The organism is Rhodococcus sp. A14 (genome assembly GCF_011603105.1).
GTDB classification, from domain to species: Bacteria; Actinomycetota; Actinomycetes; order Mycobacteriales; family Mycobacteriaceae; genus Rhodococcus_F; species Rhodococcus_F opacus.
In genome coordinates this window covers 1-57,671 of record NZ_JAAOQS010000016.1, presented here as the reverse complement: position 1 = coordinate 57,671, position 57,671 = coordinate 1, and the positions used below count along the sequence as shown (strand labels likewise).

Genomic DNA, 57,671 nt, shown 5'->3' with positions numbered 1-57,671 from the left:
GCGGTGATCGCGGCAGTGGTGGACGCATGCAGATCGAACTCGAGATCCCGGCCGAGTTCCGCGACGGCATCCGGTTCCCGCGCATCGCCGAGCCGCCCGATCGTCCCGGCCACCTGCTCGTCCGCGTCGCGCAGGATCCGCCGATACGAACCCGGAAGCACGGTCCACAACACGAGCAGCGCCACCGCCACACCGAGGACGGTCTCGAGAAGCCGGTCCCGGGTGACGGCGACGAGGTCGACGTGCGTTCCGAGGCCGCCGAGAACCAACGCGAGCGGGGTGATGAACACCATCGCCAGGCCGTAGTTGCGGACGAGGAACGCTTCCGTCCCCGCCATCAGGAGCGCCACGACGAGTACCAGCGCCGCCGCCGACAGGTCGAGCGTCGCGAGCGTGGCGAGCAGAACGAGTCCGAGCACCGTTCCGAAGAACCGGTGCAGCCCGCGGTACGTCCCCAGCACCCGATCCGGGCCCTGATGCAGGATCATCGCCGCGGTGATCACGGCCCAGTCGGGACGGGCGACACCGAGACCCAGCGCCAGGAGACCGGCGGCGGGGCACGCGACCAGCAGTCGGGCGACGATCGTCCAGGACCGGCCCCGGAGGTGAGCCGCCCGCGCGAGCCGGTAGCGGATCGACGGCCTGGGCAGCGGGACCTGCGGCCGCAGGTCGTCTTCGTCGGAGGCGTGGTCCGCGCCGAGACCGTGCACCGTGGCCGCGCACCGCAGGTGAGCCGCGCGCAACGTGCGGGTCAGTGGATGGTCACGCCCGACGAGGGCGGCGTCGTGCAGGCACTGCCACGCGGCGTGCAGCGACCGCACCGCGTCCCGACGGGAATTCGGTGCGGGGGTGTCGGAGAGTGCGGCCTCGACTGCGGCGACCGCGGTCGCGACTGCGGCACGCTCGGGGGTGCGTGGACGCGCGAGCAGCCCCGACATCGACACGAGCAACGCCGACACCGCGCCGGCCGCCGCCCAGGACGTCACCTCGGCCACGGAGACACCGAGGGCGGGCAGCGCGGACGAGATCTCCACCGTCAGCAGCGGGAGGAAGGCACCGGGCGCTCCCAGCCGCAGCCCGTCGACGACGAAGGCGCAGACGGCCACGACGACGGTCATCGTGAGGACGAGCGCCATCCCCCACCGCGCGGAACCGCCCGCCGACGTCGCGTCGTGCACGAGTGCACCGACCGCCGCGCCCACACCGGCGAGGAGCACCATCACGGCGGCGGCGATCGAGACCACCCGCCACCGCACCCGGTACGCCCTGCCCTCGCCGTAGACGACGGCGAAGGCTCCCAGCGTCGCCGTCGCGGCGACCGCAGAGTGTCCGAGCGCGACGCCCACCAGCGCGGGCAGGCACACGGCCACCGCGGCGCGGACCACGCTCGGCCAGCGCCGACCCTGTTTGGGTACCCCCAGGAGCAACGAGCGTGCCGGGGCCGGCGCAGGGATCGGCACACCGTGATCCCGAGACCCGGTCCCCTGGTCCTGCGCTCCTACCGACACGACCACACAGACTACGAGCGGTCGAGTCACTGGAAACAGTCGATGAGGTGCATCTCACGTGCGGTGCGCGGTACCGATCAGGTGTGGGGGCGGTGGAGCGGGCGCCCGTACTCCGCGGCGAGCAGGCCGAGAGCGACGGCACCGGCGAGCAACCCGAAGTCGCGCAGTGCGACGTCGTAGTACCCGGACAGCGTGACCAGGTTGACGATGATTCCGGCCAGCCAGGCCGCGACGACCCAGGCGCCGATCCGCGGCGCCACGGCGACGAGGATTCCTGCGATCACTTCGATCACGCCGACGGCGTACATGCCCTGCTGCGCGGTTCCCGGCAGGATGCCGTCGATCCACGGCGCGAGGTAGGCCGGCCAGTCGGTGAGCCAGTTCGTGAACTTGTCCAGCCCGAACACGATCGGCGCCACGGTGAAGACCGTGCGCAGCACGAGAAAGGCCTGATAGCCGGGGTCGGCCAGGGTGTGCGAACCGTGGCTGACCTCGTGGGGTGTGTTGGTAGCCATGACGACTCCTTCTAAAAACTATGTGTATTGACTATAGAATTTCCCGCACAATTAAGTCAACGGTTCTCGGTTTTACAATGGGTCCATGGGTGACACTCCACGCTCGGACGTCTCGGACGTCTCGGACGTCTCGGACGTCTCGGACGTCTCGGCCGTCTCCTCCCTCGACGAGCCGGTGCGCAGGCGGGTGTACGACCACGTGCGCACGCAGACGACGCCGGTCAGCCGCGACGACGTCGCCGAGGCGCTGGGACTCGCTCGCTCGACGTCCGCGTTCCATCTCGAGAAGCTGGCCGACGAGGGGCTACTGGCGGTCGAGTTCGCGCGGCGCGGGGGGCGGTCGGGTCCGGGCGCGGGGCGGCCCGCCAAGCTCTACCGACGATCCGACCGTGAATTCTCCGTACACCTGCCCGAGCGGGCGTACGCGCTCGCCGGCGAGTTGTTCGCCCGGGCGATCGAGGACGCGGACGCCACCGGCGCATCGCCGCGGGCGGCCCTCTCCGCGCGTGCCCACGACTTCGGGCGCGGCCTCGGCGCCGACACCGGCTGCACGGACGACGATCTGCTCGCGGCGCTCGCGACGTGCGGTTACGAACCGCGCCGCAGCGACGGCACCATCGTCCTGGTCAACTGCCCGTTCCACACGCTCGCCCGGCAGCACACCGACATGGTGTGCGGAATGAACCTCGCGCTGCTCTCCGGGCTGCTCGACGGCGCGGGATGCGAGGATCGGCGCGCGACACTGGCACCCGCCGAGGGGTACTGCTGTGTGCGGATCGAACGTGAGCAGCCACCCGCACGTGAGTGACAAAGCGTGCCCCGGGACGCTTCGGCACTCACCTGGGGTTGGCGCCCACGACGACGGTGGCGTCCATGTCGTCCGAGATCTCGATCCGGGTGATCAACCCGGCCTCGGCGAAAGCTTCGGCGGTGAGCGCGGCCTGGCTCGCACTGGTCTCGATCAGTAGATGACCGCCCGGCGCGAGCCAGTCGCGCGCCCCGAGGGTCACCCGCCGCTGGGTGTCGAGTCCGTCCGCGCCGCCGTCGAGCGAGACCCGTGGTTCGTGGAACCGGGCCTCCGGCGGCATCAACCGGATCGCGTCGGTGGGCACGTACGGTGCGTTGGCGACCAGGACGTCGACGCTTCCCCTCAGCGTGGTGGGCAACGGTTCGTACAGGTCGCCCTCGAACACCCGGCCGGGGTCTGGGACGTTGCGTCGCGCGCACCGGACCGCGGCGGGGTCGATGTCCACCGCATACAACTCGATGCCGTCCCCCAGCGTCTCGGCGAGCGCGGCCCCCACCGCGCCCGAACCGCAACACAGGTCGACCACGACAGCGCGCGGGCACGCGAGGGCGCCGGCCTGCTCGACGAGGAACGCGGTGCGGCGGCGCGGCACGAACACCCGCGGATCGACCGCGATCCGGAGCCCGCAGAATTCGGCCCAGCCGAGGACGTGTTCGAGGGGGACGCCTGCGACGCGGCGGTCCAGCATCGACGCGAGTTCGTCGGACGTCCTGGCCGCGGAGACGATCAAGCGGGCCTCGTCCTCGGCGAACACACAGCCGGCGGCGCGAAGCCTCGTGACGAGAACGAATTCGAGGGACGGTGAGAGAGACATTGACATGGGAAAGCCTTCCGGAATGCCGATGGGCGCTCTCCCGGTCACCTTATGTCGGTACGACCGCGCGGTCGCGGAGTGAGAGCACCCGAACTGAACGAACGGACACAGGTCTCACCTCCTCGATACGGATCCTGCTCGGAGTCGCCACACTACCTCCCTCAGCGGTCGCCGGGCAGCCGAATAACCGGAAGTGGTGTGGACCGGAGCAGTGGCGGGTATCCCATGTGACCTGCCCGAATTGACCAGGCAGATCGATCGAAGGTGATGCTCGGACCGCTGCCTCCGCATGGTGGTGGCGGATACAATCGAGGTTTCCGCGCTACCAGAGGCGGATCTCGGATAGGACCCCGATATGGCCGATCAGGCGAAGCTCCTCGACTATCTGAAGCGAGTCACCGCGGAGCTCTACCAAGCGCGGGAGAAGCTGCGCGAGGTCGAGGGTGTGAGCCGTGAACCGATCGCCGTCATCGGGATGGGCTGCCGGTTCCCCGGCGGGGTGCGATCGCCGCAGGACCTGTGGCGCCTGGTGGAGTCCGGCACCGACACCGTCGCCGGGTTCCCCGAGGACCGGGGCTGGGGCCTGGCGGACCTCTACGATCCGACGGCCGAGCAGGCCGGCAAGACATACACGGTGCAGGGCAGCTTCCTCGACGACCCGGCGGGGTTCGACCCCGAGGTCTTCGGCATCTCGCCGCGCGAGGCGCTGGCGATGGACCCGCAGCAGCGACTTCTCCTCGAGACGAGCTGGGAGACGTTCGAACACGCCGGCATCGATCCGCGGTCGGTGCACGGCCGCCAGGTCGGCGTCTTCACGGGGCTGTCCGGCATCGACTACGCGGCGCGGGCGGGCGGCATGCCGCCCGAGGACCTCGAGGGGTACTTCATCACCGGCAACGCCATGAGCGTCGCGTCCGGCCGAGTGGCCTACAGCTTCGGCCTGAACGGACCCGCGATCACGGTGGACACCGCGTGCTCGTCGTCGCTGGTGTCCATCCACCTCGCCATGCAGGCGCTGCGCAGCGGCGAGTGCGAACTGGCGCTGGCGGGCGGGGCGACCGTCATGGCGACCCCCGCGGTGTTCGTGGAGTTCAGCCGCCAGCGCGGACTGGCCCGGGACGGCCGGTGCAAGGCATTCTCCGCCGCTGCGGACGGAACGGCGTGGGGTGAAGGTGCGGGGATGGTCGCGTTGGAACGCCTGTCCGACGCAGAGCGCAAGGGCCGCCGGATACTGGCCGTCATCCGCGGCAGCGCGGTGAATCAGGACGGCGCCAGCAACGGCCTGACCGCCCCGAACAGGCAGGCTCAGGAGCGGGTGATCGCGCAGGCGCTGGCCAATGCGGGACTCGGCCCGGGCGATGTCGACGTGGTCGAGGCGCACGGCACCGGCACGAAACTGGGCGATCCGATCGAGGCGTCCGCCCTGCTGGCCGGCTACGGCCGCGACCGCCCCGCCGACCGGCCGCTGTGGCTCGGCTCGGTGAAGTCGAACCTCGGGCACACCCAGGCGGCCGCCGGCGTGGCCGGGGTGATCAAGATGATCATGGCGATGCGGCACGGTGTCCTGCCGAAGACGCTGCACGTCGACCGGCCGACCCCGCACGTCGACTGGTCCGCCGGTTCGGTGTCGTTGCTCACCGAGAACCGGGAGTGGCCGGGGTCCGATCGGCCCCGGCGGGCGGCGGTCTCGTCATTCGGCATCAGCGGCACCAACGCGCACGTCGTCCTGGAGGAGTCCCCACCGGTCGAGCCGACTACTTCCGAATCAGCTACTCCCCCGGACGAAGTCGTGGCCTGGTTCCTTTCGGGCCACACCGAGCTCGCGCTGCGCGCCCAGGCCGAGCGGCTGCGCGACTACGTCACCGAGCACCCCGAGCTGACGCCCGCCGCGGTGGCAGGCGCACTACTGGGTGCCCGTGCCGCGTTCGATCACCGCGCCGCCGTGATCGGCGCACGGCCCCAGAGTCTGCTGAGCGGCCTCGACGCACTCGGCCGAGGTGCGCCCAGCGCCGACGTCGTCACCGGTGTGGCGTTGGAAGCGGGCGACCGGCCGGTGTTCGTCTTCCCCGGCCAGGGTTCGCAGTGGGTGGGCATGGCCACCGAGCTACTGGACACGTCGCCGGTGTTCGCCGACACCGTGCGGGAGTGCGCCGACGCGCTGGCCCCGTACACCAACTTCTCGCTGCTGGACGTGCTGCGCGACCGCGATCCCGCGGCGCTGGACCGGGTCGACGTGGTGCAACCGGCGTTGTTCGCGATGATGGTCGGTCTCGCGGAGCTGTGGCGCTCCCACGGCGTCGAACCGGCGGCCGTCGTCGGACATTCACAGGGCGAGATCGCGGCCGCGTATGTCGCGGGTGCGCTGAGCCTTCCGGACGCGGCACTCGTCGTGGCCGCGCGCAGCAGGGTGATCGGCGCGTCGGCCCGGCGGGGCGGGGGAATGGCCTCGGTGGCTCTGCCGGCGGACATCGTGCGGGAAACGATTCAGCCCTGGGCCGGCGCCGTCGAGGTCGCGGCGATCAACGGGCCGTCCGCGACGGTGATCTCCGGACCCGTCGACGCCCTCGACCTCCTGGTCGGGCAGTTGCAGGGCGACGGCGTCCAGGCCAGGCGGATCGCGGTGGAATACGCGTCGCATTGCGCGGACGTCTCCGTTCTGCGGGAACCCATTCTCGACGTCCTCGCCTCCATCACGCCCCGCCGGTCGCGAATTCCGTTCTACTCGTCGGTGACCGGTGGTGTGCTGGACGGCACCGCATTGGACGCGGACTACTGGTACCGGAATCTGCGACGGACGGTCCGGTTCGAGCAAGCGACGAGATCACTGGCCGCGGACGGGTATCGACTGTTCGTCGAGTCGTGCAGCCACCCCGTCCTCACCGTGCCGTTGCAGGAAACCCTCGACGCGGCGGGTGTCGCCGGCCGCGCCATCGGCACCATCCGGCGCGACCGCGCGGGCCTCCGCCAGTTCACCGCCGCACTCGCCGAGGCACAGGTGCACGGGCTGCACGTCGAGTGGGATCGGGTGCGCTGGGCTCGACACGACGATCGGCAGCAGTGGGTGGACCTCCCCACGTACGCCTTCCAGCACCGCCGCTACTGGCTGGAAAGTCCGGTTCCACAGGGCGATTTCGCGTCGACGGGCATGGAAACGGGTGGACACCCGATGCTCGCCGCGTCGGTCGAGCTCGGCGACGGCCGGGGCGCGGTGTTCACGGGACTGCTGTCGCCACAACGCCTTCCATGGCTGAGCGACCACGGCGTCAGGGGCACCGTCATTCTGCCGGGCACGGCTTTCGTAGAGCTCGCCCTCCACGCGGGGAACCGCGTGGGGTGCGGCCGGCTCGAGGAACTCGCCATCGAGGCACCCCTGGTGATCCCCGCCGAGGGTGAGGTGGCATTGCAGGTGAGCGTGCTCGCCGACGGTGCAGCGGGCCGAACCACGGTGTCGGTGCACTCCCGGCCTGCCGATGCCGCGCAGGACACCCCGTGGACCCGGCACGCCACCGGCACGCTCGCGGCGGCCGTGGACACCGCCGACTCCCCCGAACAGCCCTGGCCGCCCGCCGATGCCACGCCGATCGACGTTCGAGGCCTGTACGACGTGCTCGACGAGGCCGGCTACGAGTACGGCCCCGCCTTCCGTGGTCTCCGCGCGGCGTGGCGGCGCGGCGACGACCTGTACGGCGAGGTGCGGCTGAGCGGAGAGGACCCGGCTGCGGCGGTCGCGGGATACGGGATCCATCCGGCGGTGCTCGACGCGGCGCTGCACGTGATTGCGCTGGGAGCCGCAGACTCCGGTGTCCGGCTGCCGTTCGCATGGGACAAGGTGCAACTGCACGCCGTAGGCGCCACCGCCTTGCGCGTGCACGTCACCACGACCGGACCCGAGCGCTACCGGATCTCCGCGTACGACGCGGCCGGCAGACCGGTGCTGACCGCCGAATCGCTAGCGCTGCGGCCGCTCGGGGACGCGGGCGTGCCTGCCGCCGGGGTGCGAGACAGCCTCTACCGCGTGGAGTGGATGCCGGTGGGTGCGTCCAGCACCGCCCCGGCAGACCTGATGCCGCTCGAGGAGGCGCTTGCCGGCGGTGATCCGGAGGGTCGCGTGCTGTGGCTCGACGGCGAACCGGGCGACGAGCCGGACACGCCGGCTCGGGCGCACGCCGCCGCGGAGGCGACGTTGCGGGCGGTCCAGTCCTGGCTCCGCGACGATCGCCTGGCCGAGACCCGCCTGCTGGTCACGACGAGGCTCGCGGTGGCGGTCCGCGACGACGATCCCGTCGACGACGTGTCCGCCGCCCCCGCGTGGGGACTGATCGGCGCGGTGCAGAACGAGCACCCGGACCGCATCACCCTGGTGGACCTGGACGCACACGCCGGTGACCCTTCGTTGATCTCCATGGCCCTGGCCTGCAACGAGCCTCAGCTGGCCATCCGGGACGGCGTACTGCTGGCGCCCATGCTCGCCGCGGTGACACCCGTTGCGGCGGCACCCGAACCGGTACCCGCGATCTTCGGCCCGGACGGCACAGTCCTGATCACCGGCGGCACGGGAACCATCGGCAGACTGATCGCCCGCCACCTCGTCGCGCGGCACGGGGTGCGCCGGCTGCTGCTGACCGGACGGCACGCGCTCGATCCCGAGAGTGCGGCCGAACTGCGTGCCGAGTTCGCCGAGTCCGGGGCGGAGGTCAACGCTGTCGCCTGCGACGTGGCCGACCGCGCCGCGGTGGCCGCTCTCCTTGCGGGCATTCCCGACCTGTCCGGCGTGATCCACGCCGCCGGGGTGCTCGAGGACGCCACCGCCGCCACCCTGACCGAAGACCAGTTGCACGCCGTCCTTCGTCCCAAGGTGGACGGTGCCTGGCATCTGCACGAACTCACCCGGGACCGCGACTTGTCGGCGTTCGTGCTGTTCTCCTCGGCGGCGGGTGTGCTCGGCGGCGCAGGCCAGGCGAACTATGCGGCGGCGAATGTCTTCCTCGACGCACTCGCGCAGCACCGCCGCTCCCGCGGGCTGCCCGCGACGTCCATGGCCTGGGGACTGTGGGACCGGCCCAGCGGCATGACGTCCCATCTGAATGCGGCCGACCTCGACCGGTTACAGCGCAGTGGCATCGACACCATCAGTCCGGAGTCGGGTCTGGCCCTGTTCGACGCTGCCCTTGCCGTGAACCGTCCGTTGATCGTGCCGATACGGCTCTCGACGAGGGCCTCCCGATCCGACGGTGAGTCGCTGCCGCCGATCCTGCGCCGGGTGCTCGGCGTCCGCCGTCGCCGCGCCGCTGCCGCCGATTCCCCGACCGGACTGGCCGAGGAGTTGCGGGCGCTGGACCCCGGTGAGCGGCACAGCCGTGTGCTCGACATCGTCACCACCCACGTGGCGGCCGTGCTGGGTCACGAAGGCAAGGAGGCGATCGACCCGGAACGTGCTTTCAAACAACTCGGTTTCGACTCGCTGACCGCGGTGCAACTGCGCAATCAGCTGGCGACCGCCACCGGTGTGCGACTGGCCGCGACTGTGGTGTTCGACCATCCCACCGCGGACGCGCTGACCCAGGAGCTGGTGGCGCGCCTGCTCGGCGACGATGCGGCTCCGCAGCCGGCCGGGCCGACACGTGCCCGCAGGGACGACGACCCGATCGTGATCGTGGGAATGGCCTGCCGATACCCGGGCAAGGTGTACTGCCCGGAGGACCTGTGGCGACTCGTCCGCGACGGCCGCAACGCCGTGGGCGCGTACCCCCACAACCGGGGCTGGAATCTCGACGAGGTGTACGACCCCGACCCGAACCGGGTCGGCACCACGTACATGAAGGAGGGCGGGTTCCTCTACGACGCAGACGAATTCGACGCCGCATTCTTCGGGATCAGCCCGCGCGAGGCGATCGCGATGGACCCGCAGCACCGGCTGCTTCTCGAGAGCGCCTGGGAAGCCTTGGAGCAGGCCGGAATCCGGCCGACCGCGCCCGGCCTCACCGACACCGGCGTGTACGTCGGGCTGATGGGCGGCGACTACGGCTTCCACCTGATGACTCAGCGCAACGTCGACGCCGAGGGCTATCTGATGACCGGGACGAGCAACAGCGTGGCGTCCGGCCGGATCTCCTACTCCCTCGGCTTCACCGGTCCCGCGGTCACCGTGGACACCGCCTGCTCGTCGTCGCTGGTGGCCATGCATCTGGCGGCGCGGGCCCTCCGCGACGGGGAATGCGCGCTGGCGCTGGCCGGCGGGGCGACGGTGATGGCCACACCCGGTGTGCTGATCGAGTTCAGCCGCCAGCGCGGGCTCGCCTCGGACGGACGCTGCAAGCCGTTCTCCGACCGGGCCGACGGCACCGGGCTCAGCGAGGGCGCGGGAATGGTGGTGCTGGAGCGGCTCAGCGACGCCCGGCGCAACGGCCACCGGGTGCTGGCGATCATCCGCGGATCGGCGGTCAACCAGGACGGGGCGTCCAACGGATTGACCGCCCCGAACGGGCCGTCCCAGGAACGGGTCATCCGCCAGGCGCTGGCGGACGCCGCGCTCGGCCCCACAGACATCGACGCCGTGGAGGCACACGGCACCGGCACCACGCTCGGCGACCCGATCGAGGCGCAGGCACTGCTGGCGGCGTACGGGCAGGGCCGGGAGGGCCGGCCGCTGTGGCTCGGTTCCGTCAAGTCGAACATCGGCCACTCCCAGGCGGCGGCGGGCGTCGCGGGCGTGATCAAGATGGTGATGGCGATGCGGCACGGGATGCTGCCCCCGAGCCTGCACGGCGACGTTCCCACCCGGCACGTCGACTGGACCGCGGGCGAGGTCTCGCTGCTCGCCGAATCGGTTGCCTGGCCGGAGACCGGACGACCCCGGCGGGCTGCCGTCTCGTCGTTCGGTATCAGCGGCACCAACTCGCACATGATCCTCGAACAGCCGCCCGAGGACACGGCGCCGGAGGTCTCTCCGTCGGCGTCGCCGCTGGTCTGGGTGATCTCCGGAAAGACCGGGGACGCGCTGCGGGCGCAGGCCACCCGGCTGGCGGAGTTTCTCGACACGGACGAGTCCGAACTCCCGGATCCGGCCGACCTCGCCTACTCACTGGCCACCACCCGATCCGGATTCACCCACCGCGCCGCGGTGATCGGCGAAACACTGGCCGACCTGCGCGAGGGTCTCGCCCGCATCGTCACGGGGCGACCCGGCGGCAACGTCGTCACCGGCACGAGCGCCCGCGGCAAGACGGCCTTCATGTTCACCGGCCAGGGTGCGCAGCGCATCGGGATGGGCCGCGGCCTCTACGAGGCGTACCCGGTGTTCGCGAGGGCACTGGACGAGGTCTGCTCCGCACTCGACGAGCACGTGGAAACCCCGGTACGGCAAGTGATCTGGGACGAGTCCGACGGCGGCGGTGCGAAGCTCGACAGCACCGAATACACCCAACCGGCACTGTTCGCCATCGAGGTCGCGCTCTATCGGCTGCTGCGGGACTGGGGCATCACCCCCGACTACCTGATCGGCCATTCGATCGGCGAGATCACCGCGGCACACGTCGCGGGGGTGTTCAGCCTGCCCGATGCCGCCGCTCTGGTGGGTGACCGTGGGCGGTTGATGCAGTCGACCAAACCGGGTCTGATGATCGCCGTACGGGCCCGCGAGGAGGACATCCTCCCGCGGATCGACGGCCGCGTCGATCTCGCGGCCGTCAACGGCGCCGAATCCGTCGTTCTCGCCGGCGCCGAACGCGACGTGCAGGCCGTCGCCTCCGAATTGTCCGCCGCCGGTCTGAAGACCACGAGCCTGCGGGTCGAGCGGGCCTTCCATTCGACCCTGATGGACCCCATCCTCGACCAGTTCGCCGCCGTCGTGTCGAGGCTGACGGCGCAGCCGCCGACGATTCCGGTCGTCTCCAACGTCACCGGGCGCGTCGCCACCGCCGAGGAACTCGTGTCCCCGGACTATTGGACCCGGCACATCCGGCACGCGGTGCGTTTCCACGACGGCGTCTGCGCCCTCGACGAACTCGGCGTCACCCGCCTCGTCGAAGTCGGTCCCGGCGCGGCTCTGGCGGCGCTCGCCGCCGAGGTCGTCCCGAACACGATCGCCACGCTGCCCGGACGCGGAGACGAGGCACACGGGATCATCGAGGCGGTCGCCGCCGCCTACGTGCAGGGCGCCACCATCGACTGGGATCGGGTGCTGCCCGGTCGCCGCCGGGTGGCCCTGCCCACCTACGCATTCCAACGCCGCTCCTACTGGCCGACGGCGTCCACCCGACATACCGGCGACCCGACCGAACTGGGTCTGACCCCGGCCGATCATCCGCTGCTCGGTGCCGCGGTGACCCTCGACGACGACGCGACCCTGTTCACCGGACAGCTGTCCCTGCACCGGGATCCATGGCTCGTGCCACCGACGATCGACGACGGCGACCAGCCGTCGACCGTCGAAGCGAAGACGCTGTTGCCTGCCGTGCCGGTCGAACTCGCCCTGCACGCGGCCCACCACGTCGGTCTCGACCACATCGACGAACTCACCCTGCACCACCCGCTCGTCCTCCCGCCGTCGGGACTGGCCTCGATTCGCGTGCTGGTGTCGCCGCCCGGCACCGACGGCGCTCGCACCGTCACGATCTCGTCGAAGTCGGGTGACACCGACGGCCCGGACAGCTGGGTCCGGAACGCTTCGGCGACGATCGACGACGTCGTCGGCCCTGCCGCCGGTGTGCCGCAGCAGGACCCGGGCGACACCGAGACCGAGGTGCGCCTCGACGACGGCACCGACACGAGTGGTTTCGGCATCCATCCGGAACTGCTGCAGGCGGCGATCGAACCCCTCCTCGGGTGGGACGGCTGGCCGCTGACCTGGTCTGGGATCCGTCTGCACACCGTCGGCGCAGAGGCGATGACCGCCCGGTTCACCGCCGGCGAGGACGGACGGTACCGCGTTGCCGCCGTCGACCCCGCGGGCGAGCCGGTGCTGACCGTCGACGCGCTGCGGGTGACGCAGAGGACGGGCGACGGACAGGACGCAGGCCGGTCGGCGGCCCTGCGACTGCACCGGGCCGCCTGGATCCCGGTGGAGGTGGCCACGTCCGAACGGCCCCCCGGTCCGGCGGTGGTTCTCGGCGCCGAGGGGTTCGGCGACCCGGGTGTCGGTTCGACGTTCCCGCGCTATCCCGACCTGGAGGCGCTGCGCACCGCGATGGAGTCCAGGCCGGACGACGACGACCTGCGTCCGTGGACGGTGCTGGTCGGGTGTGCGACCGAGGGCGACCACGGTCCGGACGCGACCCACGACCTGTGCGCGCGGGTACTGCGACTGCTCCAGGAGTGGCTCGACGACGACGCGGTCGCCGACAACCCGCTCGTGATCGTGACACGCAACGCCATGGTGACCGACGACGGGCAGGACCACGACGCTCGTCCCGACCTCGCGGCCGCGTCGGTGTGGGGTCTCGTCGGCTCCGCACAGAACGAGAACCCGGACCGGTTCGTACTGATCGACCTGGACGACGCATCGGACGCCGAGGCCGCGATCACGTCGGCACTGGCGAGCGGGGAACCGCAATTGGCGGCCCGGAACGGCACCTTGCGCGCACCTCGGTTGCGGCGCATGCCCGCCGTCGACGAACCGACACCGTTCGATCCCGACGGCACCGTTCTGGTCACCGGCGGCACCGGCACGGTGGGATCTCTCGTAGCCCGGCACCTGGTGACCGAGCACGGGGCACGGCACGTGCTGCTGACCAGCCGGCACGGACCCGACGCCGAGGGCAGCGACCGACTGCGCAGCGAACTGCGCGGTCTGGGTGCCGAGGTGAGCATCGTTGCCTGCGACACCGCGGACGAGTCGGGGGTCGCCGCGCTGCTGGCCGGGATACCGCCCGAACACCCGCTCACGGCGGTGATCCACGCCGCCGGCGTGATCGACGACGGCACCCTCGCGTCGCTCACCCCCGAGCGGCTCGACGCGGTCCTGCGACCGAAGGTCGATGCGGCCTGGAACCTGCACCGGCTGACCGCGGACAGCAACGTGCGGGCGTTCGTCATGTTCTCTTCGCTCGCCGGCATCCTCGGGGCTCCCGGGCAGGCGAACTACGCGGCCGCGAACATGTTCCTCGACGCCCTCGCCCATCACCGCCACGCCCTCGGGCTGCCCGGGCTCTCGATCGCGTGGGGCATGTGGGCGACACCCAGCGCCATGACCGACAACCTCGGCGCGATCGACCTCGCCCGAGCCCGCCTCAGCGGAATGATTCCGATGCCCGCGGCCGACGGCCTGGCCCTCTTCGACAGCGCTCTGGCCGCCGGTGCACCCACGGTCGCGGCCGCACGGTTCGACCACTCCGGTTCGGCCGCACCGTACGTTCCCGCCCCGCTGCGTGGCCTGATCCGGGAATCGCGCCCGCACGCCGCAGGGTCGGACGCGGTCGTGACCGGTGCGAGCGGGTCCGGACCCTCGGATTGGGCGCAGCGCCTCGCCGACCGGTCGATCCCCGAACAGCGGCACCTGATGCTCGATCTGGTGCGGAGCGGAGCCGCCACGGTGCTCGGCTACGACGCGTCGGACTCGGTGGACCCCGACCAGGCGTTCAAGGAACTCGGCTTCGATTCACTGGCGGCGGTTGCGCTCCGCAACCATCTCGGTGCCGCCACGGGGCTGCGGTTGCCGCCGACCATGGTGTTCGACCACCCGAGTCCGCGCGCGGTCGCCGAGTTCCTGCGCTCGGAACTCGTCCCGGATCCGATGTCCGTTGCTCTCGCCGACGTCGACCGGCTGCGCGCGACGATCGCCGAACTCGGCGAGGACAGCGAGGCACGGTCGGCCATCGCGCAGCGCCTCGGAAGCCTGTTGGCCGAGGTCGGCACGTCCGACGACGCGCATGCGGCCGCGGTCGACAAGATTCACGCCGCGACGAGTGAGGAGATCCTCGACCTCATCGATCGCGGTCTCTGACCCGAAACAGTGCGGGTGATCGCCGCCGGGAACACCGGCCCCGCAGGCGATACGATCGTCGCCGTCACAGGCCTCGAAAGGAATCACACGCCCCATGCGCCGCACCCTTGCTCTGACCGCCCTCACCGTCTGCTCCGCGGCAATCCTCACCGCCTGCGGTGGCGACAGCGACACCGCCGCCTCCGAGACGACGTCCGCCTCGGCTTCCGTGGCGGCGAGGACGACCGCCGCCACCGCCCCCGGCAGCCGCGTGTTCTCGGTCGCCGACGACCCGCAGACGGCCGCCGACTACCTGGCCTACCTGCGCGCGAACAACCAGACCGTCACCGACGACGACCTCGCGGTCCATCAGGCCGGTGAGATCTGCACCGCCCTCGACGCAGGCAAGCCCCTCGATCAGGTGCGTGAGGAGTGGACGCCGATGCTCACCAACGACGGCGTCTACCCGTACATCATCGGCGCGATCACGCGGTACTGCCCCGATCACGAGAACGTCCTCAACTAGTAGTAGGCGCTTCGCGCCCGTGCGCCTTTCTGGTTGTTGCAGCTACCAAAAAGGCGCACGGGCGGCGGAGCCGCCCTGTGGGAATACCTGGACGCAGCGGGTGTTACACACTATGAAGTAGTTGAACAATCAATTACCTGAGTACGAGGAGACACCCCATGCCTGCCGTGACGGTCGACAACATCCTTGCCCTGCCGCGTATCGACGCACCCGCTCCCGGCGCCGTCGACCGCCCGGTCCGTTCGCTCACCACCGCACCCGTCGGCTACGAGGGCGAAGGCTTCCCGGTTCGCCGCGCGTTCGCCGGCATCGACCTGACGGCCCTCGACCCGTTCATCCACATGGACCAGATGGGCGAGGTCGACTACGCACCCGGGGAACCCAAGGGCACCCCGTGGCATCCGCACCGCGGCTTCGAGACCGTCACCTACATGATCGACGGCATCATGGAGCACCAGGATTCCAACGGCGGCGGCGGCACCATCGGTGGCGGCGACACCCAGTGGATGACCGCGGGCGGCGGCATCCTGCACATCGAGACCCCGCCCGAGCACCTGGTGATGAGCGGTGGCCTGTTCCACGGCGTCCAGTTGTGGGTGAACCTGCCGCGCGACAACAAGATGGCCGCGCCCCGCTACCAGGACATCACCGGCCAGAAGGTGGCCCTGCTGTCCTCGTCCGACGGCGGCGCTCTCGTTCGGGTGATCGCCGGTGACGTGGACGGACACCACGGCCCCGGGTCCACGTACACGCCGATCAGCCTCGTCCACGCGACGATCGCACCGGGTGCGAGTCTGACGCTGCCGTGGAACCCCGAGTTCAACGCGCTCGCCTACGTCCTCGCGGGCGAGGGGCTCGTCGGTTCGGAACGTCGTCCGATCCGCATGGGCCAGACGGCCGTCTACGGACGCGGTGACACCCTCACGATCGCCGCGGCTGACACACAGGATTCGCGGACCAAGTCCTTCGAGGTGTTCCTCCTCGGCGGCAAGCCGATCCGCGAGCCCGTCGCGATGGCCGGACCGTTCGTCATGAACACCAAGGCCGAGGTACTGCAGGCGTTCGAGGACTTCCAGGCCGGCCGCCTGGGTTCCGTTCCCGCGGCGCACGAAACGCTCGACTGACCCCATGTGAGTGGCAAAGCGTGGCGGGGCACACAATGCCACTCACGTGCGGAAGGTAATGCGCGACAGACGATTCGGCGCCCCACTCAGGGGCGCCGGATCTTCGCGTCGATGCGGTGGATCCGTAGGTCGTCCTGCGGGATCCGGAACGTCTCGACCACCCGGACCGTCACGAGGGTGCGGCCGAACAGTCCGGCGTCGAGGAGGTAGTCGACGGTGACGTCGTCGCCGTCGACCGTCCACACACAGTCGCGGATCGCCCGGATCACCCGGTACTGGGGGCCGCCGGACAGGCTTCGGCGCAGGTGATTTCCGGAGAACGCCGTCTTCAGCCCCACCTCGTACCGCACGGCCCGCGGCTCGATGGGCACCGTGTTGCCGTCGTGGCTGAGCAACGCGTCCAGGTAGGCCCGGGCGACATCGACCTGTGTGTTCATGTCAGTAGTCGAACATTTCGGCTGCGGCGAGCACCAGCGTTTCCGCGTCGTCGCAGCTAGGCGCGGACGCCGCCACGGACGCGGTCAGCCGATTGCTGCGCTTGTCCCGTTCGCTCACCGGACTCGACGGCAGGTTCGTGTCGAACACCGCACCCGGGTAGAAGTAGTAGTGACATTCGAGTGCGTCCCGGAAGTACGTGAACGTCTTGCCGTCGAGTTCGACCGCTTCGGGGCCGCCGGTCTGCGACGGTTCGGGCGACAGCGCCAGTTGCACGGACGCCGCGTCGCCGCCGCGGAGCGTCAGGAGACATTCGTAGGGACGGCTACCCGGAGAGAACGTCTCGACGCCCCGTCCGGACATCTTCTCGACCGCCCGGCACGGATCCTGCTGCGCGAGAGGAATATCCGAACGCACCGGCACCGGGGTGCGCAGCCTGCCGGCGACCGATCCGAGGACCGTGCGGGCCTCCGCGCAGTCGTCGCCGCCGGCGGAGTCACCCGTTCCGCCTGCCCCGTCGAGATACGACACGTGCCCCCACCGCCCCGGGGCGGTGTCGTCGTCCGGCACTCCCGGAACCGGCGGCAGCGAGAAGTAGAGGGTGCACGTGCCGGGGAGCGCGCCGACCGCGGGACGCACCTCGATTCCCGACGTCACCTCGCCGGCACCGGTGTCTTCCGTGGGTTCGCGTTCGCCCACCGTCACCTCGACCCAGACGGGGTTGGCGGGTGTGCCGCGGGGAGGCACCAACTCGGCGTGGCAGGTGGACAGATCGCCGACGGGCCCGAATGCAGTGACCTGCCCGAGCGAGGCGACGAGATTTTGGTCGAGCAGTCCGCACGGCGCGATGTCGCGGGCCGCGGCGGCGACGGCCAACTCGACGCGGCTGTGGTCGCTCACGGGCAGGCCGTAGATCGGCTCGCCGACGCCGGCGACGCTCGGCGCCCCCTCGACCACCCCGGCGCACGACGCGAGCAGTGCCGCAAAAAGTGCGGCCACCAGCGGTGTTACCACCGTCGCGCTGCGGCCCACCGCTGTCTCCTCACTCGGACTTCGAACCCCGGCACGCGAACGATGGTGCCCGGAGTACAGTGCTGAGTATGCAGCGCGCACTCCTCCTTGGTTGCCGCGACGGGGTCTGATCCAGACTGGCTTCCCGTCGCGGGGTTTCTCGTGCGCCGGTCGACACAGCCGTTGGACTCAGAAAGTCCACATCGAACCTGGAGATCAATCCCATGTCCCCCGCTGACGCCTTTACCTCCGGAACGCGCACCATCACGCCGCCTTCCAAGCCTGCTCCCTCCGATCAGCCGGAGTGGAACACGCAGAAGAATTCGTCGATGCCGACGTTCCGCTACCGCTCCTTCTCCGAAGAAGTGGAGCCGGTGTCGCTGCCGGACCGCTCGTGGCCCGACAAGATCATCGACCGTGCGCCGCAGTGGTGCGCGGTCGACCTCCGTGACGGCAACCAGGCGCTGATCGACCCGATGAGCCCCGCCCGCAAGCGCCGCATGTTCGAACTGCTGGTGCGGATGGGCTACAAGGAGATCGAGGTCGGCTTCCCGTCGGCGAGCCAGACGGACTTCGACTTCGTCCGCGAGATCATCGAAGACGGAGCGATTCCGGACGACGTCACCATCCAGGTGCTCACGCAGTCCCGGCCGGAACTGATCAAGCGCACGTTCGAGGCCTGTGAGGGCGCGAACAAGGTGATCGTCCACTTCTACAACTCGACGTCCATCCTGCAGCGCCGGGTGGTGTTCAAGGCCGAGCGCGACGTGATCAAGAAGATCGCGACCGACGCGGCGGCCCTGGCCCTCGAAGAGGCGAAGAAGTACCCCGACACGCAATGGCGCTGGGAGTACTCCCCCGAGTCGTACACCGGCACGGAACTCGAGTACGCCAAGGAGGTGTGCGACGCCGTCACCGAGGTGCTGCAGCCGACGCCGGAGAACCCGGTGATCCTGAACCTGCCCGCCACCGTCGAGATGGCGACGCCCAACGTGTACGCCGACTCCATCGAGTGGATGCACCGCAACCTGGCCCGCCGCGACTCGGTCATCCTGTCGCTGCACCCCCACAACGACCGCGGCACCGGCGTGGCCGCCGCGGAGCTGGGCTACCAGGCAGGTGCCGACCGCATCGAGGGCTGCCTGTTCGGCAACGGTGAGCGCACCGGCAACGTCTGCCTGGTCACGCTCGGCCTCAACATGTTCACCCGGGGCGTCGACCCGCAGATCGACTTCTCGAACATCGACGAGATCCGCCGCACCGTCGAGTACTGCAACCAGCTGCCCGTCCACGAGCGTCACCCGTACGGCGGCGACCTCGTGTACACCGCGTTCTCGGGCAGCCACCAGGACGCGATCAACAAGGGTCTCGACGCCATGAAGTTCGACGCCGACTCGCAGGACGCGGACGTCGACGACATCCTGTGGGCGGTTCCCTACCTGCCGATCGACCCCAAGGACGTGGGCCGCACCTACGAGGCCGTGATCCGCGTCAACTCGCAGTCCGGCAAGGGCGGCGTCGCGTACATCATGAAGGCCGATCACGGGCTGGTGCTGCCGCGTCGCCTGCAGATCGAGTTCTCGCAGGCCGTCCAGCGGATCACCGACGGCGAGGGCGGCGAGGTGTCGCCCAAGGAGATGTGGGACGTCTTCCACGAGGAGTACCTGGCTCCGATCACGCCGCTCGAGCGGATGAAGCAGAAGGTCACGGCGTCCGAGGAGGACGGCGGCACCGACTCCATCACCGCGACCGTGAAGGTCGACGGCAAGGAGCACGAGATCTCGGGTTCGGGCAACGGCCCGCTCGCCGCGTTCGTCGACGCGCTCGCCACCATCGACTTCGACGTGCGTGTGCTCGACTACTCCGAGCACGCCATGTCGGCCGGTGACGACGCCCAGGCGGCCGCGTACGTCGAGTGCGCGGTGACCGCTCCCGACGGACGGAACACCGTGGTCTGGGGTGTCGGCATCGCGACGTCGATCACCACCGCGTCGCTGCGCGCCGTCGTCTCGGCGGTCAACCGGGCGCACTGACCGCTTCCCGACCCTCGCTGCCGCAGGCGCGCACCACGCGCACCTGCGGCAGCGTCGTTTCCGGCCACGGAAAGCGGCTCCCTCCGGGCTTCGGGTGACTACCCTGGTAACGGAGTCCACACCGGACCCGAACCGCCTCGGACCCTTCGGGGGGCGTCGTGAATCTGGCATTTCAACAGCATCTTCCGGTCCGTCCGTATCCGGCCCGGCGCCGCCCCAAGGGCAGCTTCTTCTACAAGATGATCACGACGACGGATCCCAAGGATCTGGGGATTCTGTACCTGATCACGTCGTTCGTCTTCTTCATGGCCGGCGGTCTGATGGCGCTGCTGATCCGCGGCGAGCTCGCCGTTCCGGGTCTGCAGTTCCTGTCGAACGAGCAGTACAACCAGCTGTTCACGATGCACGGCACGATCATGCTGCTGCTGTACGCGACGCCGATCGTGTTCGGGTTCGCCAACTACATCCTGCCGCTGCAGATCGGCGCCCCCGACGTCGCGTTCCCCCGTCTCAACGCGTTCAGTTACTGGGCGTTCCTGTTCGGCGGCACCATCGCGATCGCGGGTTTCATCACCCCGGGTGGCGCCGCGGACTTCGGCTGGACGGCGTACTCGCCGCTGACGAGCGCGCTGCATGCGCCGGGCGTCGGCGCCGATCTGTGGATCATGGGGCTGGCGCTGTCCGGTCTCGGCACCATCCTCGGCGGGGTCAACATGATCACGACCGTCATCTGCCTGCGAGCCCCGGGCATGATCATGTTCCGGATGCCGATCTTCACGTGGAACATCTTCATCACCAGCATCCTGATCCTGGTGGCGTTCCCGATCCTCACCGCAGCGCTGATGGGGCTGTTCGTCGACCGCCATCTGGGCGGCAATCTGTACGACCCGGCCACCGGCGGCGTGCTGCTGTGGCAGCACCTGTTCTGGTTCTTCGGCCATCCGGAGGTGTACATCGTCGCGTTGCCGTTCTTCGGCATCGTGTCGGAGATCTTCCCGGTCTTCAGCCGCAAGCCGCTCTTCGGATACAGCGGGCTCGTCTACGCGACGATCGCCATCGCGGCCCTCTCGATCGCCGTGTGGGCGCACCACATGTACGCGACGGGCGCGGTGCTGCTGCCGTTCTTCTCCTTCATGACGTTCCTGATCGCGGTGCCCACCGGGGTGAAGATCTTCAACTGGATCGGCACCATGTGGAAGGGGCAGCTGACGTTCGAGACCCCCATGCTGTTCTCGCTCGGCTTCCTCATCACGTTCATCTTCGGCGGCCTCACCGGTGTCATCCTCGCGAGCCCGCCGCTGGACTTCCACGTCACCGACAGCTACTTCGTGATCGCCCACTTCCATTACGTGCTGTTCGGGACGATCGTCTTCGCCACGTACGCGGGCATCTACTTCTGGTTCCCGAAGATGACGGGCCGCATGCTCGACGAGCGTCTCGGCAAATGGCACTTCTGGACCACGTTCACCGGTTTCCACGGCACGTTCCTCGTCCAGCACTGGCTCGGCGCCGAGGGGATGCCGCGCCGCTACGCCGACTACCTGCCCTCGGACGGCTTCACCGTCCTCAACTCGGTCTCCACGGTGTTCGCGTTCGTCCTGGGCGCGTCGACCGTGCCGTTCGTCTGGAACGTCTTCAAGAGCTACCGCTACGGCGAGGTGGTCACGGTGGACGATCCGTGGGGGTTCGGCAACTCCCTGGAGTGGGCGACGACGTGCCCGCCGCCGCGGCACAACTTCACCGAGCTGCCGCGCATCCGCTCCGAGCGGCCCGCGTTCGAACTGCACTATCCGCACATGGTCGACCGGATGCACCGCGAGGCACACGTCGGTGTGCGGGGCGCGGTGGCGCACGCGACCGAACCGGCGGGTGCCGATCCGCAGGTGAACCGCCAGTAACTTCTGCGTGAAAGTTCCCTTCCCCGAGAGCTTCTCGAGGAACCGGACGAAAACGACTCTGTGACAATGGGTTGCAGATACCTCTCCGGAGGACGCCCAGTTCGGCGGAATTCCGGCCGCATTACTCCCTCGTAGCGTCGACACGCAAGTCCTTGAACGCTTGACAAGCAGATCGGGGCCTCGCAGAAGTTACGCGCGGGTACAAATTTTCGACGTTATGCTCGCATTCCCCGAGCATCGGTCCCGCAATGGCGCAGGTCCGACGATCGCGTTCGGGGCGCCCCTGGAGGTAGTCAAGTGGGTTGTGCAGGGGTGCACGTGTCCGCGAAGGCGGCACCCAGTCCTCGGCGGACATGGCCTTGGCCATCGAAACACTCTGCGGATCAATGAGTTTTACGGAAACGGAGCGATAACAGATGTTCAAGCGAATAGCGATAGTCAACCGCGGCGAAGCGGCGGTCCGCCTGATTCGTGCGGTGCGCGAACTGAACGCCGAGCACAACTACGGCATCCGCACGATCGCACTCCACACGGAGGCAGAACGCCGCGCGATGTTCGTTCGGCAGGCCGACGAAGGTGTGTGCTTGCGCACAGTCAAGACCGGCACCGCCTACCTCGATCACGCCGAGTTGGCCCGCGCGCTGCGCGAGAGCAAGGCCGACGCCGTGTGGGTCGGCTGGGGCTTCGTCGCCGAGGATCCCGCGTTCGTCGAGGTCTGCGAGCAGCTCGGCATCACGTTCATCGGCCCGCCTGCCGAATCGATGCGCCTGCTGGGCGACAAGGTCGAGGCCAAACTCCTCGCCGAGAAGGTGGAGGTCCCGGTCGCGCCGTGGAGCGGCGGCCCCGTCGCCACCCGCGCCGACGCCCGCCGTCACGCCCAGGCCATCGGCTACCCGCTCATCATCAAGGCCCGCTCCGGTGGTGGTGGCCGCGGTATCCGCAAGGTGTGGTCGGAGGACGAACTCGAACTCGCGCTCGAACGCACCCAGGGTGAGGCCCAGCGGTCCTTCGGCGACCCCGTCGTGTTCATCGAACGGCTGGTCACCGACGCACGCCACGTCGAGGTACAGGTGATTGCCGACAACTTCGGCAACGTCTGGGCTCCCGGTGTGCGCGACTGCTCCATCCAGCGCAAGAACCAGAAGGTCATCGAGGAGTCCAGCTCGCCGCTCCTCACCGCCGAGCAGTCGAACCACCTGCGCACCGTCTCCGCAGAGCTCGTGCGCGCCGCCGGCTACCGCGGCGCCGGCACGGTCGAGTACCTGTACCAGCCCGAGCAGAAGACGTTCACATTCCTCGAGGTCAACACCCGCCTGCAGGTCGAGCACCCCATCACCGAGGCCACCACCGGCATCGACCTGGTGAAGCTGCAGATCCTCGTCGCGAGCGGTGAGCCGCTGGTCGGCGACTGCCCGCCCGAGTTCGGTCACGCCGTCGAGGCCCGCCTGAACGCGGAGGACGCCGCCAACGGCTTCGCTCCCGCGCCCGGCGCCGTGCAGCTGCTCAAGTTCCCGCTCGGCAGCGGTCTCCGCGTCGACACCGGCATCGCCCAGGGCGACGTCATCCCGCCCGACTACGACTCGATGGTCGCCAAGGTCATCGCCTGGGGTCGCGACCGCTCCGAGGCGCTCGCGCGTCTGCGCACCGCTCTCCGCGAGACCACGGTCGTGCTGCAGGGCGGCACCACCACCAAGTCGTTCCTGCTGGACCTGCTGGACCGCGAAGAGGTCATCTCGGCGTCCGCGGACACCGGCTGGCTGGACCGCACCGACGCAGGCACGTCCAACGTCCCGTCCCGGACCGCGGATGTCGCCCTGATCGCCGCCGCCATCGACGTCTACGACGCCGAGGAGAAGCTCGAGCGTGAGGCGTTCCTGTCGTCCGCTCGGGGTGGACGGCCCCGCGCCGGCCACGCCATCGGCCGCAAGGTGGAGCTCAGCTACCAGGGCCAGGCCTACGGACTCACCGTCACGCAGGTCGGCGCCCACAGCTACCGCGTCGACGGGGACGCCCCCGAGACCGAGGTCGAGGTCGACCGGCTCAGCGAGTTCGAGAGCCGCCTGGTGATCGGCGACCGCCGCCACCACGTCGTCTCGGTCGCAGGCCGCGCCCAGTACCTCGTCGAGGTCGACGGCATCAGCCACCAGATCAGCCAGGACGAGGCCGGCGTCGTCCGCGCACCGGCTCCCGCAGTCGTGGTCGCGGTGCCCGTGTCCGTCGGCGACGAGGTCGAGGTCGGCGCCACGCTGGTCGTCCTCGAGAGCATGAAGATGGAGACCGCGGTCCGCGCTCCCGTCGCAGGCCGGGTGCGGGAAGTTCTCGCCATGGTCAACTCCCAGGTCGACGCCGGAACGGCACTGCTGCGCGTCGAGGAGAGTTCCGAGGAGTCCACCGCTCCGAAGTCGCCTCGCGTCCAGTTCGATCTCGGTGCCCCCGCTTCGCACGGGAACACCCGGGCCGACGCCCTCGAGCAGATCGACGCACTCGCCGCACTGCTCACCGGTTACGACGTCAGCGCGAAGCGCGCCGGAGTGCTCCTCGCCGATTACGAGAAGCTGCGCGCCGAGATCGCGGGCGACCCGGATCTCGTGCAGGCAGAGCTCGCTCTACTGAACACGTTCGCGGATATCTGCGAGATCGGACGTAACCGTCCGACCGCCGCCGAGGAGGACGGTGACGAGCGCGTCCACAGCCCGCGCGAGCACTTCCACACCTACCTCCACACCCTCGACGTCGAGCTCGAAGGCCTGCCCGAGTCGTTCACGACCCGGCTGTCACGGGCGCTGCGTCACTACGACGTCACCGACCTCGAGCGCACCGCCGAGCTGGAGGAGGCGGTCTACCGTCTGTTCCTCGCGCAGCAGCGCATGGACAACCAGGTTCCCGTCATCGCCGCCCTGCTCGATCGGTGGCTGAACGACGGCAACGCTCCCGGCCGCGCACCCAGCGGACTCGGTGAGGTCCTGGACCGGCTGATCATCGCCACCCAGGTCCGGTACCCGGTGATCGGAAACGTCGCCCGCAACGTGCGGTTCCGGTTCTTCGACGAGCCGCAGATCCGCAAGGCCCGCGAGCAGGTCTACGACGGTGTCCGTGGCAGCCTCGAGTACCTCGCCGAGCGTCCCGACGCCGCCGACTACCAGGAACGCCTCGAGGCCCTGGTCGCCACCCCGCAGTCGCTGACCGAGCTCCTCGGGCAGCGGATCGCACGCAAGAGCACGACCGTCGGGCCGCTGCTCGAGGTGGTCACCCGTCGCTACTACGACATCCGCACGCTCGAGGACGTCACGTCCTTCGACCGCAACGGACGGCGTTTCGTCACCGGCAACTTCGATCTGCTCGGCGAGCGCCTCAACCTGGTGTCGGCCGTCGCCGAGTACGCCGAACTGCCCGGTGCGCTCGACGAGATCGGTGCCGTCGCCGCGGAGAACCCCGACAACCTCGTCCTCGACCTCTACCTGTCGTGGACCGCACCGCCCGCCGACCCGAACACGATGTCCGAGGACCTGCGGAAGGCGCTGTCGGCGCTGCCGCTGGCCGCGACCTGCCGCCGGGTCACGGTGTCCGTCTTCGGCGGAACCGACATGGACGTCCGCAAGTTCACGTACCGCCCGGACGACGCAGGTGTCCTGGCGGAAGAGACGCTGATCCGGGACATGCACCCGCTCACCGGCCAGCGACTCGACCTGTGGCGCCTGAAGAACTTCGACGGCACCCGCCTCCCCGCGGTCGCCGACACGTTCCTGTTCAACCTGGTCTCGCGCGACAACCCCACCGACGAACGCCTCATCGCGCTCGCCGAGATCCGCGACATCACGCCGGTGCGCAACGAGGACGGCCAGGTCATCGGTGTTCCCGCTGCGGAACGCGTGCTGCAGTCGTGCCTCGACGGCATCCGCCGGGCGCAGGCCACGCGCGGCAGCAAGCGCAAGCTCGACGCCAACCGCGTCGTGCTGTACGTGTGGCCGAAGATCGACGTCCCGGTCGAGGACCTCGAGGCGTTCGCCCGGGTCGCGGCACCGCTCACCGCGGGCGCCGGACTCGAGGAGATCACCGTGATCGCCCGGCTCCAGGGCGAGCCCGGCACGGAGTCGCGGGAGAAGGCTCTGCGCTTCTCCTACCGCACCGGTGCCGGCGTGGTCGTCAAGGTCACCGAGCCGCCGACCGAGCCGCTGCAGCCGCTCGACGCGTACACGCAGAAGGTCCGCAGCTCACGTGCCCGCGGCACCGTCTACCCGTACGAGCTGATCCCGCTGCTCACCGGCCGCGACGGCAGCTTCGTCGAGCACGACCTGGACGAGACGGGCCAGCTGGTTCCCGTCGAGCGTCCGTACGGTCAGAACAAGGCCGGCCTCGTCGTCGGTCTGGTCACCGCCCGCACCGACCGGCATCCCGAGGGAATGACCCGCGTCGCGCTCTTCGGTGACCCGACGAAGGCACTGGGCACCGTCGCGGAAGCCGAGTGCGCCCGCCTCGTCGCCGGTGTCGACCTGGCCGAGAAGCTGGGTGTCCCGGTCGAGTGGTTCGCGCTGTCGTCCGGCGCGACGATCTCCATGGACAGTGGCACCGAGAACATGGACTGGGTGTCCCGCGGCCTGCGTCGCCTCATCACGTTCACGCAGAACGGTGGCGAGGTCAACGTGATCGTGGCCGGCATCAACGTCGGCGCGCAGCCGTACTGGAACGCCGAAGCCACGATGCTGATGCACACCAAGGGCATCCTCGTCATGACGCCGGACAGTGCCATGGTGCTCACCGGTAAGAACTCGCTCGACTACTCGGGTGGCGTCTCGGCCGAGGACAACTTCGGCATCGGTGGTTACGACCGCGTGATGGGCCCGAACGGTGAGGCGCAGTACTGGGCGCCGAACCTGCCCGCCGCGTGCGAGATCCTGTTCGCACACTACGACCACGCGTACGTCGTTGCCGGAGAACGCTTCCCGCGCCGAGCGCAGACCAGCGACCCGATCGGGCGCGACGTGCGGTCCTTCCCGCACATCCACCCGTCCAGCGACTTCACCACGGTCGGCGACATCTTCTCCGCGGAGACGAACCCGGAACGCAAGAAGCCGTTCGACATTCGCACGGTGATGCGTTCGCTCGTCGACCAGGACCACGCGGTGCTGGAGCGGTGGGCCGACATGGCGGACGCCGACACGTCCGTCGTGTTCGACGCACACCTCGGCGGTTACCCGGTGAGCGTCATCGGCATCGAGTCGCGGGCCATCGCCCGTAAGGGATGGTCGCCGGCCAACGGTCCCGACCAGTGGACTGCGGGAACGCTGTTCCCGCAGTCGTCGAAGAAGACGGCCCGGGCGATCAACGCCGCCAGCGGCAGCCGTCCGCTCGTCGTGCTGGCCAACCTGTCCGGCTTCGACGGTTCCCCGGACTCGCTGCGGCACATCCAGCTCGAGTACGGCGCCGAGATCGGCCGCGCCATCGTCAATTTCGACGGCCCGATCGTGTTCTGCGTCGTCTCCCGCTACCACGGTGGCGCGTTCGTGGTGTTCTCCGGAGCACTGAACGACAACATGGAGGTGCTGGCGGTCGAGGGTTCGTTCGCCTCGGTCCTCGGTGGTGCCCCCGCCGCGGCCGTGGTGTTCACCCGCGAGGTCAACTCTCGGGTGGCCGCCGACCCGTCGATCCGGGAGCTCGAAGCCAACCTGGCGGGCGCCCAGAACGACGCCCAGCAGGCTCACCTGCGGGTGGAGCTGGCGGCCCAGCAGGCTGCGGTGCGCAACGAGAAGCTCGGTGAGGTCGCGGCCGAGTTCGAGGCTGTGCACAACATCCAGCGGGCACAGCGGGTCGGCTCCGTCGACGCCGTCATCCCGGCCGTCGAACTGCGTCCGTACATCATCGGTGCGGTCGAGCGCGGCATGCGCCGGGCGGTCGAAGCAGGCAAGTAGTCCCCACCCGAACGGCCGCGGCACCTACCGGTGTCGCGGCCGTTCGGCGTTTCCGCCACCGCGGGCGGGGAGTCCGCACCGGCCGCATTTCACCTGTTTCGGATGACGCGGGTGCCCCGGCCCGGTGCGATAGTCAGCGCAGAGTGAATTCGACTGTGAATGGAGCGCTGCAATGGACTCTTTCTGGGACTTTCTCTGGGTGATCATCGTCACCTTCGGCTTCGTGGCCTACCTGATCCTGTTGTTCTCCATCATCACCGACCTGTTCCGCGACCATAAGACGTCGGGCTGGGCGAAGGCCATCTGGATCATCTTCCTGTTCTTCATCCCGCTGCTGACCGCGCTCGTGTATCTCATCGTCAAGAGCGACGGCATGGCCCAGCGGTCGATGGCGGCCGCGCAGGAGGTGAAGCAGGCGCAGGACAGCTACATCCGTTCCGTCGCGGGCAAGTCCTCGGCCGAGCAGATCGCGGACGCGAAGGCACTGCTCGATGCAGGCACCATCACTCAGCAGGAGTACGAGACGCTGAAAGCCAAGGCGCTGGCCTGACCCCGCACCGTCACCGTCGAAGGCCCGCCCCGGTGCGGGCCTTCGTGCTGTCGGGGGTCAGTCCCGCACCCGTGCCGCGACGTCCCGGAACGCCTGCAGCACCGTGGCCACCGCGGGAACGTCGTCGGCTGCGGGCCGCCGGGCCAGTTCGTAGATCCGGGCCGCGCGCACCCCGGCGAGCGGCAGCTGCACCACCGTGCGGCTCGTCACCGCATGGCGGGCCAGCAGGGCCACGCCGTGACCGCCGGCGACGAGTTCCTCGATGACCCGGAAGTCGTTGATGCGCATCACCACATGCGGCTGCACCCCGGTCGCGGCGGCCACCGACATCAGCACGTCGTCGACGGGGAAACCGCCGCGCACACTGATCCACCTCTCGTCCGCCAACTGGTCCGGGCGAACCGCATCCTGTCCGGCGAGCGGATGGCCGGGCGGCAGGATGAGGTCGATGGGTTCGCGCATCAGCGGTTCGGCCGTCACCCGCGGCGAGGACGAGTCCGGGGCCCGCTCGTCGCGATGCGTCAGCACCACGTCGTAATCGGCGAGCAGGGTGGGCACCGCGGCGGCGGGCAGGTCCTCGTCGCGCGCCTGCACGTCCACCCCACTGCCTTCCAGCGCGTCCAGCAGTCCGGGCAGCAGCAGCGCGGCGCCGGACGGGAACAGCGCCACCCGCACCCGCCCGCGCGGCGAACCGCGGTAGGCGCTCATCTCCGCCGCCGCACGGTCCAGGGCCGCCACGACGTCGTCGGCGCGGACGACGAGCGCCTGACCGGCATCGGTGAGCCGCAACCGGCGGCCGGCGGGTTCGAGCAGGGTCACCCCGGCCTCCCGCGAGAGAATCTTGAGCTGCTGCGACACCGCCGACGGCGTCATCGACAACGCCTGCGCGGTCGCCGCCACCGTCCCGCGGTCCGCCAGCTCGCGCAGCACGCGCAACCGGGTCGCATCCATGTAGCAAAACTACATCGATGATGCACTTTAATGCGCTTGTCCTGATTGTTTCCGGCCCTCACGATGGAAGGCATGACCTCCCGCGACCGGCTGCTCGGACTCACCGTCGTCGTCCTGTGGGGGCTCAACTTCCTCGCCATTCGCGCGGGCCTCGACCACTTCCCACCGTTCTTCTTCGCCGCGCTGCGATTCTTCGTCATCGCGATCCCGGTCATCCTGTTCGTTCCCCGGCCACAGGTCCCGCTGAAGTGGCTGCTGGTGTACGGCCTCGGGTTCGGCGTCGGCCAGTTCGCCTTCCTGTTCTGGGCCATGCACGTCGGCATGCCCACCGGGCTGGCATCGCTGGTCCTGCAGTCGTCCGCACCGTTCACCGTGGTCCTCGGCGCGGTCCTGCTGCGGGAGCGACTGCGGCCGACGCAGGTGTGCGGACTGTTGGTGGCGATGGCCGGGATGACAGTCATCGGCTGGGACCGCGCCCAGCACGCCGCGCTGCTGCCGGTGGCCCTGACGCTGCTCGCGGGACTGTCGTGGGCGCTGGGCAACATCGGCAACCGCAAGGCCGCGTCGGATCAGCCGATGCGCCTGATGCTGTGGATGTGCGTCATTCCGCCGCTGCCGATGCTGGCGCTGTCGTTCGGCGTCGAGGGTCCGTCGGCGGGCTGGGACTCCCTGACGTCGTCACTGGAGGGCACCGGCCCGCTCGCGCTCGCAGGCCTCGCCTACATCGTGATCCTCGGCACGGTCGCGGGCTCGGGCCTGTGGACGGCGCTGCTCAGCCGCTACCCCGCCGGAATGGTCGCGCCGTTCTCCCTGCTGGTTCCCATCGTCGGGATCGGGGCGTCCTGGCTGGTGCTGCACGAGGAGCCGAGCATCCTGTCGCTGATCGGCGGGGCCGTCGTCATCGCCGGTGCCGCCGCCACCCAGGTGAGTGGCAGGGTGCGTCCGAGCACACTTTCGCGCTCACGTGCCCCCGCGCGAGTCGGCGTCTGACCGGACCCTGTGCAAAACTCGCGGAGTGAGTACTGGAACTGGGATCACGACGCGCGGCAAGCTCGCCCTGCGCGCAGCGGCGGCGGCCTCCTGGGCGTCGCAGAAGGCGGGCCGGGGCAAGGGCTCGATGATCGGCGGACTGATCGCCCTGAAGATCGACCCGACCCTGATGGAGCAGCTCGGCGCCGGCCGACGCACCGCGGTGATCACCGGCACCAACGGCAAGTCCACCACCACCCGGATGACCGCGGCGGCGCTCTCCACCCTCGGTGAGGTCGCGACGCAGGCCGACGGCGCCAACATGGACGCCGGCATCGTCGCGGCGCTCAGCACCCGCGTCCACGCGCCCCTCGCCGCCCTCGAGGTCGACGAGCTCCACGTCCCGCACGTCAGCGACGCCGTCAACCCCGAGGCCCTGGTTCTGCTCAACCTCAGCCGCGACCAGCTCGACCGGGTCGGCGAGATCAACATGATCGAACGCAAACTCCGCGCCTGCGTCGCCGCGCACCCGGAGGCCGTCGTGATCGCCAACTGCGACGACGTCCTCGTCACCTCGGTGGCCTACGACGCGAAGAACGTCGTCTGGGTCGCTGCCGGGGGCGGATGGGCCAGCGACGCCGCCAGCTGTCCGCGCACCGGCGAACCCATCGTGTGGGAGGGCTCGCACTGGCGCAGCACGGGTTCCGACTTCGCGCGCCCGACCCCCGACTGGTGGCTGGACGACGAAAACCTGTACGGGCCCGACGGCCTGAAGATCCCGATGACCCTCGCCCTGCCCGGACGCGCCAACCGCGGCAACGCCGCACAGGCCGTCGCTGCGGCCGTTGCGATGGGCGCGAAGGCGGAGGACGCCGTCGCCGCCGCGGCCACCGTCCAGGAGGTCGCGGGCCGCTACAGCACCGTCGAGGTCGGGTCGCACTCCGTGCACATGCTGCTCGCCAAGAACCCCGCCGGCTGGCAGGAAGCGCTGTCGATGATCGACCCCACCGTCGACGGACTCGTGATCGCCGTCAACGGGCAGGTTCCCGACGGCGAGGATCTGTCCTGGCTGTGGGACGTGCGGTTCGAGCACTTCGAGGGCGTCAAGGTGGTGGCCGCCGGCGAACGCGGCACCGACCTGGCCGTCCGCCTCACGTACGCCGGCGTCGAGCACACGCTCGACCCGAACCCGTTGCGGGCCATCGCGTCCTGCCCGCCCGGACGCGTCGAGGTGCTCGCCAACTACACCGCCTTCCGCGACCTGAACACCGCCATCGCGAAGGAGGCGCGCAATGCCTGACTCGACCGTACGCATCGGCCTGGTGCTGCCCGACGTGATGGGCACCTACGGCGACGGCGGCAACGCCCTGATCCTCCGGCAGCGACTGCGCATGCGCGGATACGACGCGGAGATCGTCGAGATCACGCTGAACGATCCGGTCCCGGAGTCCCTCGACGTCTACACGCTCGGTGGGGCCGAGGACTCGGCGCAGCGCCTCGCCACCCGGCACCTCGCCAAGTACCCCGGACTGCAGAAGGCCGCCGAACGCGGCGCCCCCGTCCTGGCGATCTGCGCCGCGATCCAGGTGCTCGGCAACTGGTACGAGACGTCGAGCGGCGAACGCGTCGACGGCGTCTCGATGCTCGACGTCACCACGTCCCCGCAGGCGACGCGTTCCATCGGTGAAGTGATCACGGCACCACGGATGGACGGGCTGACGCAGCCGCTCACGGGGTTCGAAAACCACCGCGGCGGAACCACACTCGGCTCCGACGCCCGCGGCCTGGCCCGGGTCACGCACGGCGTCGGCAACGGCGTCGGGGACGGGCTCGAAGGCGTCGTCCAGGGTTCCGTGATCGGCACGTACATGCACGGACCCGCGCTCGCCCGCAACCCCGAACTCGCCGACCTGCTCCTGAAGCGGGCGCTGGGCGTCGACGAACTCGCGCCCCTCGACCTGCCCGAGGTCGAGCAGTTGCGCCGGGAGCGCCTGCGCGTCTGAGCACGTGAGTGGCAAAGCGTCGTCCCGCACGCTTTCTCACTCACCTCCGCAGGTGAGTGAGAAAGAGTGGCGGGGCACTCTTTCTCACTCACGTGGGCAGGCTGGACAGCGGCGCGACATATCGGCCCATCCTTCGCGGACCAACACCCGGCGCACTTCCTCGAATACCCCGCAGGGGTCGCGGGTCGTCTCATCCCACCCGTAGACCAGCCGTGGACGGTCGGCCAGCTCCGCCGCGTTGTCGCGCCGACGGTCACGGAAACGGGACTGTTGCGCGCTGTGATACTGCTGCCCGTCGAGCCGGACGATCAGCGGCACACCCATGGGGCTGTAATCGACGTCCTCGTACAGAATCCGGCCGTCCACGACGTGCGGCATCTGACGTTTTCCGCTCGGCAGCCCGTGCGCCCGTTCGACGTCGAGTGCGTAGCGGTGTTCGAGGGCCGATTGAACGCCGTCGCCGAGCAGCATCACGGCGTCGGCGATGTCGGTCGCATACCGGTGTGGACGCCGGACCTCGAGTTTCCGCCGGAGCACCTCGACGTGGACCTTGCCACTTGTGGCGGCCTCGATGAACCGGAGGGCCGCCTCCCGCGGGGTGGCCTCGGACACCGCGAGGTCGATCACCGTGTCGGCCAACGATGTCCGTGGCCGACGGAACGGGACCGAGATGTGCTCGAACGCGCGAGACCGATGGACCACGACGCCACCATGAACGAGTGCGTTGCCGACCGAGGTCGGGCGCCGACTGCCGGGTGAGCGGACCGTCTGCCCCTGATTCACCGCCGAGCAGTTGTAGGGGACAGTGATGTGGACCGGTGCCGACGGGTCGTCGACGCGGAGCAGTCCCCATTCCTCGGCCGCGGTCCGGTGACTCAGGATCGCCCGGCCGCCGTACAGGAGTGCGGCGGAGAGGGCCATCGGGCGGGTGAGCGGACCGTTGGTGACCGCGATGACGCGCGGCAGCACCCGCAGCCACTGACCGGACACCACACGATGCCGGAGTGCGGTGGCACTGACGCCGTGCGCCCGGAGCTGTGCCGTGGTGACGACGCCGTCCTGGGCGTCGAGAATGGACTGCCATGGGTCGTGTTCCATGCCCGGAACGGTGTCGGCCCGCCCCGACAGGAACCGCCCCTTCCCACCATTTTTCCACAGCCTGTGGATAAACCCTGTGAGTACCGATGTCCATCCGGGTACACATCGGCACTCACCTGCCGAGCGCAACCAAAGGGTTGCAGAACGTCGTAAAGAGTGCAACCATGGAGTTGCACATCAACCGTCGTCGAAAAGGTGGCCCACCATGGACGCATCGAGCAGCATCACCCGGACCGTTGTCGTGAACGCCCCGAGATCGGCGGTGTGGGCGGCGATCACGGATCCCGACAAGATCAGCCAGTGGTTCGGGCAGCGCACGTCGCTCGACCTCAGCGTCGGCGGCAAGGCCGCCTTCACCTGGGACGAGCACGGCACCGCCCGCGCCGTCGTCACGGAGGTCGACGAACCGAACGCGTTCGGCTTCCGCTGGGCAGCCGACATGGAAGCAGACCCGGTGATCGGCAACTCCACCCTGGTGCGGTTCACGCTGTCCGAGCACGCGGCCGGCACCGAACTGACAGTCGTCGAGACCGGGTTCGACACCCTCGACCGCGACGTCGCCGACCAGAAGCGGGCCCGCGAGGGCAACGTCCAGGGCTGGCACGCCGAACTCGACGAACTGGTCGCGTACCTGCACGGCGTGAAGGCATGACAGTGGGCACGTACGCCGAATTGGCCTCGGTGTTCGCGGCGCTGTCCGACGAGACCCGCTGGGAGATCCTCACCGAACTCGGGCGGGCCGACCAGTCGGCGTCGTCGCTCGCCACCCGGCTTCCGGTGTCGAGGCAGGCCATCGCGAAGCATCTGAATGCGCTGCAGGCCTGCGGACTGGTGGAGTCGGTGAAGGTGGGCCGCGAGAGCCGCTACCGCGCGCTGGGCGCCGAGCTCAACAAGACGGCGCGGACGCTGGAACGAATCGGCGCCGAGTGGGATCGCCGGCTGGCCGCCATCAAACAGATCGCGGAATCGATGGAGGAGTAAAGACCCCAGACAGGGGTTCGGCCGGGAATGCTTCTGCATTCTCGGCCGGATCTCTGCTTCTCGAGTTTTCTCTGCTCACAGGTACATTTCCTCGATCCGCATCACTGACGATACACGTGAGTGACCTACGTCACAAGTGGCTCTACCGGACTTTTCTTCATCCGATCGTGCCCCGGCAGGGCCAGGGACACCGCGAACACCAGGACCGCCAGCACCGCGCACACCCCGTAGGCGATCGAGAAACCGGCGGCCGAGGCGACACCGCCCACCATGCTCGCCGCCAAAACCGTCGCGACCACCGCGCTGCACATGGTGGTACCCATCGTCCGCAGCAGGACGTTGACGCCGTTGGCCGCGGCCATCTGCGTGGACGGCACAGCCCGGACGATCAGCATCGGCAGCGTGCTGTACACCAGCGCGGTGCCGACGGCCGCGACACCGAGCGCCGCGATCACCATCCACAACTCCTTGTGCGGCACGGTGTGCAGCGCGTAGCCGAGGACGAGACAGATCGCGCCCGACAGGATCGTCACCTTCGACCCGTAACGCTCGGACACCCGGGCGCCGACCTGCGCGAAGACGATCATCGACAGACTCGTCGGCAGCTGGCACACCGCGGCCTGGAGGATCGTCAGGCCGTAGCCGGCGTCTCCGCGGGGCGCCTGCAGCAGCTGTGTGGTGATGAGCGCGTTTCCGTAGAACGCGAACCCGACGAGAAGCGCCGTGACGTGCGGCAGCAGCACCGACCGTCGCGCCGACACCCGCAGGTCCACGAGCGGGTTCCGGTTGCGCAGCTGCTGATGTCCCCACAACGCGAACAGGAACACCGCGGACGCGAACATGCCCAGCACCGCGGGACTTCCCCAGCCCCACGAGCTGCCCTGGGTGATCGGGACGAGCAGGCAGACGAGGGCGGCGGTCAGACCGACGGCACCGACACCGTCGAACCGCCCACCCGACCGCACCTCGGACTCGCGGATGAACAGCACCGCGGCTGTGGTGACCGCGAGCCCGATTCCCGCGATGACCCAGAAGAGGACGTGCCAGTTGGAGTACTCGGCGACGGACGCCGCGAACGGCAGTCCGAGCGCCGTGCCGATCCCGAGGGTCGAGCTCATCATGGCGATGGCGCCGTTGACCTTCTCCCGCGGCAATTCGTCGCGGAGGATCGAGATTCCGACCGGGATGACGGCGGCGCCTGCCCCCTGCAGTCCTCGCGCGAAGATCAGGAACGCGATGTCGGACGTCACGGCGCAGATCAACGCGCCGAGCGTCATGAAGACGAAGGCGACGAGAAGCATCCGCTTCTTGCCGAACATGTCGGCGAGCCTGCCGAAGATCGGGGTGACGACCGCGCCGACCAGGAGGGTGGTGGTGATCAGCCAGGACACCGACGTCAGACTCGCGCCGGTGAACGTCGGCATGCTGGGCAGGAGGGGCACCATGACCGTTTGCAGGACGGCCTGGAACACGCCCGCGAACGCGAGAATCGGGAAGAGGTAACGCGATCCGCCGGCAGAGTCCGGCGGTGCGACCGGCTGATCCGCGAGCGCCGACAGTGGGCGCGGCAACGAGATCGTCAAGCGTCACCCCTTGCACAGCTGGTAAATGGTTGTTCACCAGATTAGGTGAACAACCATTTACCCCGCAAGCCGGACAATCCGCCCTCAGCCGTCGAGCAACTCCTGCACCAGCGGGGCATAGTGCGCCACCACCTCTTCCGGGGTGCCTGTCGCGTGCTCCTGCATCATCTTGCGACGCATGACGGCGAGACCCGTCAGCATCGACATCACCAGTTCGGCGCGCAGCCGGGCATTCGGCCCGGGTAGTCGTTCGGCCAGCGCGTCGATCATCTGCGCCGAATAGTTGGCGCGGAGCTTGCGGCTGCTCTCCTCGCTCGGCCCGCTCATGAACAGAATGTTCAACGACAGGGGCTTGTACGGTTCGAGCGGCCGCGCGAACATCGACACCATCCGCTCACCGAGACCGTCCAGCGGACCGCTGAACACGATCTCCGCGGCGGCGCGGAAATCGACGAGCGCGTCGAACAGCTGCTCCTTCGACCCGAAGTACTTGATGATCAGCGGTGCGCTGACCCCGGCGTCCTCGGCGATGTCCTTGAGCGTGATCTCCCGATACGGACGTGTCGCGAACGCCCGCCCCGCCGCGTCGACGATCAGCGACCGCGACTGCTCGGCCGTCCGCTTCACCGGCGCGGCAGTGCCCGGATCCGACGTCACAGCGTGCGTCTCCCCGACAACGCCCTGCCCAGCGTGAGCTCGTCGGCGAACTCGAGGTCGCCGCCCATCGGCAGACCCGACGCGAGCCTGCTGACCGTCAGCCCGGGGAAGTCCCGCAGCATCCGCACCAGATACGTCGCAGTGGCCTCCCCCTCGGTGTTGGGGTCGGTCGCGATGATCACCTCGGAGACGTCGACGCCGTCCTCCTGATTGCCGATGCGCGCGAGCAACTCCCGGATACGGAGCTGATCGGGACCCACCCCGGACAGCGGATCCAGCGCGCCGCCCAGAACGTGATAGCGGCCCTTGAACTCGCGCGTGCGCTCGACGGCCTGGACGTCCTTCGGCTCCTCGACCACACAGATCACCGTGCGGTCGCGGCGCGGATCGGCGCAGATGCGGCAGCGCTCCTTGTCGGAGACCGTGCCGCACACCACACAGAACTGGACGCCGTCGCGCACCCGCTGGAGCGCATTCTTGAGCCGGTCGATCTCCGGCGGCTCGACGCTGAGCAGGTGGAACGCGATGCGCTGTGCGCTCTTCGGCCCGACGCCGGGCAGCTTGCCGAGCTCGTCGATCAGATCCTGAACCGGACCTTCGTACACGCCGCGCCTCTAGAAACCGGGGAGACCGGGCAGGCCTCCCCCACCGAATCCACCCGCGAGCGGACCGAGTTTCTGCGCCGCGATCTCCTGCGCCTTGTTCGACGCGTCCTCGATCGCACCGATCACGAGGTCCTGCAGAGTCTCCACGTCGTCGGGATCGACGACCTTCGGATCGATCTTCAGACCGACCACTTCACCTGTCCCCTTGACCGTCGCGGTCACGAGTCCGCCACCGGCCTGCCCGGTGACCTCGGCCTCGGCCATCTCCTGCTGAGCGGCCATCAGCTGCTGCTGCATCTGCTGTGCCTGCGCGAGGAGCTGCGACATGTCGGGTTGTCCACCTGGTTGCACTGACGTGGTCCTTTCTGCTGTTTCCCCTGCCAGCGTAGACCGTGACCGTCGGCGCGGTCCGGCGCCGACGCCGTCGTGGGACTCACCACGACGGCGCCGGAGCGAACCGGCGTCGCGTCAGGCGAGTTCGCGCTCGAGGTTCGCCAGCACCTGCCCCTGGATCTTCTTCAGACCCAGCGGGGCGAACGTCTTCTCGAAGAAGCCCCCGATGCCGCCCGCGCCCTTCCACTCGGTGGTCGTGGTGACCGTCGAACCGCTGCCGCTCGGGGCGACGACCCAGGTGGTGACGAGCGACGAGTTCGCGTCCGTCTCGGTGATCGTGTTGCCCGCCACGGTGACCGTGGTCTTGATGTCGCGGGACCGCTTCTCGGTGGCCTTCAACGTCCACTGCGCGACGGTGCCGCCACCCTGCCCGCCCTCGAGGACGCGGTAGTCCAGGTACTGCTCCGAGAGGATGCGCGGACGCACCGTCTCGTAGTCCGTCAAGGCCGCGAGCACCTTCTCCGGTGTGGCTGCGACGGTGATCGAACTGCTCGCGCTGACCTGGCCCACTGTTCTGACTCCTCTTGTACGATTTGTACGAAACTGCTTCCTCCTCTCATCCTGCCTTCCGTCCGCGAGTCCGGGCGATGACGTGGCAATCTATTGTGAGGTAGCTCACTTCGACGTGGTCACGACCCGCACATTGATGAGACATTTGTGTGAATCTTCGGTCGACCGCGCCGATATGCGTGGCCTGAACCCGCGGAGAGGGATAGCGTCAGGGTGTGGCTGCCTCTTCGGTTGAACTACTGAAAAGCATGCGGGAGGGTGGACGCCCCTTCCGTGCGCATCGCACTCTGCCCGTCACCGGGATCGACGCTCACCGCGCCGGCGTCGAACGGCTTCTCGCGTCCTACCGCGCGATTCCCACGGACGCCACCGTGCGACTCGCGAAGAAGACGTCCAACCTGTTCCGGGCGCGGGCCCAGACCAGCGCACCCGGCCTCGACGTCTCCGGGCTCGGCGGAGTCATCTCGGTCGACGAGCAGGCCCGGACCGCGGATGTCGCCGGAATGTGCACGTACGAAGACCTGGTGGACGCCACCCTGCCGTACGGGCTGGCGCCGCTGGTGGTTCCGCAACTCAAGACCATCACACTCGGCGGCGCGGTCACCGGCCTCGGCATCGAGTCGACGTCGTTCCGCAACGGGCTCCCCCACGAATCGGTCCTCGAGATCGACGTCCTGACCGGCAGCGGCGACATCGTCACCGCGACACCAGAAGGCGAGAACTCCGACCTGTTCTGGGGGTTCCCCAACTCCTACGGAACCCTCGGCTACTCCACACGACTGCGCATCCAGCTCGAGCCCGTCAAACGGTATGTGGCACTGCGACATCTGCGTTTCGATTCCCTGGACGAGCTGCAGTCGGCGATGGACCGCATCGTCACCGAGCGCGTCCACAACGGCATCCCCGTCGACTACCTGGACGGCGTCGTGTTCACCGCGTCCGAGAGTTACCTGACGCTGGGCCATCAGACCGACGAGGGCGGCCCCGTCAGCGACTACACCGGGCTGAACATCTTCTACCGGTCCATCCAGCACAGCTCCGTGAACCACCCCAAAACGGACAAACTCACCATTCGAGACTACCTGTGGCGCTGGGACACCGACTGGTTCTGGTGCTCACGCGCCTTCGGCGCCCAGAACCCCACCATCCGCCGGCTGTGGCCGAAGAACCTCCTCCGCAGCAGCTTCTACTGGAAGCTCATCGCCCTCGACCACAAGTACGACATCGGCGACCGCCTCGAGAAGCGCAAGGGCAACCCGCCGCGCGAACGCGTCGTGCAGGACGTCGAAGTGCCCATCGAGCGGACCGCGGACTTCGTCCGCTGGTTCCTCGACGAAATCCCGATCGAACCGCTGTGGCTGTGCCCGTTGCGGTTGCGGGAACCTGCCCCCGCCGGCGCGTCCTCGCAACGCCCCTGGCCCCTGTACCCCCTCGAACCGAAACGCACGTACGTGAACATCGGATTCTGGTCATCGGTGCCCATCGTTCCGGGCCGACCCGAGGGCGCCGCGAATCGGCTGATCGAAGACAAGGTCAGTGACTTCGACGGACACAAGTCCCTCTACTCCGATTCGTACTATTCACGAGAAGATTTCGAACGCCTCTACTACGGCGGCGATCGATACACGGAACTGAAAAAACGCTACGACCCGAAATCACGATTACTGGACCTTTTCTCCAAGGCGGTGCAACGTCGATGACAACTCTGAAAGCTTCACGCTCCCAAGACCACAAGCTGACCATCGCAGAGATTCTCGAAACTCTGTCCGACGGCATGCTCCCCCTGCGGTTCTCCGCCTACGACGGCAGCGCCGCCGGCCCGGAGGACGCCCCCTACGGTCTCCACCTCAAGACCACCCGGGGCACCACCTACCTGGCGACCGCCCCCGGCGACCTCGGCATGGCCCGGGCCTACGTGTCCGGCGACCTCGAGGCCCGCGGCGTCCACCCCGGCGACCCGTACGAGATCCTCCGCGTGATGGGCGACGAACTGCACTTCCGCCGTCCGTCCGCGCTCACGCTCGCCGCCATCACGCGCTCGCTCGGCTGGGATCTGCTGCGCCCCATCGCCCCTCCCCCGCAGGAGCACCTCCCGCGGTGGCGTCGAGTCGCGGAAGGGTTGCGGCACTCCAAGTCCCGCGACGCCGAGGTCATCCACCACCACTACGACGTCTCGAACACCTTCTACGAGTACGTCCTCGGCCCGTCCATGACCTACACGTGCGCCTGCTACGAGAACGTCGAGCAGACCCTCGAAGAGGCACAGGACAACAAGTACCGCCTCGTCTTCGAGAAGCTCGGCCTCCAGCCCGGCGACCGACTGCTCGACATCGGCTGCGGCTGGGGATCGATGGTCCGGTACGCCGCCCGCCGCGGCGTCAAGGTCATCGGCGCCACCCTGTCCCGCGAACAGGCCGAATGGGCACAGAAGGCCATCGCCGAAGAAGGACTGTCCGACCTCGCCGAGGTCCGGTTCTCCGACTACCGTGACGTCCCCGAGACCGGATTCGACGCCATCTCCTCGATCGGCCTGACCGAGCACATCGGCGTCGGCAACTACCCCGCCTACTTCGGACTGCTGCAGAGCAAGCTCCGCGAGGGCGGCCGGCTGCTGAACCACTGCATCACCCGGCCCGACAACCAGAGTCAGGCACGCGCAGGCGGCTTCATCGACCGGTACGTCTTCCCCGACGGCGAACTCACCGGCTCCGGACGCATCATCTCCGAGATCCAGAACGTCGGACTCGAGGTGCGGCACGAGGAGAATCTGCGCGAGCACTACGCACTCACCCTCGCCGGCTGGTGCCAGAACCTCGTCGACAACTGGGACGCCTGCGTCGCCGAGGTCGGCGAAGGCACCGCACGTGTGTGGGGTCTCTACATGGCCGGGTCGCGACTGGGCTTCGAACGCAACGTCGTTCAGCTGCACCAGGTCCTCGCCGTCAAGCTCGGCCCCAAGGGCGAGGCGCATGTGCCGCTGCGTCCGTGGTGGAAGTAGGCGGCTCCGCCGCCCGTGCGCCTTTTTGGTAGCTAGAGCAACCAGAAAGGCGCACAGGCCGGGCAGGGCCTCTCGCCGGGCCTGATCCACCCCTCCCGCACGAGCACGGTCTCCACTTCACGGGCCACCACACACGGATTCTTCGTCACCTCGTCGAATCCGTAGACGAGTCGCGGCCGTCCCTGCAGTTCCGCGGCATTGTCGCGTCGGCGGTCCCGGAACGCGACCTCCGCCATGGCATGCGCGCGGCGACCGTCGAGTCGCACGATGAGCGGCACACCGTGGTCGGAGTAGTCGCAGTCCTCGAAGAGGGTCCGCCCGTCCACGACAACGGGTGACTGGCGCCGCGCCCGTGGAAGCCCGTGCGCATCCTCGACGTCGGTGGCGTAGCGGTACTCGAGCACCGACTGGACGCCGTCGGCGAGCAGTCGTACCGCATCCACGAGCGCCTTGCCATACCGACGTGGTCGTCGCTCCTCCATGCGTCGCCGGATGTCGCGCAGGGGGATCCGGGCATTGGTCACGAGGGCGATGAGCCTGGTGTATGCGTCACGGGCCGTGGGCTCGGCAATCGCGAGGTCGAGTGCAGTGTCGGCTCGCGCCGTACGAGGCGGATCCGTGTCGACGGCGATGTAATCGTGGGCCCTCGACCTGTGCACGACAACTCCCGGATGCAACGGCGAGGACGGAGCGATCGGATTGCCGGGCTTACGCGACGGACGCATGCCCGTCGAGCTCTGGCACCGCGACGATTTCCCGTACGGCACGGTGATGTGGATCGGTTCGCCGTCGCGGCGAGGGACCATCCCCCATTCCTCCGCCGCGGTGATGTGGCTGAGCATCGAATGGCCGCCGCCGTAGAGGAGAGCGGCGGACAGGATCATGTTTCGGGTCAACGGGCCGTTGGTGACGGCATAGACGCCTTGGAGGACACGGCGCCACTGCCCCGAGTCGAGGAGATGGCGAACCCTCCCTCTGGAGAAGCCGAACGGCTCGAGTTGGGATTGCGTGACGATCCCGAACTGGGTGTCGACGAGGCGCTGAAAGTCGTGGAGGTCGATGTCGGTCATACGGCGCATCGTGCGATGCTCGTCCGACTCCGATGCCGACAAAAACGCGGTTATCCACGCTGCCTGTGGATAACCGCGAAGTTGTGGATAACCCGCCCCGTGCGCCTTTTTGGTTGTTGCAGCTACCAAAAAGGCGCACGGGCGGCGGAGCCGCCTGCTACTTCAGCGAGGCCGGCGGGGTGAAGCGCTCACCGTACTTGGCGGCGAGTTCTTCAGCGCGCTTGACGAAGCCGGCCTGGCCGCCTTCGTAGCCCTGAATGTACTGCGACACACCGCCGGTCCAGGCGGGGAAGCCGATACCCATGATGGAGCCGATGTTGGCGTCGGCGGTGGTGAGGAGCACGCCTTCGTCGAAGCACTTCTGCGTCTCGATGGCCTCGATGAACAGCATGCGCTCGATGAGATCCTGGAACGGCACCTCGAGTTCCTTGGAACCGAAGTTCTCCCGGAGACCGGACCACAGGCCGGTGCGCTTGCCGTCGGCGTAGTCGTAGAAGCCGGCGCCGCCGAGCTTGCCCTTGCGGTCGAACTTGTCGACCATCGTGTTGATGACGTCGCCTGCCGGATCGGCGGGCAGTTCCTTGCCTTCGGCCTTCGCAGCTTCCGCGGTTTCCTTGCGGATCTTCTGCATCAGCGTGAGGTTCAGCTCGTCGGACAGCTGCAGCGGTGCCGCGGGGTAGCCGGCCTGCATGCCTGCCTGCTCGATGGTGGCGGGCTCGATGCCCTCCGCCAGCATGGCGATGGCCTCGTTGATGAACGTGCCGATGACGCGCGAGGTGAAGAAGCCACGCGAGTCGTTGACGACGATCGGCGTCTTGCGGATGGCCTGCACGTAGTCGAAGACGCGCGCGAGGGCTTCGTCGGACGTCTTCTCGCCGCGGATGATCTCGACGAGCGGCATCTTGTCGACGGGGGAGAAGAAGTGGATTCCGATGAAGTCCTCTTGACGCTTCACACCCGTCGCGAGGCCGGTGATCGGCAGGGTCGACGTGTTCGAGCCGAGCAGGGCCGTCGGCTCGACGATGTCCTCGATCTCCTGGAACACCTTGTGCTTCAGGTCCTGCGACTCGAACACGGCCTCGATGACGAAGTCGACACCGGCGAAGTCGGCGGGGTCGGCGGTCGGGGTGATGCGGTCGAGCAGCGTCTTCGACTTCTCCTCGGTGGTCTTGCCACGCGAGAGGGCCTTTGCCTCGATGCCCTCGGAGTACGCCTTGCCCTTGTTGGCGGCCTCGATGGTGACGTCCTTGAGGACGACGTCGAAGCCGGCCTTCGCGGACACGTAGGCGATGCCCGCGCCCATCATTCCGGCACCGAGCACACCGACCTTGGTGATCGGGGTCTTCTCGATGCCCTCGGGGCGGGAGGCGCCGGAGTTGATGGCCTGCAGGTCGAAGAAGAACGCCTGGATCATGTTCTTCGCAACCTGGCCGGTGACCAGCGACGTGAAGTAGCGGGCCTCGATGAGGAGCGCGTTGTCGATGTCGACCTGCGAGCCCTCGACGGCGGCGGCCATGATGGCGCGCGGTGCCGGCATGGGAGCACCCTTGAGCTGCTTGCGCAGGTTCGCGGGGAACGCGGGCAGGTTGGCTGCGAACGCCGGGGTGGACGGGGTGCCGCCGGGGATCCGGTAGCCCTTCTTGTCCCACGGCTGGACGCCGCCCTCAGGGTTGGCCTGGATCCACGCCTTCGCGGCGGGCACCAGCTCCTCGACCGAGGACACGACCTCGTCGATCAGTCCGACCTCCTTGGCCTGCACCGGTCCACGCTGCTGCCCCTGGAGCAGCACCTGCATGAGCGCGTTCTGCAGGCCGAGCATGCGGACGGTGCGCACGACGCCACCACCACCGGGCAGCAGGCCGAGTGTGACCTCGGGCAGGCCGATCTTGACGCCCTTCACGTCCGCGGCGACGCGGTGATGCGTGGCCAGGGCGATCTCGAGTCCGCCACCGAGCGCGGCACCGTTGATGGCGGCGACGACGGGCTTGCCGAGCGTCTCGAGTCGGCGCAGGTCCGACTTGATCGCGACGCTGTGGCTGTAGATCTCGTCGGCGTTCTCCGGGCCGACCTTGATCATGTTCTTCAGGTCGCCGCCGGCGAAGAACGTCTTCTTGCCGGACGTGATGACGACACCGGTGATGGAGTCCTTCTCGTCGACGAGGCGGTCGACGGTCGCCTTCATCGAGGAGATGTAGGCGTCGTTCATGGTGTTCGCGCCCTGGTTGGGATCGTCGATGGTGAGCACGACGATGCCGTCGGCGTCCTGCTCCCAGTTGATGATGTTCTGCTCGCTCACTGCTTCAAGTCTCCTGATGGTCCGGGCGGTCAGACGCGCTCGATGATGGTGGCGACGCCCATACCGCCGCCGATGCACAAGGTGATGAGGGCGTACCGGGCGTTGCGGCGTTCGAGCTCGTCGATCATGGTGCCGGTGATCATGGCGCCGGTGGCTCCGAGCGGGTGACCCATCGCGATGGCACCGCCGTTGACGTTGAGCTTCTCGTCGGGGATGTTCAGGTCCTTCTGGAACTTGAGCACGACGGACGCGAATGCCTCGTTGATCTCGAACAGGTCGATGTCGTCGACGGTCAGACCGGCGGCGGCGAGCACCTTCTTCGAGGCCGGGGTCGGGCCGGTGAGCATGATCGTGGAGTCGGCACCGCTGGTGGCCGTCGCGACGACGCGGGCGCGCGGGGTCAGGCTCATGTCCTTGCCCGCCTGCTCGGATCCGACGAGGACCAGTGCGGCGCCGTCGACGATGCCGGAGCTGTTGCCGCCGTGGTGGACGTGGTTGATCTTCTCGACCCAGTGGTACTTCTGCAGCGACACGGCATCGAAGCCGCCCATCTCGCCGACGCCGGCGAACGACGGGTTGAGGCCCGCGAGGTTCTCGAGTGTGGTGCCGGGACGCATGTGCTCGTCCTGATCGAGGACGGTGAGGCCGTTGATGTCCTTGACCGGGACGACGGACTTGGCAAAGTAACCGCCCGTCCACGCCTTCGCGGCGAGGTCCTGCGAGCGGACGGCGTACGCGTCGACGTCCTCGCGGGAGAAGCCCTCGATGGTGGCGATCAGGTCGGCGCCCACACCCTGGGGAACGAAGTAGTTGTCGTAGTTGGTGGCCGGGTCGAGCGCCCACGGTCCACCGTCGGAGCCCATCGGCACGCGGGACATCGACTCGACGCCACCGGCGATGACCAGTTCGTCCCAGCCGGAGCGCACCTTCTGCGCGGCGGTGTTGACGGCCTCGAGGCCGGATGCGCAGAACCGGTTCAGCTGGACGCCACCGACGGTGTCGGGCAGTCCGGCGTCGTTGACCGCGACGCGCGCGATGTCCATGCCCTGGTCGCCGACCGGGGTGACGACGCCGAGGATCAGGTCCGAGATGCGATCCTCGTCGAGGTCGGGGAAGCGGGCGCGGAGCTCGTCGATCAGGCCGGTGACCAGCGAGATCGGCTTGACCGAGTGCAGCGAACCGGTCTTCTTTCCGCGGCCACGCGGGGTGCGGATGGCTTCATAAATGAATGCCTCTGTGGTCACTGTGGAGTGTTCCTTCCTTATCTGCGTCGACGCCGACCGTGCACACGGCGCTCTGCACGGGGCATACCCCGGCACGTTCACCTTAGAACGTGTTGCAAAACGGAAGGAAGGACCGAAGCGATCCTGGATCGTGACCCAGGCGATCACGATCGGCCGGTCTCCACCATGCCCGGCCCGACCTTTCGTGCTGTAATGACGCGGCGCTCGACCCGATCCGAGCGGAGGAGAACACGCTGTGACCACCCGACTGTCCCGTCGGCAACTGTTCGGCGCCGCGACCGCGGGTGCGGTGACCGTTGCCGGGCTGGGGCGTGCCGCAGCGTCCGCGAACCCGGCTCTCCGACTGCCGTCCCCTGGCGCGATCACCGCGTCCGATCCGGCTCTCCTCAGTGCGGTCGAGGCCGCGTCGCTGTTGCAGTCCCGGGCGCTGCATCCGCGCGAACTGCTCGACTCGTGCCTGGCACGCAGCGCCGCGCACGACGGCGGCATCGGGGCGTGGATCCGCATCTATCCCGAGCAGGCGTACGAGGCCGCGGAGTCGGCCGCGCATCGGCTGGCGGCAGGGTCCGCGCCGCCGGTCTGCGGATTGCCGATCGCACTGAAAGACCTGTACGCGGTGGTCGGGCTGCCCGTGACGGCGTCGAGCGGCGTCCTCGAGGGCAACATCGCCGCCGGCGATTCCGGGGTGTGGCGGCAACTGCGCGACGCGGGCATGGTGCTGATGGGCCACGCGCACACCCATGAGTTCGCCGTCGGAACCGCCACACCGCAGGTGGGGAACCCGTGGGACGTCGAGTACTCGCCGGGTGGTTCGTCCGGTGGCAGCGCCGCCGCCCTCGCCGCACGATTCGCGCCTTGTGCGGTGGGAACCGACACCGGCGGGTCGCTGCGCATTCCCGCGAGCGCGTGCGGGATCACGTCGATCAAACCGACGTTCGGCCGGTGCAGCACCAGCGGGGTGATTCCGCTGACCTGGACGCGCGATCACACCGGCCCGATGGGACGCAGTGTCGCCGACGCGTCGCTGCTCCTGAGCCACATGGCGGGTGTCGACGTCGACGATCCCAGCACGTCGGTGGGTCCGGACGTTCCCGCGGAGGGTTACCCGCTGACCGCCGCGGGCGGGTCACGCCCACTGTCCGGCACGCGCTTCGGGTTGCCGCGAGGTGTCGCCGACGAGCTGCCCGGCCCGATCGGGTCCCTGTTCTCCGCGTTCCTCGACCTCGTCCGCGCGCTGGGCGGCGAGATCGTCGACGTGACCGTGCCCGACGTCCCGAAGGGGCTGCTGAGCGGAGATTATGCCGAGTTCGGCTCGTACCACCGGCAGTTCGCGGACCGGCTCCCGGCGTACGGTCCGGAGTCGGCGCTCGCCGCGACCGCGGCGATGGCGAGCCTCGCCCTGCCTGTCGCGGACTACTTCGCTCTCGAACGCGCCCGGCTGCGCTTCCAGCACGACTACAACCGGATGTTCGCCGAGCACCGGCTGGATGCGATTCTGCGTCCCTCACCGACGGGGTGCGGCGCGACGCGCTCTCCGATTCGAGCGTGTTCGCCGGTGCGCGGGAAAACTACTTCTGGGCCAACTACACGGGAGCACCGGTCGTCTGCACCCCGGTGGGCCGGTCCGCGGCCACCGGCATTCCGTTCGGGGTGCAACTGGGCGGGGTTCCGTGGTCCGAGGCGTCGCTGATCTCCATCGTCCTGGAACTGCAGGAGGCGCAGCCGGTGTGGCGGGACACGCCGCCGATCGGTCCGTCGCCGCGGCGGATCCCCGAGGTGCGGGTGGCAGCCCCCGGTGCCGGACCGACCGCAACCAACACAAACGACACGGGCCCGGGCATCCGGTTCGTGCCGACGACGTCGACCGCGGCAGTGTGACCTCGCGCGGTCAGGCGGCGAGGCCGAGACCCGCGTCCCGCGCCCGGACGATCGCGGTGGGACGGTCGGGCACACCGAGTTTGGCCAGCACGTTCGACACGTGGTTGCGCACCGTCTTCGGGCTCAGCACGAGCCGCCGCGAAATGCTCGCGTTGTCGTAGCCGCGGGCAACGAGGTCGAGGACCTCACGCTCCCGGTCGGTCAGCTCGGGAAACACCGTGGGCCCCACCCTGCGTGAGGCGGCCATGAAGCTCATCGCGCGCGCCGCCACCGCGGCGCCGAGGATCACCTCCCCGTTGGCGACCGCCCGGACCGCCCGTTCGACCTCCCCTGGATCGGCCCCCTTCACCAGGTAGCCGCGAGCCCCGGCACGCACCGACGCGACCAGCGACTCGTCGTCCTCGTGCATGGTCACCACGAGCACCCGCAGTGCGGGGTGCCGCTCAAGGAGCCGCCGGGTGGCGTCCACCCCCGAACCGTCCCCGAGTTCGAGGTCCATCAGCACCACGTCGACGTCGCCGTCGACGACGTCGAGCGCCTCCGCGACGGAGCTGGCCTGCGCGGCCACCTCCATGCCGTCCAGCGTCGACAGCAACGCGACCATCCCCAGCCGGAACACCGGGTGGTCGTCGACGACGGCGACCCGGATGGACGACGTGGTGGAATTCGTGGTGCCTGCGCTCATGATGCGGTCAACGGTAACCGGGCCGTGACCACCGTGCCTGTCGGACGGGCGGATTCGATGTGGAGCGTGCCACCGAGTTCGTGGGCCCGCTCGCGCATCGACCGGGTCCCGACGCCGCCGCCCCCGGTCGGATCGAACCCGCACCCGTCGTCGTGGATGACGACCGTGAGCATCTCCCGCGCGAACGTGGCGTCGACGCGGCAGCCGTCGGCGCCGCTGTGCCTGCGCGCGTTGGTGACGGCCTCGACGACGATCCCGTACGCGGCGGCGCCGATCTCCGCACCCAGCCTCGGCGGCGGATCGGCCTGCACCCGCAGCCGGAATCCGCTGCGCGACTGGTTGGCTGCCAGTTCGTGCAGCGCCGGGACCAGTCCGAGCTCGTCGAGCACCGGCGGGAACATGCTGCGGGACAGCTGCCGGACGCCCTCCACCTGATGGTCGAGTTGCTCCTGCAACGCGCCGATGAGTTCCGCGGCGGCAGCCGGGTCCGAGCCGAGCAGGTTCCGGGCGCCCTGCAGGCCGAGTCGGATACCCGCCAGCGACGGACCCAGCCCGTCGTGCAGTTCGCGGCGAATCATCTGCCGCTCCTCCAGTCGCACGGACGCCAGCCGGCGTCGCGCCTCCTGCAGGTTCTCCGCCGACTGCAGCACCACGAGACCGGCCGTCACCACCGCCGACAGCTCGGTGAGCGACCGGCGGGTGCGCGCCCCCAGCGACTCCCCCGGCGGCGCCGTCACGACCATCGTCCCCAGCGCCGCACCCCGGTGGACCAGCTCCACCGACTCGGCGTGCCCCGTCGCCGAACCCCACACCGCGGCAACCCCGCTGGTGCGCCGCACGGACACGGATTCGAGCCGCAACGCGACACCCACGCCGGCAGCGAGACCCTCCAGGAGTTGTTCCGGGGTCTCGGCACTGCCGAACTGCCGGCCCAGGGTCCGGACGGCCCGCGCCGGATCCGCGCCCTCACCGTAGACGAGGCGGTGCACCCGCCGCTGCAGCCACAGCCGGACCGGCTGCACCGCGACGGCGACGACACCCGCCGCGACCACCTGCGCCCCCACCGAATCACCCTCGGGCAGCAGCGCCGTCACGGCCGTGGCCACCACCACGTAGAGCGCCAGCAGCAGGACGGTGAGCGTACCGGCCACGGTCGCGCGGCTGACGGCCAGATTCAGCCCCCACATGCGCTGGCGCAGGATGCACACCAGGATCGCGACCGGATAGAACGCCTGAACAGCCAAGTGCACCAACGGGTTGAGCACCCACAGTCCCGGCAGCGACGCGGGCAGGGCCAACGGAATGTACGCGGCGGTCATCAGCGCCGTGCCGAGGCACATCCATCCGAGCCCGACACGCTCGTCGGGTGGGCCGTGCCGCCACCGCCACCCGCAGTCCGCTGCCGCCGCGGAGCCGACGACGAGAACGGGCACGATCACCCACACCGCGGGGATCTCCGTGAACGTGCGGGACCAGAAGTACCAGGCCGTCGCGGCGATACCCGCGAGGACGCCGAGTCTCGCGCCGACGCCCAGCGGGTGGTCGCGGATCAGCCACGGCACGATCAGGAACAGGCTGAGCGTTCCGGGAATCCACGCCGTGTTCTGCAGCGGCGACAGCACGTCGACCCACGGCAGCCCGGGACGCACGACCGCGAGTTGCGAACAGCTGTAGCTCAGCGCAGCGAGACCCACGCCGATCGCGGTGAGCCCCATGATGATCGGCACGGGGTGCACCCGCCGCGCGAGGACGACGCCCGCCACGGTTCCGTAGACCGCCGCCCCGACGACGTCCACCAGGAAGAACAGTTGGTTCGAATCGATGCCCGGATCGGCCCGGACGAACGCCGCCACCGACAGGACGACCAGAATCCAGGCGGACACCGCCATGACAGCAGCAGGTACGGGCGCACCGCCCGTACCTGCCGACCCCTCGGTCATTCGAGTGTCCTTCTGCTTCACCATGATGCGAACGAGTATCGCCCCTACTCGCGCACGGTGTCGGCGAAAGCGAAACCGATCGCGCTCACCAGCACCCACAGCGGTCCCGTGAACCCGGCGAGGTACTGCAGCGGCGAGACGCCGATGACGGCCGTCACCAGGCCCAGGACCAGGCTGACCCAGCCGATCCACCGTGGGCCCGCCTGTCCGCGCAGCAGTGCGACGGCCACCGCCACCGCGCTGACACCCGCGCCCGCCCACAGCCACGGGATGGTGCCCATCCAGTGGCCGCCGACCACCGCGAACTCCGGCACCAGCTGTTCGTTGTCACCGAGACCGAACACCAGCTCGGTGGTCAGGCCGGTCCCCAGCAGGCACGCCGCCGACGTCAGGACCAGACCGAACGCCGCGACCGACGGCAGGATGCTCTCGGCGGGCAATGCGGCTCGCAGCCGCTGGGACAGCCCGGCGGCGAACACGAGGATCAGCAGCGCCGCGGTCATGATCGACACGTGCATGACGAGGATCCCCGTGCGCTGTCCGGCGAGGCCGTTCATGATGGCAACCGGGTCACCGGCCGACGCCTCCGCGTAGACCGCGTCGATCGACATGCTCGCCTGGATGCCGACGATTCCGGCCACGCCGGCGAGGACCCCGACGTAGGCCCACCACCGGCCACCTCGCGGTCGCCCGGTCGCCGGGACCTCGTTCTGCACGCCGTCTGGAACATTCACTGTGCTCATGGGACGAGAATCGGCCACCCGGCGTCCCGGGCACCAGGGGCGGATGTCCCGACGTTTCGGGACCGGCGACGACTGCCCCGTCGGGTCAGCCCTCGAGCTTCTTGGCCCCGAGCATGTCCTTGAGCAGTTCGAACGCCACGTCTTCCGGGTCGCGACGGGTCGCGGGGTCGGCGGGTTCCGCCGCCTCCGCGAACATCTCTTCCTCGTCCTCGGGTGTGGAGACGGGCGGCGTCGTCGCCGAAGCCTCGTAGTCGATCGGCCCGGGATCGTCCGGGTAGTCGGGTGCCTCCGGCGGCGGAATGTCGTCGTCCGGCTCGGACGACGGACGTGCCTGACCCGCACCCGGACCCGAGTCGGAGCGCTGCGTGTCGGTCGGCTGCTGCGGCGGACGCTGCGCAGTCTTCTCCTGGCTGGGCCGGGAGAATCGCGGTGCGCCTGCCGGCTTCGTCGGCGCTGCAGCGGCCTTCGCGACCGGTGGGGGCGGCGCCGTCGGAGCACCGGCCTGATACTCCACTTCCCAGGTGCCGCCGAACATCTCGGTGAGCACCTCGGTGATCACCTGGGCGTTGTGCGGTGACGCGATGCGAGCGCCCAGGTTGGGGACGGGGTGCGCCAGGATCAGGCGGTTGCCCTGAACGTCGTGCACCGTCGCGGCCGACAACATGGCGGGCAGAATCTTGTTCCGCTGACTCACCTTCTCGCGCAGCGAGTTCCAGGACTCGCGCAGCGCGGCGGCATCCGGGCCGGCCGATGCGGCGGGCTCCGCCTCCACTTCGGGGGCGAGCGGTGGCTCCGGCTCCGGTTCGGGAGTCGGTTCCGGCGCAGGAGTCGGTTCCGGTGCAGGAGTCGGTTCGGGTTCCGGGACGGGAGCGGGCGCCGGCGCGGGGGCCGGCTCGGGCTCGGGTGCGGGAACAGGGGCCGGTTCGGGCGCGGGCGTCGGTTCGGGGACAGGCGTCGGCTCGGGCTGCGGCTCCGGTTCGGGAACGGGTGTCGGCGCGGGTTCCGGAACCGGCCGCGGCATGGGTTCGGGTTCCGGCTCGGGCGGCGGGGGCACGGTGGCTGCCGCGGCCTGGCGCAGGGACGGTCGCTGGAACTTCGGTTCCGGTTCCGGCTCGGCAGGCGGTTGCGGCGCACGCGCAGGAGCCGCCGTGGGCCGCTCGGCCGCGTCGACGGCCGGCGCCGACCCGGCGGGCGGAAGTCCGCGTTCGACGCGTTCGAGTCGCTGCAGCACCGCGGACTCCGCATCGGACGCCGAGGGCAGCAGCATCCGGGCGCACATCACTTCGAGCAGCAGGCGGGGGGCGGTGGCGCCGCGCATCTCACCGAGGCCCGCGTGCATCACCTCGGCGTAGCGGGTGAGCGTGGCGGGACCGATCCGCTGGACCTGGGCGCGCATGTGCTCGAGCACGTCGCCGGGCGCGTCGACCAGGCCACGTTCGGCGGCGTCGGGCACCGCCTGCATCAGGATGAGATCGCGCAGGCGCTCGAGCAGGTCGACGGCGAACCGGCGCGGATCGTGGCCTGCGTCCATGACCCGGTCGACCGTCCCGAACAGCGCTGCACCGTCACCGGTGGCGAGCGCGTCCACGGCGTCGTCGATGAGCGCGACGTCGGTGACGCCGAGCAGCGCGAGCGCGCGCGGGTAGGTGACGCCCTCGTCGCCGGCTCCGGCGAGCAGCTGATCGAGGATGCTCAGCGAGTCACGCGGCGAACCGCCACCCGCGCGGATGACCAGCGGATACACCGGGTCGGCGACCGGCACACTCTCCTGGTGGCAGATCTTCTCCAGCAACCCGCGCATCGTCGCCGGCGCGAGCAACCGGAACGGGTAGTGATGGGTGCGCGAACGGATGGTCGGCAGCACCTTCTCGGGTTCGGTGGTGGCGAAGATGAAGATGAGGTGCTCCGGCGGCTCCTCGACGATCTTGAGGAGCGCGTTGAAACCGGCCGTGGTGACCATGTGGGCCTCGTCAACGATGAACACCCGGTACCGCGACTCGGCGGGCGCGTAGAACGCGCGGTCACGCAGCTCACGGGTGTCGTCGACGCCACCGTGGCTGGCCGCGTCGAGTTCGGTGACGTCGAGGTTGCCCGATCCGCCGGGGCCGAGCGCCACGCACGAGGGGCACTGGCCGCACGGCGTCGAGGTCGGACCCTCGACGCAGTTCAGCGATCGGGCCAGGATGCGGGCAGACGACGTCTTGCCACAGCCGCGGGGACCGGAGAACAGATACGCGTGGTTGATCCGTCCGGCGTCGAGAGCGGTGCTCAGTGGTTCGGTGACGTGCTCCTGCCCCACCACCTCGGCGAAGGATGCGGGTCGGTACTTCCGGTACAGGGCCACGCGGAAAGACTACCGGCGGTCCCCGACAGTCCGGGCCGGGTGGTCGAAGCGCCCGCTCAGCACCCGCTCGGGGCGCTACTCACAAGCAAAAGTCCGAACCTGACCGCATTGTGTAACACGTTCGCAACGCAGCGGCAGCACAGTGGAAACCGCTCGCGGTCATCGTGACTTTCCGCGCCGGGTTTCGTCCCGGTGTGTGAGGAGAATGTCGTGCCTGCAATCGACGCCGGAGCAACCGCCTGGCTTCTGATCAGTACCGCGCTGGTCCTTCTGATGACGCCGGGCCTCGCCCTGTTCTACGGCGGAATGGTCCGTTCCACCGGCGTACTGAACATGATCATGATGAGCTTCGTGTCGATCGCCCTGGTCACGGTCGCGTGGCTGGTGGCCGGATACTCCCTCATCTTCGGCGACGACATCGGCGGTGGACTGATCGGCGGGCTGGAGCACCTGGGGATGGTGGGCATCGACCCGACCACCGTCCACGGGCAGGTCCCCGAGATCCTGTTCGCCACGTTCCAGCTGACGTTCGCGATCATCACCGCCGCGCTGATCAGCGGCGCGATCGCCGACCGGGCCAAGTTCTCGGCCTGGATGATCTTCGTGCCCGTCTGGGCCCTCGTCGTCTACGCACCCGTCGCACACTGGGTGTGGAACCCGCAGGGCTGGATCGCGCAGTTCGGCGCCCTCGACTACGCGGGCGGACTGGTCGTCGAGATCGTGTCCGGCGCGTCGGGCCTGGCGCTGGCGCTGGTCCTGGGCCCGCGCCTCGGATTCCGGTCCGAGTCGATGCGCCCCCACAACCTTCCGCTGGTGCTGCTGGGCGTCGGCCTGCTCTGGTTCGGCTGGTTCGGTTTCAACGCCGGCTCGGCGCTCGCCGCCGACGGCACGGCCGCCGCGATCTTCCTCAACACCCTCGTCGCCGGGTGCACGGGCCTGCTCGGGTGGCTCCTCGTCGAGCAGAAGCGGGACGGCCACCCCACCACGTTCGGTGCGGCGTCCGGCGTCGTCGCGGGTCTGGTCGCGATCACCCCGTCCTGCGGCACCGTCAGCATGGTCGGGGCGCTGGTCGTCGGCGCCGTCGCCGGTGTGGTCTGCTCGTTCGCCGTCGGCTGGAAGTTCCGCCTCGGGTACGACGACTCGCTCGACGTCGTGGGAGTCCACCTGATGGGTGGCATCGTCGGCACCCTCCTGATCGGACTGCTGGCCACCGAGGTCATGACCGACGGACCGGAAGGCCTCTTCTACGGGGGCGGGTTCGCGCAACTCGGCAAGCAGTTGCTGGCCGTGGTGGTCGTCGCCCTGTACGCGTTCGGCGTGACGTACGCGCTGGGCAAACTGATCGACCGAATCTTCGGGTTCCGGGTGAGCGCGGAGGACGAGTCGTCCGGCATCGACCTCGCGTTGCACGCCGAATCGGCGTACGAACACGGTGTGCTCGGGCACGGTCCGGGCGGCGGCGGTCAGGGCAACAGCGTCTTCCCGTGGATGCACGAGGCCGAACGTCGGCGGCACCTGGACGCCGAGCGAAAGCAGAAGCCGTCCGATCCCGAGTAGCGGCGGCTACTTCTTCTTCGCTGCCGCAGCCTTCTTCGCCTCGGCCTTCGCGGCCTTCTTGAAGTCGCGGACCTCGTGGAGGCTCTTGTCGTCCACGACGTCCGCGATCGACCGCCGGGATCCCTCGGTGCCGTAGTCGCCTGCGGCCTCCCGCCAGCCCTTCGGCTCCACACCGATCTGTTTGCCGAGCAGTGCCAGGAAGATGCGCGCCTTCTGATCGCCGTAACCCGGCAGCGCCTTCAGCCGTTTCAGGACCTCTTTGCCGTCGGGATCGCCGCTGGTCCACAACGCCTCGACGCTGCCGTCGTAGTTCTCGACGAGGAACGCGCACAGCGACTGGATGCGGGTGGCCATCGATCCGGGAAACCGGTGGACCGCCGGAGTCTGTGCGCAGACGGCCGCGAACTCTTCCGGATCCATCTCCGCGATGCGGTGCACCTCGAGGCCGCCGATCCGGTCGTCCAGCTTCTTCGGACCCGCGAACGCCGTCTCCATCGGAACCTGCTGAAAGGACCACACACATAAGAAACGACCCCCGAGGTGCTACCAACACCGATCGGGGGTCTAGGACACAACGGAGATAGCCGTTATGAACCGTTCCAGCAGCATAGCTGTATCCCCCGACCAGGCGCTCGACACGCTGACGACCAGCGAAGTCCTCGACGTCCTGAGCGCCCATCTCGGCGCTGACTCGACCGGACACCTGGCGTTCCGCCTGTTGTCGATGCTTGCCGTCGATCACCCCGGCGAACTTCTCGACGCCATCGCCGCCGCCGAACGGCTGTACCCAGTCCAGACGTAACCACCGACCCGTTGGGTCGTACAGGTTCCCACCAGCACCTGTGCGGCCTTGCGGGTCGGTTTCGTGCTGTCGACCACTCCGGTACGCCAGGCGTCACCCTCCGCAACGCTCCAAGCTCCTGTGCCCGTGGGTTTCCCAACGGGTAGGCCGCCTCACCAGCGGTGCCGTCGCCCGTCAGAGGGGCCACAGCACCCTTTTCTCGATCACACGTAGCTCCCCCGGTAAAGGCGGACTCGAGCGGGGACGGCCGTGGAGGCCGTACGAGCGCGTGGAATATCCCAGTCCCGGCAGCAGCCGAGTAATACCCGGCGCTGCGTTCACACCAACCGACCGTAGCGATACGACCGACCGGCATGATGTGCTCCCGTACCTTGTGCGGTACGGGGTACGCCCTGCCCTCCCTCCGCTCCACTCTCTCCCAGCATGAGGCCGGTTCGGGGAGGTGGTCCTACTGGACCACAGCCGTTGGACCACAACGGAAACGGGAGACGATGCACCCGGCAGCGGGAGGTAAGCCGGGTACGGCACCCGGTGCGGAAGAATCATCCAACACCGCCTGAGAGCCACGGAGGCGGCCTAACAGGCGTCGGACCAGGGTGTAGGTACCCCCTAGATCACTTACGGATCATGACGTACTCGGCTCGTGCCGTACGCGGCGAGCCGCTGAAGATCTGAGGTTCTCCGTCGATGACGTACCGCTTGCCTCGCCACTCGACGGCGGACTGGGCACCGAGCAGGTCGGGGTATCCAACCAGCCGCAACCGGTACTTGATCGAGGTCTCGAACCCGATCTTCTGCGTCTCCGGACTGGCGCTCAGCATGCCGATGTTGACCGGCTGCACGACAGCCTTGGCCAGGACCCCGACCGTGCCGGGTCGGGTCAGCTTGTTTCCGTCGTCGTCGATGATGACGACCTCGGGGAAGACCTTCACGGTCTCCGTACCTCGATTGAGTAGCGACACGTCAGCCTCCCGTCCCGAACGCCGAACCTCGTGCCGGTGCTGCGAGGTTGGGCACGAGCGAGAACACCTTGGACGGTCGGATACCGAGCGTCTGCCACTCCTCCGGGAGGATCTGCAGCCGCCCCGAGGCGGTCTCACGGTTGAGCTGGTAGCCGTAGGCGCCATCTGTTTCGGACAGCAGGCCGTCAGGGTTGCGGACAACCCGTAGAACGGCCTCGGCCTCGATGTCGACCACGTCGGCCTGGTCGATAGAGCCTGAGGTGATCTGGTCGGCCAGATCCGGGATCCGGCGAATGATCATGCGCTCGACCTGTTCCAGTCGGCGCTCGACTAGCGCGGTTTCCTCGGTCGTCAGCCCGCGACCGAGTACGGCCTGGACATCCTCAGCGGTTGCGTGTGCCACGGTTGCTCCTCTCGGTCTTCTCGGGCTTGGGTAGACCGGCCTTGATCCGGTCTCCGTCCAGCGGTTGGTGTGTGAATCGACGACGGTTACGTCTGGGCATGTGGTGCTCCTTGGTTGTGTTCGGAGGGGCCTGCCTGCTTTTGGCCGGCCCCGAGGGCGACCAGGTAGAAATCAGCCGCCGATAGACCGGCTGCGCCCATCACGGGTGAGGCCTCCTGGCCTGGTGCGACGTGGTCGAGCCAGTCGACGACGTGGCCCCGCAGTGACTGGTAGTCACCGGGGGTACACAGACCCTCGAGTGAGTTGATTTCGTCCGGCAGGAGGGCAGCCAGAGCCTCGGGGCTCGAGGCTGACCGGGTGCGTTTGTGGCGTTTCGGTCGACCCATCAGGCACCCGGCTTCCAGCGAGCTGCAGCGCCGAGCCTGCCCAGCTCGGAGCGGGTCAGGGTGTCCTCGTCGTCGGGGCATCCGAGCGCCTTGAGCAGCTGGACCATCAGCGCCCGGTACTGCCGCAGCTCCTGCAGCTCCGGCATGGACACCGGCTGGCCCTGGGATCCTCGTACGCGGATCTCGTCGGCTGCGTCGACAATCGTCTGCAGCCGCTTGACCACGTCAGCGGTCCGGCAGGCCTCCTCGAGGATGGCCTGTTTCTCGGGTGCATCTGCGAAGTCGTAGACGGTGTGCAGCTCCCTCCAGAGCTGCTTTCCGCGTGCCAAGAGGCCCGTTGGAGCCCTCGGAATATCGGGTTTGTCGGCCATCAGGCCTCCTTAAGTGGTCGTTTGAGAGGCCCTCGGAGGGCCGTTGGTGCAGGTCAGGGGAAGATCAGTGCAGAAAAAGAGACGGCGGCTGGCATGGCAGCTCTCGCACGCGGGCGACATTTCACATCGATGCCACGGCATCGGATATGGCGGGCGTATTACCTCCCGGTCTGGGAAGGGGGTAGGGGGGATACGG

36 protein-coding genes and 5 pseudogenes (1 of these 41 running past the window's edge) are annotated in these 57,671 nt (G+C 68.9%); 18 read left to right on the top strand and 23 right to left on the bottom strand.

Features of this window, described 5'->3' with window-relative positions:
- Both G9373_RS11645 and G9373_RS11640 read right to left on the bottom strand, forming a co-directional pair.
- A protein-coding gene (locus G9373_RS11645; RefSeq protein ID WP_206032083.1) for an FUSC family protein crosses the window boundary here: on the bottom strand, positions 1-1,421 show its 5' portion. Its footprint begins 106 nt before the window's first position; 1,421 of the gene's 1,527 nt are visible here — the first part of the coding sequence; the start codon lies at positions 1,419-1,421; its stop codon lies off the left edge, out of view.
- 164 nt (positions 1,422-1,585) lie between these two features.
- Positions 1,586-2,023, bottom strand: coding sequence for a DoxX family membrane protein (locus G9373_RS11640; protein WP_005253393.1), 438 nt, complete (start codon positions 2,021-2,023; stop codon positions 1,586-1,588).
- 85 nt (positions 2,024-2,108) lie between these two features.
- Between G9373_RS11640 and G9373_RS11635 the strand changes: the two genes are divergently transcribed.
- Positions 2,109-2,831 carry a helix-turn-helix domain-containing protein gene (locus tag G9373_RS11635; protein ID WP_167115231.1) on the top strand — a complete coding sequence of 241 codons (723 nt, stop codon included), beginning with the start codon at positions 2,109-2,111 and terminating at the stop codon, positions 2,829-2,831.
- 28 nt (positions 2,832-2,859) lie between these two features.
- Here the strand turns inward: G9373_RS11635 and G9373_RS11630 are convergent, their stop codons facing one another.
- Positions 2,860-3,651, bottom strand: a complete 792-nt coding sequence (locus G9373_RS11630) for a putative protein N(5)-glutamine methyltransferase (RefSeq protein ID WP_043793935.1) — start codon at positions 3,649-3,651, stop codon at positions 2,860-2,862.
- 349 nt (positions 3,652-4,000) lie between these two features.
- Here G9373_RS11630 and G9373_RS11625 point away from each other — a divergent pair, with 349 nt between their 5' ends.
- The 3 genes from G9373_RS11625 (at position 4,001) to G9373_RS11615 (ending at position 16,213) form a co-directional block, all read left to right on the top strand.
- Positions 4,001-14,584: a type I polyketide synthase gene (locus G9373_RS11625; protein WP_167115228.1), complete on the top strand. Its 10,584-nt coding sequence runs from the start codon at positions 4,001-4,003 to the stop codon at positions 14,582-14,584.
- A gap of 94 nt (positions 14,585-14,678) precedes the next feature.
- Positions 14,679-15,089, top strand: coding sequence for a DUF732 domain-containing protein (locus G9373_RS11620; protein ID WP_005248623.1), 411 nt, complete (start codon positions 14,679-14,681; stop codon positions 15,087-15,089).
- A gap of 158 nt (positions 15,090-15,247) precedes the next feature.
- The gene (locus G9373_RS11615) at positions 15,248-16,213 is read left to right on the top strand and encodes a pirin family protein (protein WP_005569602.1); all 966 of its coding nucleotides are present in this window, start codon (positions 15,248-15,250) and stop codon (positions 16,211-16,213) included.
- Between the two features lie 86 nt (positions 16,214-16,299).
- Here G9373_RS11615 and G9373_RS11610 read toward each other — a convergent pair whose 3' ends face one another.
- Complete coding sequence (locus G9373_RS11610) at positions 16,300-16,650, bottom strand: hypothetical protein (protein WP_061040833.1); 351 nt, start codon at positions 16,648-16,650, stop codon at positions 16,300-16,302.
- 1 nt (position 16,651) lies between these two features.
- A complete protein-coding gene (locus G9373_RS11605) occupies positions 16,652-17,626 on the bottom strand; it encodes a hypothetical protein (protein WP_240960464.1) in 975 nt (324 codons plus the stop codon).
- A 257-nt stretch (positions 17,627-17,883) separates the two neighbouring features.
- Here G9373_RS11605 and leuA point away from each other — a divergent pair, with 257 nt between their 5' ends.
- From leuA to G9373_RS11585, 4 genes are all read left to right on the top strand, one after another.
- Positions 17,884-19,692, top strand: a complete 1,809-nt coding sequence (gene leuA, locus G9373_RS11600; protein WP_005253386.1) for a 2-isopropylmalate synthase — start codon at positions 17,884-17,886, stop codon at positions 19,690-19,692.
- A 164-nt stretch (positions 19,693-19,856) separates the two neighbouring features.
- Entirely contained in the window at positions 19,857-21,590 is a 1,734-nt protein-coding gene (gene ctaD / locus G9373_RS11595; RefSeq protein ID WP_206032081.1) for a cytochrome c oxidase subunit I, read from the top strand.
- Positions 21,591-22,006: 416 nt separating this feature from the next.
- Positions 22,007-27,496 (top strand): biotin carboxylase N-terminal domain-containing protein, encoded by a 5,490-nt coding sequence (locus G9373_RS11590; protein ID WP_054247732.1) that lies wholly within the window; start codon positions 22,007-22,009, stop codon positions 27,494-27,496.
- Between the two features lie 172 nt (positions 27,497-27,668).
- Positions 27,669-28,046 (top strand): SHOCT domain-containing protein, encoded by a 378-nt coding sequence (locus G9373_RS11585; RefSeq protein WP_005253383.1) that lies wholly within the window; start codon positions 27,669-27,671, stop codon positions 28,044-28,046.
- Positions 28,047-28,103: 57 nt separating this feature from the next.
- Here the strand turns inward: G9373_RS11585 and G9373_RS11580 are convergent, their stop codons facing one another.
- Complete coding sequence (locus G9373_RS11580; protein WP_005253382.1) at positions 28,104-28,997, bottom strand: LysR family transcriptional regulator; 894 nt, start codon at positions 28,995-28,997, stop codon at positions 28,104-28,106.
- A 72-nt stretch (positions 28,998-29,069) separates the two neighbouring features.
- Here G9373_RS11580 and G9373_RS11575 point away from each other — a divergent pair, with 72 nt between their 5' ends.
- The 3 genes from G9373_RS11575 to G9373_RS11565 are packed head-to-tail and all read left to right on the top strand — an operon-like array spanning position 29,070 to position 31,969.
- Entirely contained in the window at positions 29,070-29,987 is a 918-nt protein-coding gene (locus tag G9373_RS11575) for an EamA family transporter (protein WP_167115222.1), read from the top strand.
- A gap of 7 nt (positions 29,988-29,994) precedes the next feature.
- The gene (locus G9373_RS11570; protein ID WP_206032080.1) at positions 29,995-31,266 is read left to right on the top strand and encodes a MurT ligase domain-containing protein; all 1,272 of its coding nucleotides are present in this window, start codon (positions 29,995-29,997) and stop codon (positions 31,264-31,266) included.
- Positions 31,259-31,969 (top strand): glutamine amidotransferase, encoded by a 711-nt coding sequence (locus G9373_RS11565; RefSeq protein ID WP_005562801.1) that lies wholly within the window; start codon positions 31,259-31,261, stop codon positions 31,967-31,969. The genes G9373_RS11570 and G9373_RS11565 overlap by 8 nt, the downstream gene beginning before the upstream one ends.
- 84 nt (positions 31,970-32,053) lie before the next feature.
- On the opposite strand, the gene G9373_RS11560 is transcribed toward G9373_RS11565, so the two are convergent.
- Positions 32,054-33,067 carry a type IV toxin-antitoxin system AbiEi family antitoxin domain-containing protein gene (locus tag G9373_RS11560; protein WP_133985945.1) on the bottom strand — a complete coding sequence of 338 codons (1,014 nt, stop codon included), beginning with the start codon at positions 33,065-33,067 and terminating at the stop codon, positions 32,054-32,056.
- Between the two features lie 205 nt (positions 33,068-33,272).
- On the opposite strand from G9373_RS11560, the gene G9373_RS11555 reads away from it, so the two are divergent.
- Together G9373_RS11555 and G9373_RS11550 are read left to right on the top strand one after the other, a co-directional pair.
- A complete protein-coding gene (locus G9373_RS11555; protein WP_054248050.1) occupies positions 33,273-33,719 on the top strand; it encodes an SRPBCC family protein in 447 nt (148 codons plus the stop codon).
- Complete coding sequence (locus G9373_RS11550; protein ID WP_167115219.1) at positions 33,716-34,048, top strand: metalloregulator ArsR/SmtB family transcription factor; 333 nt, start codon at positions 33,716-33,718, stop codon at positions 34,046-34,048. The genes G9373_RS11555 and G9373_RS11550 overlap by 4 nt, the downstream gene beginning before the upstream one ends.
- 125 nt (positions 34,049-34,173) lie before the next feature.
- Here G9373_RS11550 and G9373_RS11545 read toward each other — a convergent pair whose 3' ends face one another.
- The 5 genes and pseudogenes from G9373_RS11545 to G9373_RS11525 all read right to left on the bottom strand — a co-directional run.
- Positions 34,174-35,631 (bottom strand): MFS transporter, encoded by a 1,458-nt coding sequence (locus G9373_RS11545; RefSeq protein ID WP_167115216.1) that lies wholly within the window; start codon positions 35,629-35,631, stop codon positions 34,174-34,176.
- Between the two features lie 84 nt (positions 35,632-35,715).
- A complete protein-coding gene (locus G9373_RS11540) occupies positions 35,716-36,228 on the bottom strand; it encodes a TetR family transcriptional regulator (protein ID WP_206032079.1) in 513 nt (170 codons plus the stop codon).
- A gap of 56 nt (positions 36,229-36,284) precedes the next feature.
- Positions 36,285-36,893 (bottom strand): annotated as a pseudogene (gene recR / locus G9373_RS11535) (recombination mediator RecR); the annotation flags it as partial.
- A 9-nt stretch (positions 36,894-36,902) separates the two neighbouring features.
- A complete protein-coding gene (locus tag G9373_RS11530) occupies positions 36,903-37,220 on the bottom strand; it encodes a YbaB/EbfC family nucleoid-associated protein (protein ID WP_005253373.1) in 318 nt (105 codons plus the stop codon).
- 141 nt (positions 37,221-37,361) lie between these two features.
- Positions 37,362-37,796: pseudogene (locus tag G9373_RS11525) on the bottom strand (SRPBCC family protein); the annotation flags it as partial.
- Between the two features lie 248 nt (positions 37,797-38,044).
- Between G9373_RS11525 and G9373_RS11520 the strand changes: the two are divergent.
- Both G9373_RS11520 and G9373_RS11515 read left to right on the top strand, forming a co-directional pair.
- Positions 38,045-39,496, top strand: a complete 1,452-nt coding sequence (locus G9373_RS11520; protein ID WP_005562791.1) for an FAD-binding oxidoreductase — start codon at positions 38,045-38,047, stop codon at positions 39,494-39,496.
- Positions 39,493-40,794 (top strand): class I SAM-dependent methyltransferase, encoded by a 1,302-nt coding sequence (locus G9373_RS11515; protein WP_005562789.1) that lies wholly within the window; start codon positions 39,493-39,495, stop codon positions 40,792-40,794. The genes G9373_RS11520 and G9373_RS11515 overlap by 4 nt, the downstream gene beginning before the upstream one ends.
- A gap of 32 nt (positions 40,795-40,826) precedes the next feature.
- Here G9373_RS11515 and G9373_RS11510 read toward each other — a convergent pair whose 3' ends face one another.
- The 3 genes and pseudogenes from G9373_RS11510 to G9373_RS11500 all read right to left on the bottom strand — a co-directional run.
- Entirely contained in the window at positions 40,827-41,864 is a 1,038-nt protein-coding gene (locus tag G9373_RS11510) for a type IV toxin-antitoxin system AbiEi family antitoxin domain-containing protein (protein WP_133985944.1), read from the bottom strand.
- A gap of 157 nt (positions 41,865-42,021) precedes the next feature.
- Complete coding sequence (locus tag G9373_RS11505) at positions 42,022-44,193, bottom strand: 3-hydroxyacyl-CoA dehydrogenase NAD-binding domain-containing protein (protein WP_206032077.1); 2,172 nt, start codon at positions 44,191-44,193, stop codon at positions 42,022-42,024.
- Positions 44,190-45,404 (bottom strand): annotated as a pseudogene (locus G9373_RS11500) (acetyl-CoA C-acetyltransferase); the annotation flags it as partial. The pseudogene G9373_RS11500 and the gene G9373_RS11505, both read right to left, overlap by 4 nt.
- Before the next feature lie 262 nt (positions 45,405-45,666).
- Here G9373_RS11500 and G9373_RS11495 point away from each other — a divergent pair.
- Positions 45,667-47,282, top strand: a pseudogene (locus G9373_RS11495) (amidase).
- 10 nt (positions 47,283-47,292) lie between these two features.
- On the opposite strand, the gene G9373_RS11490 reads toward G9373_RS11495, so the two are convergent.
- The 4 genes from G9373_RS11490 to G9373_RS11475 form a co-directional block, all read right to left on the bottom strand.
- Positions 47,293-47,967, bottom strand: coding sequence for a response regulator transcription factor (locus G9373_RS11490; RefSeq protein WP_133985942.1), 675 nt, complete (start codon positions 47,965-47,967; stop codon positions 47,293-47,295).
- Positions 47,964-49,907: a sensor histidine kinase gene (locus tag G9373_RS11485; RefSeq protein ID WP_167115207.1), complete on the bottom strand. Its 1,944-nt coding sequence runs from the start codon at positions 49,905-49,907 to the stop codon at positions 47,964-47,966. The genes G9373_RS11490 and G9373_RS11485 overlap by 4 nt, the downstream gene beginning before the upstream one ends.
- Before the next feature lie 44 nt (positions 49,908-49,951).
- Positions 49,952-50,650, bottom strand: coding sequence for a hypothetical protein (locus tag G9373_RS11480; RefSeq protein WP_169692759.1), 699 nt, complete (start codon positions 50,648-50,650; stop codon positions 49,952-49,954).
- 85 nt (positions 50,651-50,735) lie between these two features.
- Positions 50,736-52,988, bottom strand: a complete 2,253-nt coding sequence (locus G9373_RS11475) for a DNA polymerase III subunit gamma and tau (protein ID WP_206032076.1) — start codon at positions 52,986-52,988, stop codon at positions 50,736-50,738.
- Positions 52,989-53,240: 252 nt separating this feature from the next.
- On the opposite strand from G9373_RS11475, the gene G9373_RS11470 reads away from it, so the two are divergent.
- Positions 53,241-54,551 carry an ammonium transporter gene (locus G9373_RS11470; RefSeq protein WP_206032075.1) on the top strand — a complete coding sequence of 437 codons (1,311 nt, stop codon included), beginning with the start codon at positions 53,241-53,243 and terminating at the stop codon, positions 54,549-54,551.
- A 6-nt stretch (positions 54,552-54,557) separates the two neighbouring features.
- On the opposite strand, the pseudogene G9373_RS11465 reads toward G9373_RS11470, so the two are convergent.
- Positions 54,558-55,058, bottom strand: a pseudogene (locus G9373_RS11465) (HhH-GPD-type base excision DNA repair protein); the annotation flags it as partial.
- 82 nt (positions 55,059-55,140) lie between these two features.
- On the opposite strand from G9373_RS11465, the gene G9373_RS11460 reads away from it, so the two are divergent.
- A complete protein-coding gene (locus tag G9373_RS11460) occupies positions 55,141-55,353 on the top strand; it encodes a hypothetical protein (protein WP_167115200.1) in 213 nt (70 codons plus the stop codon).
- Between the two features lie 614 nt (positions 55,354-55,967).
- On the opposite strand, the gene G9373_RS11455 is transcribed toward G9373_RS11460, so the two are convergent.
- From G9373_RS11455 to G9373_RS11445, 3 genes are all read right to left on the bottom strand, one after another.
- Positions 55,968-56,315 carry a hypothetical protein gene (locus tag G9373_RS11455; RefSeq protein ID WP_167115197.1) on the bottom strand — a complete coding sequence of 116 codons (348 nt, stop codon included), beginning with the start codon at positions 56,313-56,315 and terminating at the stop codon, positions 55,968-55,970.
- A gap of 1 nt (position 56,316) precedes the next feature.
- On the bottom strand, positions 56,317-56,670 hold the full coding sequence (locus G9373_RS11450) for a Gp19/Gp15/Gp42 family protein (protein ID WP_206032074.1): 354 nt from the start codon (positions 56,668-56,670) through the stop codon (positions 56,317-56,319).
- Between the two features lie 433 nt (positions 56,671-57,103).
- Positions 57,104-57,475 (bottom strand): hypothetical protein, encoded by a 372-nt coding sequence (locus G9373_RS11445; protein ID WP_167115191.1) that lies wholly within the window; start codon positions 57,473-57,475, stop codon positions 57,104-57,106.
- Between the last annotated feature and the right edge of the window lie 196 nt (positions 57,476-57,671).

Bases quoted from the DNA above. Each gene is read 5' to 3' on its own strand.
- G9373_RS11640 (WP_005253393.1), bottom strand. From the start codon at position 2,023: ATGGCTACCAACACACCCCACGAGGTCAGCCACGGTTCGCACACCCTG.
- G9373_RS11635 (WP_167115231.1), top strand. From the start codon at position 2,109: ATGGGTGACACTCCACGCTCGGACGTCTCGGACGTCTCGGACGTCTCG.
- G9373_RS11630 (WP_043793935.1), bottom strand. From the start codon at position 3,651: ATGTCAATGTCTCTCTCACCGTCCCTCGAATTCGTTCTCGTCACGAGG.
- G9373_RS11625 (WP_167115228.1), top strand. From the start codon at position 4,001: ATGGCCGATCAGGCGAAGCTCCTCGACTATCTGAAGCGAGTCACCGCG.
- G9373_RS11620 (WP_005248623.1), top strand. From the start codon at position 14,679: ATGCGCCGCACCCTTGCTCTGACCGCCCTCACCGTCTGCTCCGCGGCA.
- G9373_RS11615 (WP_005569602.1), top strand. From the start codon at position 15,248: ATGCCTGCCGTGACGGTCGACAACATCCTTGCCCTGCCGCGTATCGAC.
- G9373_RS11610 (WP_061040833.1), bottom strand. From the start codon at position 16,650: ATGAACACACAGGTCGATGTCGCCCGGGCCTACCTGGACGCGTTGCTC.
- leuA (WP_005253386.1), top strand. From the start codon at position 17,884: ATGTCCCCCGCTGACGCCTTTACCTCCGGAACGCGCACCATCACGCCG.
- G9373_RS11590 (WP_054247732.1), top strand. From the start codon at position 22,007: ATGTTCAAGCGAATAGCGATAGTCAACCGCGGCGAAGCGGCGGTCCGC.
- G9373_RS11585 (WP_005253383.1), top strand. From the start codon at position 27,669: ATGGACTCTTTCTGGGACTTTCTCTGGGTGATCATCGTCACCTTCGGC.
- G9373_RS11580 (WP_005253382.1), bottom strand. From the start codon at position 28,997: ATGGATGCGACCCGGTTGCGCGTGCTGCGCGAGCTGGCGGACCGCGGG.
- G9373_RS11575 (WP_167115222.1), top strand. From the start codon at position 29,070: ATGACCTCCCGCGACCGGCTGCTCGGACTCACCGTCGTCGTCCTGTGG.
- G9373_RS11565 (WP_005562801.1), top strand. From the start codon at position 31,259: ATGCCTGACTCGACCGTACGCATCGGCCTGGTGCTGCCCGACGTGATG.
- G9373_RS11560 (WP_133985945.1), bottom strand. From the start codon at position 33,067: ATGGAACACGACCCATGGCAGTCCATTCTCGACGCCCAGGACGGCGTC.
- G9373_RS11555 (WP_054248050.1), top strand. From the start codon at position 33,273: ATGGACGCATCGAGCAGCATCACCCGGACCGTTGTCGTGAACGCCCCG.
- G9373_RS11550 (WP_167115219.1), top strand. From the start codon at position 33,716: ATGACAGTGGGCACGTACGCCGAATTGGCCTCGGTGTTCGCGGCGCTG.
- G9373_RS11530 (WP_005253373.1), bottom strand. From the start codon at position 37,220: ATGTCGCAGCTCCTCGCGCAGGCACAGCAGATGCAGCAGCAGCTGATG.
- G9373_RS11520 (WP_005562791.1), top strand. From the start codon at position 38,045: ATGCGGGAGGGTGGACGCCCCTTCCGTGCGCATCGCACTCTGCCCGTC.
- G9373_RS11515 (WP_005562789.1), top strand. From the start codon at position 39,493: ATGACAACTCTGAAAGCTTCACGCTCCCAAGACCACAAGCTGACCATC.
- G9373_RS11510 (WP_133985944.1), bottom strand. From the start codon at position 41,864: ATGACCGACATCGACCTCCACGACTTTCAGCGCCTCGTCGACACCCAG.
- G9373_RS11490 (WP_133985942.1), bottom strand. From the start codon at position 47,967: ATGAGCGCAGGCACCACGAATTCCACCACGTCGTCCATCCGGGTCGCC.
- G9373_RS11485 (WP_167115207.1), bottom strand. From the start codon at position 49,907: ATGACCGAGGGGTCGGCAGGTACGGGCGGTGCGCCCGTACCTGCTGCT.
- G9373_RS11480 (WP_169692759.1), bottom strand. From the start codon at position 50,650: ATGAGCACAGTGAATGTTCCAGACGGCGTGCAGAACGAGGTCCCGGCG.
- G9373_RS11460 (WP_167115200.1), top strand. From the start codon at position 55,141: ATGAACCGTTCCAGCAGCATAGCTGTATCCCCCGACCAGGCGCTCGAC.
- G9373_RS11445 (WP_167115191.1), bottom strand. From the start codon at position 57,475: ATGGCCGACAAACCCGATATTCCGAGGGCTCCAACGGGCCTCTTGGCA.